At 65.7% G+C, this 46676-nt stretch carries 32 protein-coding genes and 1 pseudogene; 24 read left to right on the top strand and 9 right to left on the bottom strand.

The window, feature by feature from the left end; all coding sequences use genetic code 11:
* The first annotated feature begins 145 nt into the window (after window positions 1-145).
* From ligA to QRO93_RS02270, 7 genes are all read left to right on the top strand, one after another.
* Entirely contained in the window at window positions 146-2617 is a 2472-nt protein-coding gene (gene ligA / locus QRO93_RS02300) for an NAD-dependent DNA ligase LigA (protein WP_180880204.1), read from the top strand.
* A 49-nt stretch (window positions 2618-2666) separates the two neighbouring features.
* Window positions 2667-3152 (top strand): GNAT family N-acetyltransferase, encoded by a 486-nt coding sequence (locus tag QRO93_RS02295; RefSeq protein WP_053450216.1) that lies wholly within the window; start codon window positions 2667-2669, stop codon window positions 3150-3152.
* Complete coding sequence (epmA, locus tag QRO93_RS02290; RefSeq protein ID WP_180880175.1) at window positions 3149-4105, top strand: EF-P lysine aminoacylase EpmA; 957 nt, start codon at window positions 3149-3151, stop codon at window positions 4103-4105. The genes QRO93_RS02295 and epmA overlap by 4 nt, the downstream gene beginning before the upstream one ends.
* 139 nt (window positions 4106-4244) lie before the next feature.
* Window positions 4245-4973 (top strand): DUF3011 domain-containing protein, encoded by a 729-nt coding sequence (locus QRO93_RS02285; protein WP_053450214.1) that lies wholly within the window; start codon window positions 4245-4247, stop codon window positions 4971-4973.
* 46 nt (window positions 4974-5019) lie between these two features.
* Window positions 5020-6084, top strand: coding sequence for an S-methyl-5-thioribose-1-phosphate isomerase (mtnA, locus tag QRO93_RS02280; RefSeq protein WP_053450213.1), 1065 nt, complete (start codon window positions 5020-5022; stop codon window positions 6082-6084).
* Window positions 6085-6301: 217 nt separating this feature from the next.
* Window positions 6302-9013: a DNA gyrase subunit A gene (gene gyrA / locus QRO93_RS02275; protein WP_180880176.1), complete on the top strand. Its 2712-nt coding sequence runs from the start codon at window positions 6302-6304 to the stop codon at window positions 9011-9013.
* 131 nt (window positions 9014-9144) lie between these two features.
* Window positions 9145-11697: a membrane-bound PQQ-dependent dehydrogenase, glucose/quinate/shikimate family gene (locus tag QRO93_RS02270; RefSeq protein WP_180880177.1), complete on the top strand. Its 2553-nt coding sequence runs from the start codon at window positions 9145-9147 to the stop codon at window positions 11695-11697.
* 7 nt (window positions 11698-11704) lie between these two features.
* Here QRO93_RS02270 and QRO93_RS02265 read toward each other — a convergent pair whose 3' ends face one another.
* The gene (locus QRO93_RS02265) at window positions 11705-12694 is read right to left on the bottom strand and encodes a zinc-dependent alcohol dehydrogenase family protein (protein ID WP_053450210.1); all 990 of its coding nucleotides are present in this window, start codon (window positions 12692-12694) and stop codon (window positions 11705-11707) included.
* Window positions 12695-12814: 120 nt separating this feature from the next.
* Between QRO93_RS02265 and QRO93_RS02260 the strand changes: the two genes are divergently transcribed.
* From QRO93_RS02260 to QRO93_RS02250, 3 genes are all read left to right on the top strand, one after another.
* Window positions 12815-13720, top strand: a complete 906-nt coding sequence (locus QRO93_RS02260; protein ID WP_180880178.1) for a LysR family transcriptional regulator — start codon at window positions 12815-12817, stop codon at window positions 13718-13720.
* Between the two features lie 228 nt (window positions 13721-13948).
* Complete coding sequence (locus QRO93_RS02255; protein WP_180880179.1) at window positions 13949-15379, top strand: serine hydrolase; 1431 nt, start codon at window positions 13949-13951, stop codon at window positions 15377-15379.
* Window positions 15380-15441: 62 nt separating this feature from the next.
* Complete coding sequence (locus tag QRO93_RS02250) at window positions 15442-15666, top strand: hypothetical protein (RefSeq protein WP_148564983.1); 225 nt, start codon at window positions 15442-15444, stop codon at window positions 15664-15666.
* A gap of 12 nt (window positions 15667-15678) precedes the next feature.
* On the opposite strand, the gene QRO93_RS02245 is transcribed toward QRO93_RS02250, so the two are convergent.
* Window positions 15679-16071 carry a DUF3037 domain-containing protein gene (locus QRO93_RS02245; protein ID WP_180880181.1) on the bottom strand — a complete coding sequence of 131 codons (393 nt, stop codon included), beginning with the start codon at window positions 16069-16071 and terminating at the stop codon, window positions 15679-15681.
* Window positions 16049-16825, bottom strand: coding sequence for a HipA family kinase (locus tag QRO93_RS02240; RefSeq protein WP_021202746.1), 777 nt, complete (start codon window positions 16823-16825; stop codon window positions 16049-16051). The genes QRO93_RS02245 and QRO93_RS02240 overlap by 23 nt, the downstream gene beginning before the upstream one ends.
* A 530-nt stretch (window positions 16826-17355) precedes the next feature.
* On the opposite strand from QRO93_RS02240, the gene QRO93_RS02235 reads away from it, so the two are divergent.
* The 7 genes from QRO93_RS02235 to QRO93_RS02205 all read left to right on the top strand — a co-directional run bounded on the left by QRO93_RS02235 (window position 17356) and on the right by QRO93_RS02205 (window position 34059).
* Window positions 17356-17685 (top strand): hypothetical protein, encoded by a 330-nt coding sequence (locus tag QRO93_RS02235; protein ID WP_053511310.1) that lies wholly within the window; start codon window positions 17356-17358, stop codon window positions 17683-17685.
* Between the two features lie 167 nt (window positions 17686-17852).
* Entirely contained in the window at window positions 17853-20315 is a 2463-nt protein-coding gene (locus QRO93_RS02230; protein ID WP_180880183.1) for a prolyl oligopeptidase family serine peptidase, read from the top strand.
* Between the two features lie 167 nt (window positions 20316-20482).
* Entirely contained in the window at window positions 20483-22645 is a 2163-nt protein-coding gene (locus QRO93_RS02225; RefSeq protein ID WP_053450202.1) for a type I secretion system permease/ATPase, read from the top strand.
* Window positions 22642-24063 carry an HlyD family type I secretion periplasmic adaptor subunit gene (locus tag QRO93_RS02220; protein ID WP_053450201.1) on the top strand — a complete coding sequence of 474 codons (1422 nt, stop codon included), beginning with the start codon at window positions 22642-22644 and terminating at the stop codon, window positions 24061-24063. The genes QRO93_RS02225 and QRO93_RS02220 overlap by 4 nt, the downstream gene beginning before the upstream one ends.
* Window positions 24053-24886: a hypothetical protein gene (locus QRO93_RS02215; protein ID WP_238581818.1), complete on the top strand. Its 834-nt coding sequence runs from the start codon at window positions 24053-24055 to the stop codon at window positions 24884-24886. The genes QRO93_RS02220 and QRO93_RS02215 overlap by 11 nt, the downstream gene beginning before the upstream one ends.
* Window positions 24879-33521: a putative Ig domain-containing protein gene (locus QRO93_RS02210; RefSeq protein WP_285303933.1), complete on the top strand. Its 8643-nt coding sequence runs from the start codon at window positions 24879-24881 to the stop codon at window positions 33519-33521. Before QRO93_RS02215 ends, QRO93_RS02210 begins: the two co-directional genes overlap by 8 nt.
* A gap of 217 nt (window positions 33522-33738) precedes the next feature.
* Window positions 33739-34059, top strand: a complete 321-nt coding sequence (locus tag QRO93_RS02205) for a hypothetical protein (protein ID WP_180880185.1) — start codon at window positions 33739-33741, stop codon at window positions 34057-34059.
* Between the two features lie 13 nt (window positions 34060-34072).
* Here the strand turns inward: QRO93_RS02205 and QRO93_RS02200 are convergent, their stop codons facing one another.
* Window positions 34073-35056 carry a hypothetical protein gene (locus QRO93_RS02200; protein WP_180880187.1) on the bottom strand — a complete coding sequence of 328 codons (984 nt, stop codon included), beginning with the start codon at window positions 35054-35056 and terminating at the stop codon, window positions 34073-34075.
* Between the two features lie 138 nt (window positions 35057-35194).
* Between QRO93_RS02200 and QRO93_RS02195 the strand changes: the two genes are divergently transcribed.
* Together QRO93_RS02195 and QRO93_RS02190 are read left to right on the top strand one after the other, a co-directional pair.
* A complete protein-coding gene (locus QRO93_RS02195; protein WP_180880189.1) occupies window positions 35195-36160 on the top strand; it encodes a DUF2268 domain-containing putative Zn-dependent protease in 966 nt (321 codons plus the stop codon).
* Window positions 36161-36209: 49 nt separating this feature from the next.
* The gene (locus QRO93_RS02190; RefSeq protein ID WP_180880191.1) at window positions 36210-37019 is read left to right on the top strand and encodes an SGNH/GDSL hydrolase family protein; all 810 of its coding nucleotides are present in this window, start codon (window positions 36210-36212) and stop codon (window positions 37017-37019) included.
* Here QRO93_RS02190 and QRO93_RS02185 read toward each other — a convergent pair.
* On the bottom strand, window positions 36967-37836 hold the full coding sequence (locus QRO93_RS02185; RefSeq protein ID WP_180880193.1) for a LysR family transcriptional regulator: 870 nt from the start codon (window positions 37834-37836) through the stop codon (window positions 36967-36969). The genes QRO93_RS02190 and QRO93_RS02185 overlap by 53 nt on opposite strands.
* Before the next feature lie 105 nt (window positions 37837-37941).
* Here QRO93_RS02185 and QRO93_RS02180 point away from each other — a divergent pair, with 105 nt between their 5' ends.
* The gene (locus tag QRO93_RS02180; protein ID WP_053511302.1) at window positions 37942-39075 is read left to right on the top strand and encodes an agmatine/peptidylarginine deiminase; all 1134 of its coding nucleotides are present in this window, start codon (window positions 37942-37944) and stop codon (window positions 39073-39075) included.
* 6 nt (window positions 39076-39081) lie between these two features.
* Here QRO93_RS02180 and QRO93_RS02175 read toward each other — a convergent pair whose 3' ends face one another.
* Window positions 39082-39627, bottom strand: a complete 546-nt coding sequence (locus tag QRO93_RS02175; protein WP_053450193.1) for a thioesterase family protein — start codon at window positions 39625-39627, stop codon at window positions 39082-39084.
* A gap of 69 nt (window positions 39628-39696) precedes the next feature.
* Here QRO93_RS02175 and QRO93_RS02170 point away from each other — a divergent pair, with 69 nt between their 5' ends.
* Window positions 39697-40272 carry a TetR/AcrR family transcriptional regulator gene (locus QRO93_RS02170; RefSeq protein ID WP_285303932.1) on the top strand — a complete coding sequence of 192 codons (576 nt, stop codon included), beginning with the start codon at window positions 39697-39699 and terminating at the stop codon, window positions 40270-40272.
* A 34-nt stretch (window positions 40273-40306) separates the two neighbouring features.
* On the opposite strand, the gene QRO93_RS02165 is transcribed toward QRO93_RS02170, so the two are convergent.
* Window positions 40307-40630: a hypothetical protein gene (locus QRO93_RS02165; RefSeq protein WP_180880197.1), complete on the bottom strand. Its 324-nt coding sequence runs from the start codon at window positions 40628-40630 to the stop codon at window positions 40307-40309.
* A 205-nt stretch (window positions 40631-40835) separates the two neighbouring features.
* Here QRO93_RS02165 and QRO93_RS02160 point away from each other — a divergent pair, with 205 nt between their 5' ends.
* From QRO93_RS02160 to QRO93_RS02150, 3 genes and pseudogenes are all read left to right on the top strand, one after another.
* The gene (locus QRO93_RS02160; RefSeq protein ID WP_180880199.1) at window positions 40836-41615 is read left to right on the top strand and encodes a hypothetical protein; all 780 of its coding nucleotides are present in this window, start codon (window positions 40836-40838) and stop codon (window positions 41613-41615) included.
* A gap of 52 nt (window positions 41616-41667) precedes the next feature.
* A complete protein-coding gene (locus QRO93_RS02155; protein WP_180880201.1) occupies window positions 41668-42513 on the top strand; it encodes an energy transducer TonB in 846 nt (281 codons plus the stop codon).
* A 2-nt stretch (window positions 42514-42515) separates the two neighbouring features.
* Window positions 42516-42767 (top strand): annotated as a pseudogene (locus tag QRO93_RS02150) (hypothetical protein); the annotation flags it as partial.
* A 46-nt stretch (window positions 42768-42813) separates the two neighbouring features.
* Here QRO93_RS02150 and QRO93_RS02145 read toward each other — a convergent pair.
* Together QRO93_RS02145 and QRO93_RS02140 are read right to left on the bottom strand one after the other, a co-directional pair.
* Window positions 42814-44922 carry a TonB-dependent receptor domain-containing protein gene (locus tag QRO93_RS02145; RefSeq protein WP_180880202.1) on the bottom strand — a complete coding sequence of 703 codons (2109 nt, stop codon included), beginning with the start codon at window positions 44920-44922 and terminating at the stop codon, window positions 42814-42816.
* 196 nt (window positions 44923-45118) lie between these two features.
* A complete protein-coding gene (locus QRO93_RS02140) occupies window positions 45119-46555 on the bottom strand; it encodes a serine hydrolase (RefSeq protein ID WP_180880203.1) in 1437 nt (478 codons plus the stop codon).
* Window positions 46556-46676 lie beyond the last annotated feature (121 nt).

Raw genomic sequence — 46676 nt, 5'->3', positions numbered from 1 at the left:
GGCACCTACCAGGGCGGGGGAGTGGTTGCCACCTGCCAGGGCGGGGGAGCGCCAGTCGAGCAAGCTCGACTCTACAAAGGGCGCCGGCGTTACAGGGCCTGACGGCCGGGCGCGGTAGAATTCCCGGCCATCCCAGAACCACCGGATCCCGATGAGCCCCAGCCCCGCCGAACGCGCCGAAGACCTTCGCCGGCAGATCGCCCAGGCCAACCGCGCCTACCACGAGCTGGATGCGCCGGAGATCCCCGACGTCGACTACGACCGGCTGGTGCGCGAGCTGGAAGCGCTGGAGCGCGAGCATCCGGAGCTGGCACGTGCCGACAGCCCGACCCAGCAGGTCGGCGCCCGTCCCTCCGGCCGTTTCCCGGAAGTACGCCACGCGGTGCCGATGCTGTCGCTGTCCAATGCCTTCAGCGATGAGGAAGTGGCCGACTTCGTGCGCCGCATCGATGAGCGCCTGGGCCGTCGCAGCCTGCAGTTCTCGGCCGAGCCGAAGATGGATGGCCTGGCGATCAGCCTGCGCTACGAAGAAGGTCATTTCGTGTTGGGCGCCACCCGCGGCGATGGCAGTACCGGCGAGGACGTGACTGCCAACCTGCGTGAGATCGGCGACATCCCCAAGCGCCTGCATGGCAAGAACTGGCCCGACGTGCTGGAGGTGCGCGGCGAGGTCTACATGGCCCGCGCCGACTTCGAGGCCTACAACGAACGTGCGCGCCAGCAGGGTGGCAAGGTGCTGGCCAACCCGCGCAATGCCGCCGCCGGTTCGTTGCGCCAGCTGGACCCGAAGATCAGCGCGCAGCGCAGGCTGAGCTTCTTCGCCTACGGCACCGGCGAGGTGCAGGGCGGCGAACTGCCCGACACCCATTCGGGCACGCTGGCCCAGCTTGGCGCCTGGGGCTTCCCGGTCAGTGCGCTGTGCAAGGTGGTGGAAGGCACCGACGGCCTGCTCGGCTATTACCGCGATATCGGTGAGCGCCGCGATGGCCTGCCGTTCGACATCGATGGCGTGGTCTACAAGCTGGACGATCGCGCCGGCCAGCAGGCGATGGGCTTCGTCTCGCGTGCGCCGCGCTGGGCCATCGCGCACAAGTTCCCGGCGCAGGAACAGAGCACCACCGTTGAGGCGATCGAGATCCAGATCGGCCGCACCGGTGCCGCGACGCCGGTCGCGCGGCTGGCGCCGGTGGCGGTGGCCGGTGTGATCGTGTCCAACGCCACCCTGCACAACGCCGACCAGATCGCACGGCTGGATGTGCGCGTGGGCGATAGCGTGATCGTTCGCCGCGCCGGTGACGTGATCCCGGAAGTGGTCAGCGTCATCCTCGACCGCCGCCCGCCGGGCACCACGCCATGGCAGATGCCGACGCGCTGCCCGGTGTGCGGTTCGGAGATCGTGCGCGAGGAAGGTGCGGCGGCATGGCGCTGCTCCGGCGAGCTGTCCTGCCCGGCGCAACGCAAGGAAGCCATTGCCCATTTCGCCTCGCGCCGCGCGATGGACATCGATGGTTTGGGTGACAAGTACATTGAAACCCTGGTCGATGCCGGTATCGTCAAAAGTGTGGCCGATCTGTACCGCCTCAGCCGCGACCAGCTGCTGCACCTGAAGCTGGTGCTGGATGCTGAAGATCCCTCGGCGCTGGCCGCCGCGCTGAAGCTGCATCTGCCGGCCGAAGGCAGCGGTGCGGTGCTCAACGCGGTGCTCAAGCTGGATGGCACTGATCCGGGCTGGCGCGCACAGGCGCTGGTACAGCCGGCCAGCTTCGATTGGAACACGAAGAAGATCGCCACCAAGTGGGCCGACAACCTGATCGCGGCGATCGATGCAAGCCGCGCCGCCACGCTGGAGCGGCTGCTGTTCGCGCTCGGCATCGAACACGTCGGCGAGAGTACGGCCAAGGCGTTGGCGCAGTGGTTCGGTGATCTGGAGCTGATCCGCCACCTGCCGTGGCCACTGTTCAAGCGCGTACCGGACATCGGCGGCGAAGTGGCGCGTTCGCTCGGTCACTTCTTCGAGCAGCAGGGCAACCAGCAGGCCATCGATGACCTGCTGCAGGTCGGCCAGGTGCGCATCAGTGATGTGCATGCGCCCAGTGCAAAGTTGCGCGAAGGCCTGGATCTTGCGCAGCTGCTGGTTGAATCGGAAATCCCCGGAATCACGCGCCTGCGCGCGGAGAAGCTGGTGGCGGCGTTGCCGGGCGCCCAGGCGGTGCTGGATGCCGAACATGGCCAGTTCGTCAACGCGGGCCTGCCGGACGACACCGCGCGCGGCCTGGCGCAGTGGCTGGACGCCGAAGGTCATGGCGTGATGCTGCTGGCGGCCGAAAAGGCGATGCAGCTGATCCTGGCCAAGGCGCCGGCGCTGGCCGAGATCGTGGCCGGCCCGCTGGACGGGCAGACCGTGGTGCTGACCGGCACCCTGGCCCAGCTCACCCGCGATGCCGCCAAGGAGCGCCTGGAGGCACTCGGTGCCAAGGTCTCCGGCAGCGTCTCGAAGAAGACCAGCTTCGTGGTGGCCGGTACCGAGGCGGGCTCCAAACTGGACAAGGCGCAGTCGCTGGGCGTGCCGGTGTGGGACGAGGACCGACTGCTGGCCTACCTCGCCGAACACGAATGATGACTTCGCCGGGTGCCTCGCGCCCGGCCTGAAACACAAAGGAACACCGATGCAGACCGCCCCGCTGGATTTCCGCCTCGCCACCCGCGCCGATGAGGAACGGTTGATCGCGTTGATGCGCGAGTTCTATGCCGAAGACAGGATCGACTTCGATGATGCGCGCGTGCGTCGCGGCGTGGATGCACTGCTGGCCGACCCGCGCAACGGCGAAGTGCTGCTGTGGTTGGACGAGGCGGCTGACGTGGTGGGCTACGCGGTGATCGCGATGGGCTTCAGCCTGGAACAGGGCGGCCACTTCATGCTGCTGGACGAGTTGTACCTGAGCCATCGCGCGCGTGGTCGTGGCCGTGGCAAGCAGGCGCTGGCCATCTGCGAACAGCGTGCCCGCGGGCGGGGCGTCAGCCGGCTGCGCCTGGAAGTGAACCACCACAATGAACTGGCGCGCCGCCTGTACCTGGCCAGCGGCTACATCGATGACACCCGTGACCTGCTGACCCTGCCGCTGGACCATCCGCGTCCGGAGGGGATCCTGTGAGCGCGGCCCTGCTGCGCACGCTGCAGCAGCGCGCGTCACTCAATGCGCTGGTGCGTCGCTTCTTCGCCGAGCGCGATGTGCTGGAGGTGGAGACGCCGATCCTGTCGGTGGCGGGCAACACCGAACCGAACATCGACAGCTTCCATACCGATTTCACCGGCCACGTCGATGCCGGCGGCCGCCGCCGCTGGCTGCGCACCTCGCCGGAGTATCCGCTCAAGCGCCTGTTGGCGGCCGGTGTTGGCGACTGCTATGAGCTGGGCCGGGTGTTCCGCAACGGCGAGGCCGGTGGCCGCCACAACCCGGAGTTCACCATGCTGGAGTGGTATCGGGTCGGCTGGGACCACCACCGGCTGGTGCAGGAAACCGCCGAGCTGGTCGGCCAGGCGCTGGCCCTGGTCGGGCGCAGTGCATCCCTGCGCGTGCTGAGCTACCGCGAGCTGTTCCAGCAGCATGTGGGCGTGGACCCGTTCGACGCCGATGAGCCCGCACTGCGCGCCGCACTGGGCGATGTGCATATCGATCCGGTCGGCCTGACCCGCGATGACTGGCTGGATCTGTTGATGACCCACCATATCCAGCCGCATTTCGATGACGCGGTGATGACCGTGGTGCATGACTGGCCCGCCAGCCAGGCAGCATTGGCCCGCATCCGCCCCGGCACGCCGCCGCTGGCGGAACGCTTCGAGTTGTACCTGGGGCCGGTGGAGCTGGCCAACGGTTATCACGAACTGAACGATGCCCACGAGCAGCGTGCGCGTTTCCAGCGTGACCTGCAGCGTCGGCATGAGCGCGGCCAGGTGCAGCCGGCGCTGGACGAAGCGTTGCTGGCCGCATTGCCGTCGTTGCCGGCCTGTGCCGGCGTCGCCGTCGGCGTCGACCGCCTGCTGATGGCGATGAACCGCACGCCACGCATTGCCGATGTGCTGGCCTACGACTTCGCCCATGCGTGAGCGCAGCGCTTTGCTGAACATCGAAGACTGAACGGATTGCTGCGTTCGCGCGCTTGCTTCGGCAAGCAGGATGATGCTCTTATCACGGCAGATGCGAGACACTGGCATCGGAATTCGTCCACTCCTGTTGGGGAAGGCATTGGTCAAGTGGTTTGCGGTCGTCGCTGCTCCGGTGTACTCCATCGCGCTCTGGGGTGCCTGGCTGCCGTCCTCGGCGTCTGCCCAGCAGGTTGGCTACGACGATGCAGTGGTGACCTGCGAATCGCGTGACATGGCGTGGGTGCATTGCGATATCGATGTCAGCAATGGCGTCGACCTGGTCCGCCAGCTGTCCAACAGCAGCTGCATCCGTGGCAGCGAATGGGGGACCGACCGCAGTGGCGTCTGGGTCACCCTGGGCTGCCGCGCCGAGTTCCGCGCGCGCCGCGCTGCCGGTGCCACCGGTGCTGCCACCGAAGGCAAGCGCCTGGTCCGTCGCGTGGTGCGTTGTGAATCCAACGGCCGCCCGCAGAGCTGCCCGGTGCGCCTGGACGGTGCCCCGGTACGCCTGCTGCGGCAGCTGTCGGCGCTGCCGTGCCGGGAAGGGCAGGGTTGGGGCTACAAGCGCAATGAAGTGTGGACCAGCCGCGGCTGCCAGGGTGATTTCGAGGTGGCCGATGATGAGGGCCGCTTCGTCGACGTGCCGCGCAGGTTGACCTGCGAATCCAAGTCGAAGAAGCGCCGCTTCTGCGGCGCCAGCATCTCGGTGGGGGCTGCCGTCTCCGAGCAGCTGTCCAACACGCCGTGCGAGGAGGGCAGCACCTGGGGCTGGAACCGCAACGGGATCTGGGTGGACGGCGGCTGCCGCGCCGAATTCCTGGTGAACTGAGCCGGGCAGGCTCCAACGCTGCCGGGCGTGGCCCTACAATGGGCCCATGAACACTGCCTCCGACATCGATTACGCCCGCTACGACCACATCCGCCCGATCCTGTGGACCGGCGATGCCCTGCAACTGCTGGACCAGCGCAAGCTGCCGTTCGTGGTCGAGCATGTGGTCTGCCATGACAGTGACGAGGTCGCCTCGGCCATCCACGCACTGACCGTGCGCGGTGCGCCGGCGATCGGTATCGCGGCTGCCTGGGGCGTGGTGCTGGCGGCACGTGACGTGCAGGCGGCCGATGGCATGCAGGCACTGCAGCAGCTGGAGCCGGCGCTGCAGCGCTTGAACGCTTCGCGTCCGACCGCAGTCAATCTGGCCTGGGCGCTGGCACGCATGCGCCGTTGCCTGAACGCTGCCGGCCCGGACTGGAAGGCATTGCTGGCCGCGGAAGCGCAGGCCATTGCCGAGGAAGACCTGGCCGCCAACCGTCACATGGGGGCGCTGGGCGCGGGCCTGATCGACGCTGGCAGCGGGGTGCTGACCCATTGCAATACCGGCTCGCTGGCCACCGCCGGGTTCGGTACCGCACTGGGCGTGATCCGTGCCGGCATGGCCCAGCACCGCATCGCCCGTGTCTTCGCCGGCGAAACGCGGCCGTGGCTGCAGGGCGCGCGCCTGACCGTGTGGGAGCTGCAGCAGGATGGCATCGACGCCACCCTGATCGCCGACTCGGCCGCGTCGCACCTGATGAAGACCGGTGCCGTGCAGTGGGTGATCGTCGGTGCCGATCGCATCTGCGCCAATGGCGATACCGCCAACAAGATCGGCACCTACCAGCTGGCCATTGCGGCCCGCCACCACGGCGTCAGGTTCATGGTCGTGGCACCGTCCTCCACCGTGGACATGGAGACCGTGGACGGCAGCCAGATCGAGATCGAGCAGCGCGATCCGGGCGAGCTGTACGGCGTGGGCGGCACCCGCACCGTGGCCGAGGGCATTGCCGCCTGGAACCCGGTATTCGACGTCACCCCGGGCGAGCTGATCGACGCCATCGTGACCGAGCGCGGGGTGATCCTGAACCCGACCGTGGAGAACATGCGCGCCGCCTTCGGCGGTTGAAGCGCAGGGGAGGGGCAGCGTGACCTCCGCCCCCGGGTCGTGCCGGCCGCTGGCCGGCAACCCCTAAGTTCCTGATTTGTGCCGGTAAAATCCCCGTAAAGGGAGGCGGAAAACGGCCTGTTGTGGTAGTATCCACAGGTTGAATCGAGGTTCCGGCACGACCCCCTCCCGCAGAGGGCTGCGCCGGACTGGACCGCTACCAGACAACGGAACCCGAATGGCAGAAACCGCCAAGGAAATCATCCAGGTCAACCTGGAAGACGAGATGCGCAAGAGCTACCTCGATTACGCCATGAGCGTGATCGTGGGCCGCGCGCTCCCGGATGCGCGCGACGGCCTCAAGCCGGTGCATCGTCGCGTGCTGTTCGCGATGAACGAGTTGAACGCGCACAGCAACAAGCCCTACTTCAAGTCGGCGCGTATCGTCGGTGACGTCATCGGTAAGTACCACCCGCATGGCGATCAGTCGGTGTACGACACGCTGGTGCGCCTGGCACAGCCGTTCTCGCTGCGTTACATGCTGGTCGATGGCCAGGGTAACTTCGGTTCGATCGACGGCGACTCCGCCGCGGCGATGCGATACACCGAGGCGCGCATGTCGCGCCTGGCGCATGAGCTGATGGCGGACATCGACAAGGAAACCGTCGATTTCCAGCCCAACTACGACGAAAAGGAACTGGAGCCGACGGTCATGCCGACCCGGTTCCCGAACCTGCTGGTCAATGGTTCGGCCGGTATCGCAGTGGGCATGGCGACCAACATCCCGCCGCACAACCTGAGCGAATCGATCAACGCCTGCATCGCGCTGATCGACAACCCGGACATCGATGTCGACGGCCTGATGGAGTACATCCCGGGCCCGGACTTCCCGACCGCCGGCATCATCAACGGCACCGCCGGCATCGTCGCCGGCTACCGCACCGGCCGTGGCCGCGTGCGCATCCGTGCCAAGGCTGATATCGAAGTGGCCGACAACGGCCGCGAATCGATCATCGTCACTGAAATTCCTTACCAGGTGAACAAGGCGCGTCTGATCGAGAAGATCGCCGAGCTGGTCAAGGAAAAGAAGATCGAAGGCATCAGCGAGCTGCGCGATGAGTCCGACAAGGACGGCATGCGCATCTACATCGAGATCAAGCGCGGTGAATCTGCCGAGGTTGTGCTGAACAACCTGTACCAGCAGACGCAGATGGAGTCGGTGTTCGGCATCAACATGGTGGCGCTGGTCGATGGCCGCCCGCAGTTGATGAACCTCAAGCAGATGCTGGAGGCGTTCGTCCGCCACCGTCGCGAAGTGGTCACCCGCCGCACCGTGTTCGAGCTGCGCAAGGCGCGCGCCCGTGCCCACGTGCTGGAAGGCCTGACCGTCGCGCTGGCCAACATCGACGAGATGATCGAACTGATCAAGACCTCGCCGAACCCGAACGAAGCCCGCGAGCGCATGCTGGCACGCGTGTGGGAGCCGGGCCTGGTCGGTGCGATGCTGGGCGCCGCCGGTGCCGAAGCTTCGCGTCCGGAAGACCTGCCCAAGGGCGTGGGCCTGATCGAGGGCGGCTACCAGCTGACCGAGATCCAGGCCACCCAGATCCTGGAAATGCGCCTGCACCGCCTGACCGGGCTGGAGCAGGACCGCCTGACCGACGAGTACAAGCAGCTGCTGGAAGTGATCGCCGGGCTGATCCACATCCTGGAAGATCCCGACCGCCTGCTGCAGGTGATCCGCGAGGAACTGGTCAACGTCAAGGCTGAATTCGGCGACGAGCGTCGCACCGAGATCCGCCACAGCGAAGAAGACCTGGACATCCTCGACCTGATCGCGCCGGAAGACGTGGTGGTCACCGTGTCGCACGCCGGCTACGTCAAGCGCCAGCCGGTGAGCGTGTACCGCGCGCAGCGCCGTGGTGGCCGTGGCCGCAGTGCGGCGGCGACCAAGGAAGAGGATTTCATCGAACAGCTGTGGCTGGTCAACACGCACGACACGCTGCTGACCTTCACCAGTTCGGGCAAGGTGTTCTGGCTGCCGGTCTACCAGCTGCCGGAAGCCGGTTCCAACGCCCGTGGCCGCCCGATCATCAACTGGATCCCGCTGGAGCCGGGCGAGCGCGTGCAGGCCGTGTTGCCGGTGCGCGAGTACGCCGATGGCCAGTTCGTGTTCTTCGCCACGAAGAACGGTACGGTCAAGAAGACTCCGCTGGGCGAGTTCGCCTTCCGCCTGGCCCGCGGCAAGATCGCGATCAACCTGGACGAGGGCGATGCGCTGGTCGGCGTCGGCCTGACCGACGGTGAGCGTGACATCCTGCTGTTCGCCTCCAACGGCAAGACCGTGCGCTTCGGCGAGGACAAGGTCCGCTCGATGGGCCGTACCGCGACCGGCGTGCGTGGCATCAAGATGCCGGCGGGCGAGGAAGTGGTCAGCCTGATCGTGGCCGAAAGTGCCGGCGGCAGCGAGGACGAGAACGAGGACGACAATGGTGTCGAGGAAATCGCAGCCAATGGCGATGCGGTGATCGACGGCGCCGACGACGCCAGCGTGCAGTACATCCTTACCGCCACCGAGAACGGCTACGGCAAGCGCACCCCGCTGCCGGACTACCCGCGCAAGGGCCGTGGCACGCAGGGCGTGATCGGCATCCAGACCACCGAGCGCAACGGCAAGCTGGTGGCCGCGGTGCTGATGGGCTCCGGCGATGAAGTCCTGCTGATCTCCGATGGCGGCACCCTGGTGCGTACGCGTGGCTCGGAAATCAGCCGCGTCGGCCGCAACACCCAGGGCGTCACCCTGATCCGCCTGTCGAAGGACGAGAAGCTGCAGGCGGTGGAGCGCATGGATGCCTCGATCGACGAGGATGAGGACGAGGTGGCCGCCGCCCCGGCCGCGACCGACGGCATCCCGGCTGCTGCCAGCAGCGAGGACGCCGCGCAGGAGTGATCCTGTTGCCAGGTTGAGGTACCCGACGACGCCGGCCCTGTGCCGGCGTCGTCGTATGCGGATGCCGCGCATACGCGCGCGCTTCACGTCGGCGGTGGGATAAGGGCGCATGCTGCCCCCGGAGATCGACGATGTCCGCCACGCCGCAGTCTGCTCCCGCTCCTTCCTCCCGCCACCCCCTGGTCACCGTGCTGTCGCTGCTGCTGGTCGTGCTCGGCCTGGTCATCGGCGGGCTTGGCGCGTGGCTGCTCAGCCTGGGAGGTTCGGCGTACTACGCCATCGCTGGGTTCGGCCTGCTGGCCAGCGGCATCCTGTTGTTCGGCAACCGCCGCAGCGGTGCGCTGCTGTACGCGTTGGTGTTCCTCGGCACGCTGCTGTGGACCTGGTGGGAATCGGGCAGTGATTACTGGCGCTGGGTGCCGCGGCTGGGCCTGGTAACCGCGCTGGGCATCGTGCTGGCGCTGCTGGCGCCGACCCTGCGTACTCCAGTTCCCAAGCGGCTCTCGCGTGCGGTGGCCGCTGCGCTGATGCTGGTGTTCGTGGCGGCCTTCGGCCTGGCGTTTGCGCCTCATGGCGAAGTGGATGGGCATCAGCCTTTCCCGGAAGGGGCAGCCAGTGCCGGCCTGGAGCCGACCCGGGACACCACCGGCCTGCAGCCGGCCGACCAGCCTGCCGACGGTGATTGGCCGGCGTGGGGCCGCAGCAACGCCGCCACCCGTTACTCGCCGCTGCAGCAGATCACGCCGGCCAACGTCGGCACGCTGCAGCTGGCCTGGCAGTTCCGGACCGGTGACCTGCCCAGGAAGCGCTGGGGCGCGGAAACCACACCACTGAAGATCGGCGACCGCCTGTACCTGTGCACCGCCCGCAACCGGCTGATCGCGCTTGATGCCGCCAGCGGCAAGGAGCTGTGGCGGTTCGATCCCAAAGTGAAGGATGCCTCGATCCCGTACACCGCCGCCTGCCGCGGTGTGAGTTACTACCAGCAACCGAGCGCACCGACCCTGGCTGATGCGGCACTGGCGGATGTCGCTGCCGATCTGGCACTGCCGGAGCCACCGCCCAGCGTGACCCGGAGTGCTGCGCCGGGCAGCCATCCGGCCTGCTGGGCGCGCATCATCGAAGGCACGCTGGACGGCCGCCTCATCGCGGTGGATGCCGGCAGCGGCCGGCCCTGCGCCAACTTCGGCAACAACGGCCAGGTCGACATCACCCTGGGCATGGGCGAGGTACCGCCGGGGTACGTGTCGATCACTTCGCCGCCGGCCATCGTGCGCGGGGTGATCGTCACCGGCCACCAGGTGCTGGACGGGCAGCGTCGCGATGCACCGTCGGGGGTGATCCAGGCCTACGACGCGATCACCGGCAAGCTGCGCTGGGCGTGGGACATGGACCAGCCCGATCGCAGCGGCCTGCCTCCGCGCGAACAGACCTATACGCGTGGTACGCCGAACATGTGGACCACGGCCACCGGTGACGAGGCATTGGGGCTGGTCTACCTGCCGCTGGGCAATTCGGCCGGCGACTACTGGAGTGGCTCGCGCACGGAAAACCAGAACCGCTACGCGACCTCGCTGGTAGCCATCGATGTGGCTACCGGCAAGCCGGCCTGGCATTTCCAGGCGGTGCGCAAGGATGTCTGGGACTACGACCTGGGCTCGCAGGCCAGCCTGATCGACTATCCGACGGCTGCCGGCAAGGTGCCGGCGATCCTGCTGCCGACCAAGCAGGGCGACATCTACATCCTCGACCGCCGCAACGGCCAGCTGCTGAGCGCCGCTGAAGAGCGCAAGGTGCCCATCGGCGGTGTCGAGCCAGAACAGCGCTCACCCACCCAGCTGTTCTCGCTGTACCACACGCTGCGCCGCGAGCATGAGCTGACCGAGCGCGACATGTGGGGGCTGACCCCGATCGACCAGCTGGTCTGCCGCATCCAGTTCCGCAAGGCGTACTACGAAGGCTTCTATACGCCGCCGAGCAGTGATCGTCATTCCATCGAGTACCCCGGCTACAACGGCGGCTCGGACTGGGGCAGCGTGTCCATCGATACCCGTCGCGGCGTGGTCGTGGCCAACTACAACGACATGCCCAACTACAACCGGCTGGTGCCGCGTGCCGAGGCCGACCGGCTGGGCTGGCTTCCGCGCGAGAAGATCCGGTTCGACAAGGGCGGCGCCGAAGGCGCGGGCGACCCGCAGGTAGGCACGCCGTACGCCATCCAGGTCAATGCCGGCTGGCGGCTGCCGTTCACCGGCTTGCTGTGCAAGCAGCCGCCGTATGGCGGCATCCGGGCCATCGACCTGCGTACCGGCAAGCTGCTGTGGGACCGCCCGTTCGGCAGTGCCCGTGGCAATGGACCATTCGGCATCCGTTCGGGCCTGCCGATCGAGATTGGCACGCCCAACAACGGCGGTTCGGTGGTGACCGCCAGCGGCCTGATCTTCATTGCCGCGGCCACCGATGACCTGTTGCGCGCCATCGATCTGAAGAGCGGCAAGGAGTTGTGGCATACCACGCTGCCGGCGGGCGGGCAGGCCAACCCGATGGTGTACGAACAGGATGGCCGCCAGTACGTGGTGATCGTGGCGGCCGGACACCATTTCATGGAAACCCCGAAGGGCGATTATGTGATGGCCTATGCGCTGCCGGAACCGGGGCGGCCGGTCGCCGCCCGCGCTCCCTGATGATCGATCAAACCGTCACTACCACCTTGCCGATCTGCTCGTTCGATTCCAGGTAACGATGTGCGTCCTGGATCTGCGCGAACGGGAACACCCTGGCGATCTTCGGGGCCAGCGTGCCCTTGTCCAGACCATTGACGATGAACGCCTTGGCTCGGGCCAGTGCGGCATCGTCGGAGACGATTTCCGAGTACAGGTAACCCTTCAGGGTCAGCGACTTGCCCAGTACGTTGAACAACGGGAACGGCGTGGGTTCGCTGCTCAGCGCGCCGTACTCCAGCAGGATGCCGCCACGCGCCATCGCTTCGGTCAGCGGCACGAACTGCGGGCCACCGATCGGATCGAACACCACGCGGGCACCGGCGCCATTGGTGATGCGCGCTACTTCGGCCACCAGATCCTGTTCCTCGGTGGCGATGACATGGGCGGCACCGGCATCGAGCAGGGCCTGGCGCTTGCCCGGGCCACGCGTGACCGCGATGGGCGTGGCGCCTACGGCATTGGCGATCTGGATCGCGGCCAGGCCGACGCTGCTGCTGGCGGCGGTGATGATGACGAAATCCCCCGCGGTCAGTTGCGCCTGTTCCAGCAGTGCGCCCCAGGCTGTGACGTACTGCATCCACACTGCGGCAGCCGTTTCAAAGTCCAGTGTCTGCGGATGTTTGACCACCAGTCGCGCCGGCACGTTGGCCAGCTCGCCATAGGTGCCCCAGCGTGCGATATCCAGCGGCGGTATCACGCTCACCGCATCGCCTGCAGCGAAGCCGCTCACCGCACTGCCGATGGCTTCAACCACGCCGGCCGCTTCGTAGCCCAGGCGGCTGGGGAACTGCGCTTCCTGCAGGTAGGCACCATTGCGGAACATCACCTCGGCGCGATTCAGGCCGATGGCCTTGACCCGGATCTGGACCTCGTCGGCGGCGGGGGCGGCAACGTCGATGTCGTCGATTCGCAGTACATCGGCATTGCCGTATTCGTGGATGCGGACAACCTGGCTCATGGGGGGGCTCCGAGAAAGGGCCGACGAGGGCGCCGGCGAAAGGGTGAGGGCTACTGTGCGCGTAGTCTGTACCCAGAATAAGGGGTAATCTCGTGTTTCATTGAAAACGGAATGTTTGCAATGGACTTGATTGCTCCCCTGCGAACCTTCGCAAAAGTGGCCGAGGTCGGCTCGTTCGCCGCCGCTGCTGAGGTGCTGGACCTGTCCCCACAGGTGGTCGGCAAGCACGTCCAGGCGCTGGAGCAGCATCTGGGCGTTCGCCTGCTCAACCGCACCACGCGCAAGCAGAGCCTGACCGACTTCGGCCAGGCCTACCTGGCGCGGGCGCGGGTGATCCTGGAAGAAGTGGAGGGCGCCGAGCAGCTGGCAGAGGTGGCACGCGGACGGCCGATGGGGCGCCTGCGCATCAGCGCACCGGTGACCTTCGGCGTGCATGCGCTGGGCCCGGCGCTGGTGGCCTACATGCAGGCGTATCCGGACGTTCAGGTCGATCTGAACCTGTCCAACAGCCTGGTCAACATCGTCGAAGACGGTTACGACCTGGTATTCCGTACCGGCGACCTGGCCGACAGCGGGCTGGTGGCGCGACGGCTCGGGCCGTATCCGCTGGTCCTGTGTGCCTCGCCGGACTATCTGGCTTCGCGCCCGGCCATTACCCATCCCAATGACCTGAGCCGTCACGAGTGCCTGGGCTTCGCGCATTCAATCATCCGCACCCGCTGGAGCTTCCGCGATGCCGAGGGCAGCGTGCTGACCGTGCCGGTGTCCAGCCGCTTCATGGTCAATCAGGCCGAGCCACTGCTGACTGCGGCCGTCGGTGGGCTGGGACTGATCCTGCAGCCCTACGAAATGCTCTCGGCGACGCTCGCACGCGGTGATCTGGTGGAAGTGCTGCCGACGTTCGAGCCGGTGTCGACCTGGATCCATCTGCTGTACCCGCGCGACCGCCAGGTGACGCCCAAGCTGCGCAGCTTCGTGGATTTCTGCGTGGCGCGGTTCAGCGAGCAGAGCATGGCGCGGCGGTAGCGCGGCCATCGGTCAGCATTGTTCCTGTCTACTGTGAAGGATCATGCCCTCACGCCGCTTCAGGGCCGCAACGTGTTGTGCGCTTTCCAGCCAACGCGCGCAGTGGATGGCAGCGCATCGAAGCATTCAACGTTACCGTTGATGTGTTGCCGCAGAGTCCCAGGCGTGGATGCGGCGGGCCGATCCATCATCTAGGATGCGTCCAGGGACACGCGCAAAGGAACTGTAATGAGGGCTTTTGGACGCCTGTTTCTCTGCAATGCGCTGGCCTGCGTGGTCCTGGTGACCGCCTCGGCTTCTCCGGTAGTTGGCGCAAGTTCTTTCGAGCATGCGCATCCACGTGCGCAGAATGCCATCGATGACTGGCTTGCGGCCTTCAATGCGGGCAGCCTCGAGGGGCTGCAGGCATTCGCCGACAGATATGCGAAGCAGGAGGGCAGCACTCCCAAGGACTATCTCGACTTTCGCGAGAGCACAGGCCCGCTGAGCGTTCTGGAAACACTCGAGAGCACGTCCAGCCAGGCGAAGCTGTTGGTGATGGGCCAGGTGAACGAGCGTGCGATGCGGGTGACGGCCGTCATGGATCCGGCCAATCCTGCGCACGTGAAGCAGTTCCAGATTGAGGGCGCTGAAACGCCGGACAAGTACAAGCCAGCGCGGGTGGCTTTGCCTGTCCTGATGGCCGATGCCGCGGCAAAACTCGAGGCGCTGCGGGCGCGGGACGCGCTGTCGGGGGCGTTGCAGGTGGTACAGAACGGCAAGGTGCTGCTGGACTGGCGCGGTGGCGATTCCGATCGCACCGCTGGCATCCCAGTGGGCGTGGATACGCAGTTCCGCCTTGCGTCCTCCAACAAGATGTTCACCGCAGTGGCCATCCTGCAGCTGGTGCAGGATGGCAAGCTCAGTCTCGATGACACGATCGGAAAGCACCTGCCGGACTATCCGAACAAGGCCGTCGCCAACAACGTGACCGTACGTCATCTGCTCTCACATACCAGTGGCCTGGGTGATTTCTTCGGCGATGATTTCGAACAGTATTCTGCGTCGCTGAAGACGCTGGATGACTACGTGCAGCGCTTTGCCAAGGATGCGCCGCAGTTCGCGCCTGGCAGCCAGGACAGCTACTCGAACTATGGCTTCATCGTACTGGGGCGCATCATCGAAGCGGTTTCAGGGCAGTCGTACTACGTCTATGTGCAGGACCACATCCTGCGCCCGGCCGGCATGACCGGCACCGGCTTCGAGCCGGAAATAGTGAGTGTTCCGAAGCGTGCCGTCGCCTACACGAAGAAGGATGGGCAATGGCTCCGTGAAACGAAGTCGCTGCCCTGGCGTGGCATGTCAGCCGGTGGTGGCTACAGCACGGTGAGCGACATGGTGGCGTTTGCCGAGGCATTGCGTAGTGGAAAGCTGGTCTCACCTGTATTGCTGCAACAGGCCACCACGGCGCAGAATCACAAGGGCTGGTACGGATTCGGCTTCGTGGTGCAGGGCGAGGGCAGGGAACACCAGTACGGCCACGAAGGCGGTGCGCCCGGATCGAACAGTGCCATCGTGGTGCTGCCCGCGCAGGGCTGTGTGATCGTTGGCCTGGCCAATGTCGATCCGGATGCGATCGGCAACGAGGTCAACTACATCGCGCGAAGAGTGCCGCTGTAGGCCCGAGCGACTGTGCTGCAGCGATGTTGACGCTGGGGCGGGTGGCGGACCAGAATCGGTTCATGAGCCGATTCCTTCCCGTGGTATGTCTGGTCGCCAGCATGGTGCTCCTGCTGCGCGGAATGCAGGTGATACTCAAGGGTGTCGCGGTGATGGCCAACGAAGGTGCCAGCGCTGCGTATGCACAAGGCTACCTGCATGGACAGGCGGTAGCCGGGTGGATGTTGATTGCTGCAGCAGCAGCCTGTGCGCTCATTGCCTGGCAGAGGGTGCGCGCGAAGAAGTGAGAGACGGCCGCATCAGCGCGGTGCCCGCACCATCTTCGTCATCAGGTGTTCGACCACACCGGCCGGGTCCGCCGTGCGACCCACGTGCGTGCTCGACATCTGCACGATCGAGCTGCGCTTGGCGGTGAGGAAATGGAAGCGCGCGCGTGCCGGCAGCTGCGCGATCGGCCCGGCGCTGGCGTCGCCACGGCAGATCGCCACGATCGCATCCAGCCACGGCTGCAGCGCATCCTGGTCCAGTGCCGGCGCGAACGCGTGCAGGCGTGCCGGATCGATCTCGATGGCCGCTTCCAGATGACGCGCGCCGGGGCAGGAGACGATCACTCCGACGTTTATGAACTCTTCGCGTTCCACCCGCGGCACCACGCGGATGACCGCATAGTCATACGTGTGCAGCGTGGGCACGGATGGCCTCCTGCACGAACACCGCACGCACTTTCAGGCGGTGCTTGAGATAGTCGATGTAGCCCTGGCGATAGGCCTGAGGACTGTCGAACGCCGGCTCGTTGACCAGCCAGCTGTCCGGCACCAGGCCGACGATGCGCTCGATCTCGGCATCGGTCAGGCGGGCGGCCAGTTCGGCATCCACCTCGGCGATGCGGCTGGCGAACGACAGCAGCACGTGGTCGCGGATCAGTACGAAGGGCTTCTCGCAGGCGTCGCCGGCATTGGCCCAGTCGTGATGGAAGTACATGGCCGCACCGTGGTCGATCAGGTACAGCTTTCGATGCCACACCATCAGGTTGGGATTGCGCGTGGTGCGATCGACATTGCTGGTGAACGCATCGAACCAGACAATGCGCGAGGCCAGGTCGGCATCCACGGGCATTGCCGCCGGATCGTAGTTGATCGCGCCGGGCAGGTAGTCCAGGCCCAGGTTCAGGCCCTCGCTGGCACGGATCAACTCCTGAATTTCCGGGTCCGGCTCGGTGCGGGCGAATTCGCGGTCCAGTTCCACGAACAGGATCTCTGGAATCGGCAGGCCCAGCGTGCGCGCCATCTCGCCGGCAATCAGCTCGGCGATCAGCGCCTTCGGTCCCTGGCCAGCACCACGGAACTTCAGCACGGCCATGCCGTCGTCGTCGGTCTCGACCACGGCCGGCAGGGAGCCACCTTCCCGTAAAGGGGTGATGTAGCGGAGGGCATGTACGGTGCGCATGGGCGCATTCTAGCGTGGCGCCGGTGGGGCCGTACCCGGCCTGGGGGCAGCGTGAATGCGTGGAGGGAAGCAGGCACGCATTGTGGCAACAGCGTTGGCCGCCGGGGCAGGTAATGTCAGGCTCCGACGCACTGGATGCCTGGCACGGTGCGCTGGCAAGGATCGCGCGCAGTCTTCACTTCTTCCTTCCGTGCACGATGGCAGCATTCGATTCAACGGAGCATCACGCCCGCGTGTGACCTTCAACAGGAGGCCGTCATGCCGCTACTGCGCAGCTGTCACGCTTCACTCTGCATGTACTGCAACGCGTGGTGTTGACCCTGGTCTGACAGGGCCAGACATGCCGGCATGGATGGCCGTCACCCGCAACACCTGCCACGCTTCACACACCGCTGATCCGGCACGCCGCTGCCGTTTCCGGCGATCCAGACACCTGCCGTTTCCACGTTGCCGATTGCGATGCCCGAGGCATCGCCTGCGTGGAAGGCCACTGTGTCCACGCTGTCCCTGCAGGCTTTGGAGGTGTACCGATGAGCGACGAATTCAATCCCATGCTGCCGCCGCTGGATGATGCCAAGGTCGAGGAAATGATCGGCAAGCTGGTGCTGGTCGGTGTCACCCGCTATGGCGGTGATGGCCAGGTGCAGGGGCTGGAGCAGTACGCGGGTACGGTGCTGCGCATCAGCGCTGACGAAGGCGTGGTGCTGGCCGACGAGAACGATGGCCACGAGCGCTACCTGCCGCCGATGCTCGACCAGTACCTGCCCGCCGAACCGGGCGAGTACCGCATGCGCAACAGCGGCATGATCGTGGTCGACCCGGACTACCTGGCCACCTGGGACCTGCACGCCCAGCAGTAGTGCCAGGCCACGCCTGGCAGGTGCCGGCAGTTCGCCGGCACCTCCCGGCGCTGCACTTTGCCCCATCCGGCCACTAGTCCTTCCGGCCCATTCACTACAGCCCCTGCGGTGCTAGATTCGGGCCCTTGCCCGTCCTCGGGCGCCCATTCACACCCCAGGGGATAAGGATGCTGATCCGTCGAACCTCTCTGGCGGCGGCCGTTGCCGTTGCCACCGTCGGCCTGCTGGCCGCTGGCCCGGCGCTTGCCGATTACGCGAAGCCGCCGGAACACCTGCTCAAGGTGCTCAAGGCACCGCCGCCGCCGGCACCGAACGTGGCACCGGGTGGCCAGCGCCTGCTGCTGACCACCGCGCAGACCTATCCGTCGATCAGCCGCGTGGCCCAGCCCTATCTGAAGCTGGCCGGCGTGCGCCTGGAGCCGAAGAACCGCAGCCGCCATGACACCCCTGGCGGCTATGGCATTCCGGCCTGCGTGGCCGACTTCACCCTGGTCGATATCGGCAGCGGCAAGGAAACCAAGGTGAACCTGCCGCAGGGCTGCGCCACCGGCGCGCTGTGGTCGGCCGATGGCAGCCACTTCGCCTTCCAGAATGCGGTCGACACCAGCGTGCAGCTGTGGGTCGGTGATGCCGCCACCGGCCAGGTGAAGCAGGTGCCGAACGTGCAGCTGAACCCGATCTTCGGCAACACCGTGCAGTGGCTGGGCGGCAGCCAGAACCTGCTGGTGAAGCTGGTGCCGGCCAATCAGGGCCCGGCGCCGTCCAATGGCGGCGTGCCGACCGGCCCGGACGCGCAGGAGTCGCTGGGAAGCAGCGGCGAGAGCAGCACCTATGAAGCGCGCGACACGCTGACCAGCGTGCATGACGAAAAGCTGTTCGCCTACTACGGCGCCTCGCAGCTGGCGGTGGTCGATACTGCGGCTGGCAGCGTGCGCCCGGTCGGGCAGCCGGCGCTGTTCAACGAGGTCAGCGCCGCACCCGATGGCGTGCATGTGCTGACCGAGTCGATCAAGGCCCCGTATTCGCATGCGGTGACCTACCAGCGCTTCGCCAACGACGTGGCGGTGCTGGACATCGCCAGCGGCAAGACCACCGCGATCGCCAGCCTGCCGCTGGCCGATCGTGTGCCGGTGCACGGCGTGCCGGAAGGCCCGCGCGGTTTCGACTGGCGCGCCACCGATCCGGCCACCCTGGTCTATGCCGAAGCGCTGGACAAGGGCGACTGGAAGGTCAACGTGCCGCACCGTGATCGCGTGCTGATGCTGAAGGCCCCGTTCAACGGCAAGCCGACCGAAATCACCCGCACTGCGCAGCGCTTCGAAGGCTTCGCGTGGACCGCCGATCCGGCCGTGGCCTTCCAGTACGAGAACGACGAGAACCGCCACTGGATGCAGACCCGCATCGTCGACGTGGACCAGCCGAAGAAGGAAGGGCGCCTGCTGTGGGACATGTCCAGCGATGAGCTGTACGGCAACCCCGGGAACCTGGTCTTCACCCGCCTGCCGAATGGCGCGCCGGTCGTGCGTCGTGAAGGCAACCATGTATTCCTCAGTGGCCGTGGTGCTTCACCGCAGGGTGACCGCCCGTTCCTCGACCGCCTGGACCTGGGCACGCTGAAGAGCGAGCGCCTGTTCCGCAGCAGTGCCGATGCCTACGAGCAGTTCCTCGGTTTCAGCGCCACGCCGGGCCGCTACCTGACCTGGCACCAGTCGGTGATCGATCCGCCGAACGCTTTCATCCGCCAACAGGGTGAGGCGGTAGCCGATGCGAAGGCCGGCGAGGCGCAGTTCGCCTCCAGCGCCACTGCGTTGACCAAACTCGTCGATCCGACCCCGGAAGTGCGCCAGATCAAGAAGCAGCTGGTGACCTACAAGCGTGCCGATGGCGTGGACCTGTCGTTCACCCTGTACACGCCGCCGGGTTACAAGGAAGGACAGCGCGTGCCGGCGATCCTGTACGCCTATCCGGCCGACTTCGCCAACGCCGCGCAGGCTGGCCAGGTGTCCGGTTCGCAGCAGACCTTCACCCGCCTGCAGCCGTACCGCCTGATGCTGCTGGCCGGCTACGCGATCATCGACAACGCCTCGTTCCCGATCGTGGGCGACCCGAAGAATGCCTATGACACCTACCTGGAGCAGCTGGAAGCCGACGCCAAGGCGGCGGTGGACAAGGCAGTGGACATGGGTGTGGTTGACCGCAACCGCATCGGCGTGACCGGTCACAGCCATGGTGGCCTGATGACCGCCAACCTGATCGCGCACACCAATCTTTTCAAGGCGGGCGTGGCCACCAGTGGTTCGTACAACAAGACCTTCACCCCGTTCGGCTTCCAGAACGAGCGTCGCTCGGTATGGCAGGCGCAGGACGTGTACCTGAAGGCCTCGCCGTTCTTCTATGCCGACAAGATCAAGCTGCCGCTGCTGCTGGTGCACGGCGAGGACGACGCCAACCCGGGTACCGAACCGTTCCAGTCGCGCAAGCTGTACCAGGCGATCCGTGGCAACGGCGGCACCACCCGCCTGGTGATGCTGCCGAACGAGCCGCACTGGTACACCGCGCTGGAATCGAATGAGCAGCTGGTTTCGGAAATGCTGAACTGGTTCGACACCTACGTGAAGAACGCCAAGTGAGATGCAGCAGGGCCGCCCCGGGGCGGCCCTGCTGCTGGCTGCCGCGTGGCGGGGATGGGGAGTAACCGGCGAAGAGGGAGCGTCGATCAGGCGGGTATCACGCAGTCTTGACATCCGCGGGAGGCCCATCCGATGATCGGGCCGGGGAAAACGCATTCAGGGATGACATGCACCAGGGGACGGTAGCCAGTCAGGGCGTCGCGCGCGAGCGCGTGGTTCACGCCCAGCCAGATCTGGCGTTGCGGGGGCTGGTGCTGCTTGCGCAGTTCCATGGCATTGCTGCGGATGCGGAGCAGCTGGCGCATGCGCATGGACGCAACGGCGAAGCATTTGACGAGACGACCCTGCTGCTGGCCGCCCGCCGGTTGGGCCTCAAGGCCCGGATCTCAGCGACGCCGCAGCGGCGCCTTTCCAGGGTCACGCTGCCGGCGCTGGCGTTGGCGGGCGCGCATCCTTTCATCATTGCGCGGATCGACGCCGATCAGGTGCTCATCCACGACCTGGCCGAAAAGCGGCCGCGAACGCTCACGCTGGACGAACTGGGGCAGCGCTATGCAGGACGCCTGCTGCAGGTGACCTCGCGCGCCTCGGTGCTGGGCGAACTGGCAAGATTCGATTTCAGCTGGTTCATCCCGGCAGTCATCAAGTACCGGCGCTTGCTGGTCGAAGTGCTGATCGTCTCGTTCTTCATCCAGATGTTTGCCCTGGTAACACCGCTGTTCTACCAGGTAGTGATGGACAAGGTGCTGGTGCACCGGGGGCTCACCACGCTGGATGTGATTGCCATCGGCCTGGTTTCGATGGCGGTGTTCGACGTGGTGCTGTCAGGCCTGCGTACGTACGTCTTCTCACACACCAGCAGCAAGATCGATGTCGAACTCGGCGCGCGCCTGTTCCGGCATGTGCTTGCGCTTCCGTTGGCGTACTTCGAGTCACGCCGCGTGGGCGACACCATCGCCCGCGTGCGGGAATTGGAAAACATCCGCAGTTTCCTCACCGGGCAGGCGTTGACCTCGGTGCTGGACCTGTTCTTCACGGTTGTCTTCCTTGCCGTGATGTTCCACTACAGCGGCTGGCTGACCCTGATCGTGGCGCTTTCGCTTCCGGTGTATGCACTGATTTCGGCATTGGTGACGCCTGTACTTCGCAGGCGCCTGAATGACAAGTTCCAGCGTGGCGCCGACAACCAGGCGTTTCTGGTGGAGACCGTCAGCGGCATCGGAACGGTCAAGGCCATGGCGGTGGACCCGAGGGTGACCCGCACGTGGGACAGCCAGTTGGCGGGATACGTCAGCGCAGGCTTCAACGTCACCCGCATCGCCACGCTCGGCCAGCAGAGCGTGCAGCTTGTGCAGAAGCTGGTGGCCGTTGCGATCCTGTTCTGGGGCGCGAAGCTGGTCATCGAAGGCAAGTTGAGCCTGGGTCAGTTGATTGCCTTCAACATGCTGTCCGGCCAGGTGGCGGCGCCGATCATCCGCCTGGCTCAGCTTTGGCAGGACTTCCAGCAGGTCGGGATCTCGGTCGAACGACTGGGCGATATCCTCAATACGCGCACTGAGCTGCCGGGAAGCCGGATGGCATTGCCTCCGATCCAGGGCCGGATCACGTTCGAACGCGTCGGGTTCCGCTATCGTCCAGACGCTGCGGCCGTGCTTGCTGATATCGAACTGGATGTCCGGCCCGGCGAAGTGGTTGGTATCGTCGGGCGCTCAGGCTCGGGCAAGAGCACGCTGACCAAGCTGGTGCAGCGCCTGTATTCGCCGGAACAGGGCAGGGTGCTGATCGATGGACACGATCTGGCGTTGGCCGATCCGGCATGGTTGCGGCGACAACTCGGCGTGGTCCTGCAGGAGAATTTCCTGTTCAACCGCTCGGTGCGCGAGAACATCGCGCTGGGCGAGCCTGGCATGCCGCTGGAACGAGTAATCCAGGCCGCCACGCTTGCCGGCGCGCACGAGTTCATCATCGAGTTGCCCGAGGGCTATGACACCAAGGTGGGTGAGCATGGCACGGGGCTTTCCGGTGGACAGCGCCAGCGCATCGCTATCGCCCGGGCGCTGATCACCGATCCGCGCATCCTGATATTTGACGAGGCCACCAGCGCCCTGGACTACGAGTCCGAGCACGCCGTGATGTCGAACATGCGTGCGATATGCAAGGGCCGCACTGTACTGATCATCGCGCACCGGCTGTCTACGGTGCGCCACGCCAACCGCATCGTGGTAGTAGAGAAGGGGCGGATCGTCGAGGTTGGTGCACATGAGGAACTGATGCGCCGGCCGGAGGGCTTCTATGTGCGCCTGCATCGGCTGCAGGCGGGTGCGGCATGAAGCATCGGTTGCAGGCTGCAGGCGATTTCCTGCGACGATATGGGCGCGTGGCCGGTGCAGCCTGGAAGGCACGGGCGCAGATGGAGGCGCCACAGCGAACGGCAGATGAGCGTGACTTCCTGCCCGCCCACCTGGAGTTGATCGAGACCCCCATTTCGCCAACGTCACGCTGGAGCATGCGGATCATCATCGCGCTGTTCTGCGTGGCGCTGTTATGGGCATGCATCGGCCAGCTGGACATCGTAGCGGTGGCTCCGGGCAAGACTGTCGTCAACTCACGGACCAAGGTGGTACAGCCGGCCGAGACTGCGGTGGTGCGTCGCATACTGGTGCGCGACGGGCAGGCGGTGAAAGCGGGTGAACTGCTGATCGAGCTGGAGGGGGCGGGCACCGGGGCGGAGCTCGCCCAGGCTGACGAAGCGCTGACCAATGCACGGTTGGCGGCGCTGAGGCTTGATGCATTGCTGGTGGCCTTCGACACGGGCAACGTGCCGCAGCTGCCTCTGGACAGCAGGCTGCCTGCGCAGCGGCTGGCGGACGAACAGGTGCTCGTGCGCAGCCAGTTCGACGCATTCCAGGCCCGGCGCAATGGCTTGCAGGCCGGCATCCAACAGCGCCAGGCAGAGCTTCACACCACCGAGGGCCTGATCCAGCCGCTGAGCGATTCGGCGCAGATCGCACGCACCCGTGCGGCGGACTATGCGCGCCTGGTGGAGGGCAACTACGTAGGGCGGCATGACTATCTGCTGCGCGAACAGGAACGCATCGCCGCCGAGCGGGACCTGGCCACGCAGCGCAATCGGGTGCAGGAGCTGCGCTCGGCACTGCTGGCGGCACGGGAAGAACTGCGCGTGCTGGTCACCGATACCCGGCAACAGGCCCTTGATGAACTGCGCAAGGCCCAGGAGCAGATCGGGCAGATGGGGCCGGAAGTGGCCAAGACCGGTCAGCGCAACCGTCAGATGACGTTGCGCGCGCCAGTGGACGGAACGGTGCAGCAGCTGACCGTACACACCGTGGGCGGGGTGGTGACGCCGGCACAGCCGCTGTTGGTGGTGGTGCCCAGTGGTGATGGCATGGAAGTGGAGGCAACGCTGCTCAACAAGGATATCGGCTTCGTACGGCCGGGCCAGGCGGTCACCATCAAGATCGACAGTTTCCCCTACACACGGTACGGCTATCTCACCGGTACCGTCGTGAGCGTCTCCCATGATGCGGCACAGGATGAGCAACTGGGCCTGGTGTTTCCTGCACGCATCCGCCTGGACCGTTCCGAGCTGGATATAGGCGGCGTCAAAGTGAGGATGAGTGCTGGCATGAGCCTGTCCGCAGAAATCAAGACGGGGCGGCGGCGGGTCATCGACTATCTGCTCAGCCCTCTTCAGCAGCACGCGCAGGAATCGCTGCGTGAACGCTGAGCGCGATCCTGCAGTGGCTGGCAGGTGGCTGGCAAGCGTGTGCCGGCTGCGGTTCGGCCTGCTGCTGTGCTTGTCGATGTCGGCGATGCTGGTGGGGTGCGGGTCCGACAGGAAAGAGCCAGAGGCCGCACGGCTGCAGGGACGCATTGGTGGAGTCGCGCTGGAGGTGCCCAGAGAGGATGTGTGGATATGGGAGCAGGACCGGGACGCGCGCGCCGACCCCTCGTCAAGCTGCGGGGCACCGTTGCGCAGCGTTTCCATCCAGCTGCGTTGGCCGGAGATGGTGCCGCGCAACGCACAGACCCGGGAGGACTACGACCGGCATCACTCTGCGGGGAACGGCGATTCGAACTGGATTGACATCGGCCTGAACCAGGCAGGCGAGGGCGAGAACATCACGCTGCGGCAGATTCGTGACTGGGGACTGTACCGCCTTCACCATCAAAGACTGCCCGCCGAGGTCACATTCGAGTTCGGTCGTGACGCCGCCCTTGGACTGGAGATGGCCAGACCGGCGTTGCCGGAGAGCCGGAGCTTCAACTGGAACAGGGTCACCTATACCGACAGCCTGGACCCGGCACGCGCACCCACCGTCCTGATCCGCTGCATGACCGGGCCGCAATACGCACCTCCGCAGTGGACGCCACTGTGCGAGGCCTCGCTTGAGCAGCCTGGGCTGCTGAACGTACGCACCACCGTTGTTTATCGTCAGAACCTGTTGCCGCATTGGCGGAAGATCGAGTCGGATGTCCAGGCCTATCTGAAACGCATCAGGTCCCATTGCCCTACACACCGGAACGTGAAGGAGATTGAACATGGTTGAAACGATGACCGCCGAACAGCGTGCAATGGCGCGGGCGATGCTCGACAGCGGCAAGATCGAGGAGGTGTATCAGTTCATCGCCGGATTCGGGCATCGCTATGCCCGGCTGGCCAGTGGCGTGGCCGTGGGCAACATGTTCTCCGGTCTGACCGCACTGGAGTTTCTGGAGGAAACCGCAAAAGATCATGGAGTTCCGGTAGACGATGCAAAAATCCAGGCCGTGCGCGCGGGCATGGCCCGGGGTCTCCTGGATATGCTTGACCAGATCGCCAATGCGGCCGGTGATGTTGTCCGTGAGATTACCGCCGACGAAGCATGGACCTTCCACAATCGCATCTTCACCGAGCTCAATCTGCCGGTCGATTCCTGGACGTTGAATACGCCGTTCAAGCTGCTGGACGAACAGGAGCGTGCCGCCATCTGGGACTCGATGCTCGACAGCAACGGTCGTCTGCCATGGGACACCAAGGCCGGCATCGAACTGCTGGTCGAGGTGGTCAAGAACGCAGAGCACGATCCGCAGGGCGCCGGCACATGGTTCCTGCGCCTGGGGGCGAACGAGGATGTGTACTCGGCATGGCTGGCGCGGTTGAGCACCGAAATGCTGGAGGACGGCTCCGGATGGGTTGCCCGCCCCTTGGATCCCTTCCTGTTCTTCACCGGCGCGCTGATGCTGGATGCCCAGGACGGGGAGTTCAACAAGGACCAGATCCGCGAATTCCTCAATGCCCTGCCCGAGGTGCTGAAGCTGTCGGTCAAGCAAGGGAGCGGACTGACCGCCTATGGCTCGCTGCAGGGTGATGCCATCGACGGTACCGATGAGGCCGACGTCCTCTTCGGCCAGGATGGCGCAGACGTGCTCTCTGGCCTGGCCGGCAACGATGTGATCGACGGCGGTACCGGCAACGATACCCTGAACGGCGGCGCCGGCAATGACGCACTGTTCGGTGGCGCGGGCAACGATACGCTCGACGGCGGTACCGGCAGCGACCAGTTGCACGGCGGTCTGGGTTTTGACACCTACACCATTGGTACTGGCCTGGCCGGCGATCTGGATACGATCGTCGATACCGACGGCAACGGTACCGTGATCATCAACGGCAACGGCGCTTGGGCCAACGGACTCATCGCGACGTCAGCCACCACCTGGGAGAGCGCCGATGGCCAGATCAAGGTCAGCCACTCGGTCGCCAACGGTTCGAAGCTGATCATCCGCAGTGGCACCGACACCGGCAGCGTGATGGTCGACGGCTGGAGCCAGGGCCACCTGGGCATCACGCTGCCCGAGTTCAAGCCCGGCCAGGGAGGCACGGGAGGCACCGGGCTGGCTGATTTCCTCAATCCCTTCGTGAACAGCGTGCCCAGCGCTGCGGTCAACCTGTCCGGTGGCAATGGCCGCGACATGATCTGGGGAACCGCGTTCGGCAGTGGTGACACCCTGGACGGTGGTGAAGGCAGTGACATCATCAACGGTCGCGGTGGCGCCGACATCATCACCGGCGGCGTCGGCCACGACTTCATCTCCGGCCTGGGATCGGGGACGATCGCGCATGGCGGAGAGGGCAATGATGTCCTCAACGCACAGTGGAACTTCGGCTTTGATGTGCGCACGAATTCACGTGTACCGATTACCGAATCCGGCATCTGGCGCGACGTGGAGGCCTTCTTCAGCTGGAGCGCGATGCAGAGGCTGGGACGCCGCGATGATGGCAGCCTGGCCATCGGCTTCGACTATGGCCTGTCGGGCATGTTCGATTTCAGTGGCGCCTCGGTGGCGCCAGGCTGGACGTTCAGATTCCGGCGCCTGGACAATGATACCTACACCCTGGTCTACAGCAGCGCCACCGAGCCGGATGGCATCGCGCTGGGCCAGGGAAGGATCACCACGGAGGGCGGCTCCGGCATCACCTACACCAGCGGTGTGAGCCTGTTTGGCGAAGACGGCAACGACCAGCTCGGTGGCAGCAGTGCAGCGGATTACCTCGATGGGGGAGATGGTGACGATGCGATCAGTGGAGAAGGCGGCCACGATGTGATCCTGGCCGGGGCCGGCAACGACCAGGTGGCCGGCGGTGATGGCAACGACAGCATCGACGGCGGTGCCGGCAACGACGAGATGTGGGGGGAAGGTGGAAATGACCTGATCGACGGTGGAGACGGTGATGATCTGATCTGGGGTGACTACTACCCGCAATCCGGAATCGTTGGCGGCGGCAACGACATCCTGCGGGGTGGCGCCGGCAATGACCAGCTGTCCGGCCAGGCTGGCGATGATCTGCTGTCCGGCGGCATTGGCAACGATCTTCTGGTTGGCGGTACCGGCAATGATCGCCTGATGGGCGAAGACGGTGACGATGAGCTGCAGGGCGAAGACGGTGACGACACCCTTGACGGCGGCAATGGCGCCGACCGGCTGTTCGGGCAGGATGGCAATGATGTTCTGCTGGGAGGCGAGGGCGCCGATCATCTGGAAGGTGGCGATGGCAATGATCATCTCGATGGTGGCGCCGGCAAGGATGTGCTGATCGGCGGCGAAGGCGATGACACGCTCATGGGTGGCGAGGGCGACGACGAACTGTGGGGTGGGACTGGCAAGGACACACTGTCCGGTGGCGAGGGCGCCGACACCCTGCGCGGTGAAGCGGGCGACGATGTGCTTGCCGGCGGTGCGGGCAACGACATGTTGATGGGCGGCGATGGGCGCGACACGCTCGACGGCGGCGATGGCGACGACGAGCTGCAGGGTGGCGCCGGCAATGATTCCCTGAACGGCGGCAACGGCGCTGATCGTCTGTTTGGTGAGGATGGCAACGACAGCCTGTATGGCGGCGCCGGTGATGACGTCCTGGCCGGCGATGGCGGTGCCGGCAGTTCCGGTGCGGCTGGCAATGACTATCTCGACGGCGGAGCTGGCAACGACGTGCTGTTCGGGCAGGGCGGGCACGACGAGCTCAATGGCGGAGCCGGCGATGACAGATTGTACGGTGATGAAGACAATGGCCCGGGAGGCAACGATACGCTGCGCGGTGGCGCAGGCAATGACCTGCTGTCCGGCGGCGCCGGCGACGACATCCTGGATGGCGGCACCGGCAATGACGTGCTCTACGGTGGCACCGGCAACAACCAGTACCACTTCGAAGCGGGGTTTGGTATCGATCATGTCTACCTGCAGGAGGGCAATCCGGGTAGTGATCGCATCACCTTCGGTTCAAGCATCAACCAGGCCGACCTGCACTACGAGGCGTACGGGCTGGATCTGATCATCCGCCACATCAACGGCGCTGATACGGTGGTGGTGCACAACTACTTTGCATCCACCGGAGCGGGCGGGATCGCAGTGGGCGGCACCGACGTCACCGATCGCGGCCGCCTGGAGGAACAACTGGAGCTGCCGTCGCTTGTCTTCGGTACCGGCGGTGATGACAGCATGCTGGGCACCAGCGGCGATGACAGTCTGTATGGCGCCGACGGCAACGATACGCTGATGGGCCTGGAGGGCAACGACCGGCTGTTCGGGGGCGGCGGCGATGACCTGCTGATCGGTGGTTTTGGCCATGACGTGCTCGACGGCGGCGCCGGCAACGACATCTATCACTACGACTTCGGTCATGGCTACGACCGCATCATCAATCTGGGCAGCGCCGAGGCGGGCACGGACATCATCCGAATCGGCCCTGGGCTGACTCGGGCGATGATCAACAACGTCCAGATCTCCGGCGATGACCTGATGCTCGCCTTCTTCACCGGCGCGGGGTTCCAGTCACTGAGCCTGGATGGATTCCTTGCCGGGAGCAATCGCAGCCACATCATCGAATTCGACGATGGCACGTGGATGAGCGCCGAGGACTTCGTCGAGACGGCGCGCAGCTGGAACGGTACCGACGGTGACGATACATACACGGCGACCGATGAAGGCAACAACCTGCGTGCCGGTGCCGGCAACGATATCGTCCATGGCCAGGGGGGCAATGATCGAATCTTCGGCGGCGAAGGCGACGATCAGCTGTTCGGTGGCGACGGCAACGATGTGATCTACGGCGATGGCGGCGCGGACGTGCTTGATGGCGGCGCCGGTGACGACATGCTGTATGCCAACGAGTTCGGCGACGGCAGTCCCGATATCCTGCGCGGTGGCGCAGGCAATGATCGCTACTACATCAGCACCGGCTACCAGTACGGCAGCTCCCCGGACACGGTCATTGAACTGGAAGGTGAAGGCGTGGACACCGTCTTTGCCGAGTCCTTCTCGTACACCTTGACGGCCAATGTCGAGAATCTGGTGGGCGTGTTCAACAGCAGTACTTGGCATTGGCAGAATCCGTCCTATCCCGGTTGGATCGTGCACATTCCCCGCAGCTTGGTCGGCAATGATCTGGACAACATCATCCAGTTCGGCAAGCCGTCGTACATGGGCAGCCATAGTGGACGTTATTACGTGCTTGACGGTGGTGCCGGCAATGACACGCTGATCGGAACCGAGGCCAACGAAACCTATGTGGTCGACAGCCTTGGCGATGTGATCATCGAAGGTGACTGGGGCTCTGACAACCGCTTCTCCATTGATACGGTGCGTGCCAGCCTGTCCTATTCGATCGCCAATCTGGTCAACATCGAGAACCTCGAGCTGGTTGGCAGTGGCGATTGGGCAGGTTGGGGCAATGCGGGCAACAACACGCTCAACGGCCGCACGTCGATGGGTGCCAACCACCTGTACGGTGGGATGGGCGATGATCGCTACATCATCAGTGCCAACGATACGGTGGTGGAGCTGGCCGGCGAGGGCAACGATACCGTGGTGATTGACGCCATCGAGGATGGCGCGCCACAGAACCAGTGGTTCGATGTCGCCAATTTCGCAAATATCGAGAACCTGGAGCTGGGCAACAACCTGGTGCCTGATGGACGCGGCGCGGGCACCATCAACGGTGGCGCGTTCCATGCGAATCTGCGCGGCGATGCCGGTGACAACGTCCTGACCGGAAACGGGTTCAGCAACGAGATCCGCGGTGGCGGAGGCAACGATACTCTCAAAGGCGGCGATCGTGAGCCGAACACGGTCTACAAGGCCAGCCGGGACTACCTGTACGGTGAAGAGGGCAATGATCTGCTGATCGCAGGCCAGGGCGGTGCGGACCTGCATGGCGGTACCGGCGATGACGTGCTCAGGGGCGGTTATGGCGACGACGATTTCCACTACGGAATAGGCGATGGTCGCGATACGGTGGATTCCTGGGCCGGCGCCGGCCGCGACCGTGTGGTGTTTGGCGCAGGGATCGACCCGGACCACGTCACCTTCAGTCGCAGCGGTCTGGACCTGATCGCGCAGGTCGGCAGCGATCCGAATGATCAGCTTACGGTCAGCAGCTACTGGTATGAGGAGGGCGACAGGCTGGTGGTGCGTGGGGTGATCGACCACTTCCTGTTCGCCGACGGCACCGTGCGCCGCGGCGATCTGCACCAGCTGCCGTACACCAACAAGCCTCCGGTCACGCTGATCCCGTTCGTCGAGTTCGAGGCCATCGGTGAGACCGCCTTCTCGGCGAAGATTCCCTCGGGCATGTTCCAGGATGAGGCACAGGACACGCTGACCTATTCGCTGAGTGAGAACGCGCCAGCCTGGCTGGTCATCGATCCGCTCACCGGCGAGCTTACGGGCACACCGCCCAATGGCGGTGCGGATCTTTCGCTGGACATCATCGCCGCCGACAGCTGGGGGCAGCGCACCACGGCCTGGCTGACGGTGAATGTACGCAACGTGCTGCGGGGTACCGACGGCGCGGATGTACTTGCCGGCACCCAGTTCCGCGATGATCTGCATGGCGGCGCGGGCAATGATGTATTGAGTGGTGCAGGTGCCGGTGATCGCCTGTATGGCGGTGAGGGCGACGATATCTATGTGGTGAGCGACCCGAGCCAGCAGGTGATCGAACTGGCCGGCGGCGGTGACGACACTGTTCGCAGTGGCAGCCATCGCTACGTGCTGGGCGAGAATGTCGAGCGGCTCGAGCTGCTGGACGGTGCGTATGAGGGGACCGGCAACCAGGGCAACAATACGTTGATCGGCAATCAGGGCGACAACAGGCTTGATGGCGCCGCCGGGGAAGATCGCCTGGTCGGCGGTGGCGGCGATGATACCTACGTGGTCGACAGTGCCGGCGACGTTGTCATCGAGGTGGCCGGCGAAGGCATCGATACCGTGGAGTCGGCGCTGGACTGGCAGCTGGGCGACCATCTGGAGAACCTGGTGCTGACCGGCTCCGGCAACCTGAGCGGGGTTGGCAACAGCCTGGACAACGAGCTGTATGGCAATGATGGCAACAATCGGCTCGAAGGCGGCCTGGGTGCTGATCGTCTGTACGGTGGCCTGGGCGATGATCTGTACATCATCGAGTCGGCCCAGGATCGCGTGTTCGAGGACGAAGGCGGCGGCCTGGATACCATCGAGCGCCGCTTCGAGACGAACCTGATCCTGGCCGACAATGTCGAGAACCTGATCCTGGCCAACGGCATTGTGTCCGGCAACGGCAACGCGTTGGACAATGTCATCAATGGCAACGCTGCGGCAAACAAGCTGAGCGGCATGGACGGCAACGACACCCTTGTCGGTGGTGATGGCGATGACCAGCTATGGGGCGGCAGCGGTGACGATGTCCTGCGCGGTGACAATGGTGCGGACTATCTTGACGGCGGCAGCGGTGCTGATCAGATGAGTGGTGGCGCAGGCAATGACATCTACATCGTGGACAATACGGCGGACACGATCATCGAGCTTGCCGGCGGTGGCACTGACCAGGTGCAGTCTTCGGCTTCCTACACGCTGTCGGCGGATCTGGAGAACCTGTTCCTGACCGGAAGTGCTGACATCAACGGGACCGGCAACGCGCTGGGCAACTACCTGGCGGGCAACAGCGGCAGCAACACGCTCAACGGAGGAGGCGGCAACGACACGCTCAGTGGTGGGGGCGGCAACGATACCCTGCTGGGCGGAGCTGGCAATGACGCCTATCTGGTCGATGCGAACTCGGGCAGCGATGTGGTCGACAATACCGGTGGCGGCAACGATACGGTGTTCTTCCAGAACGGCGTCACCCGGGAGCGGCTGAGCTTCTCCCGCGAGGGGGATGACCTGTTGATCCGGATCGACCAGGCAGCCACGCCGGCGGTGCGCGTGCGCAATCACTTCCTCGGCGGGGACTGGGCCATCGATCAGGTTCAGCCTGACGGAGGCAGTTCACTCAGCGCGGCCCAGATCAATCAGCTGGTGAGTGGCGGCAGTGGGGGCGGATTCGACAAGACCATCACCGGCACCTCGGCGGGAGAGCAGTTGGTGGGCACTCCCGGCAAGGACCTGATCGAGGGACTGGGGGGCGATGACACGCTGTTCGGCATGGCAGGCGACGACACGCTGCGCGGAGGCGATGGCAATGATCAGCTTGCAGGCGGCAACGGCAGCGCTGCGGGCTCCGGCAACGACCGGCTCGAGGGCGGGGCAGGCAACGATACCCTGCGCGGCCAGGACGGCAACAACGTGCTTGTGGGTGGCAGTGGCGATGACCAGTACATCCATGGCGGCGGAAACGATGTGATCGACAATACGGGGGGCGGCGTCGACTGGCTGTTCTTCCAGAACGGCATTACCACCGGACAGCTTGCTTTCACCCGCGAAGGTGACAATCTGGTGATCGTTGTGAACGGAAACGCCAACCAGCGCGTCACGGTGACCAATCACTTCCTCGGCGGTGACTGGGCGCTCGACTACCTGCAGGCTGCCACCGGCAATGCGCTCAACACCGCGGCCATCAATGCGCTGGTCAGCAACGGCGGCGGTGACGGCGGAGGTACGCCGGGCGCCGGAAACGATGCCGACTACCCGTCCAAGATCAACGGTACGGCGAACGCCGAGCAGTTGGTCGGTACCAGCGGGCGTGACCTGATCAAGGGCCTTGCCGGCGACGACAAGTTGTTCGGAATGGGGGGCGATGACAAGCTGGAAGGCGGCGATGGCAATGATTACCTGTCCGGTGGCAACGGCAGCTTCAGCGGATCAGGCAAGGACATCCTGATCGGTGGCGCCGGCGATGACCAGCTGGTGGGCGAAGATGGCGATGACATGCTCATCGGCGGAGTGGGCAACGACACCTATTTCTACCGGGCCGGATCGGGCGCCGATACGGTGGACAACACCGGCGGTGGTACCGACTGGTTGTACTTCGATGGCATTGATCGCAGCCGCCTGAGTTATCACCGTGACGGCGATGATCTGGTCGTCAGGGTGGATGGCAGCGCCGGGCAGCAGATGCGTGTGCTTCGTCATTTCCAGGGTGGGCAGTACGCCATCGCTTTCGTGCAGCCTGGCGATGGTGGCTACGCCATCACCGCCGATCAGATTGCCAGTCAGTTGACACCGATGACGGCACTTCGCACCAGCATGACGTCTGACGCTGCGCCTGCGCCGGAGGGAATGTCGCTGGAGGCCGAGCTGCAGCATCTGGTAGGGGCCATGGGCGCGTTCCGGGCAGGTGCTGCCACCGGGCTCGTTGGCGATGTACCTGTGCAGCTGGCCGATGTCGACCCATCCCTGTGGGCGGGTGCACTGCACCGTCAGGAGGCGCGCGCCACACTTGTGCCGGGCTGATCCGGCCTACGCATGAGGTGGCATGCCCGCAACGGTTCCGGCAGCAGGGGCCGTTGCGGGCGGGTTGGGTCGATGAGCTTCGGCCGGCGGGGCATTGGCCGAACGGTAACACCAGGTAACAGCCTGCCTGGATTGGGTAACAAAGGGTGATCCGGGCACCGACAGCGGCCGCCACTGGGCTACCCTGTAGTTCCAGCGTAAGTTGTAGGGCGCACCGATGAAGGTTGTGGTTCTTGCTGCATTACTGATGGTGGCGCAGGCGCCTGCGATACACGCCCAGGCACTGCCTGCCGAGCTGGCCCAGCTGGGGATCATCGCCGGCATGCCTTACGCCAAGGCCAAGCGCCTGCTCGATGCGGCCGGCTGGCAGGCCCAGCCGATGCAGGGCGCGCCGGAATCGCTGGAAGGCTTTCCGGAAGTCGGATGCCAGAAAGGCGGAAAAGAGTGCGCCACGACCTTCGAAAAGGGCGATCAGCAGGTCGCGGTGCGGCTGGGCACTACCCTGGCAGGGCAGCCGTTCGTGCAGGGCGCTGACTGAGCGCCCCCTGCGCTCACGCCAGCGGCAGCCGGTCCAGCGCGTGCGACAGGCGATCATGCAGGTCGCGCACATGTTCGGCCTTGGCATGGGTCCGCGTGGTATCACCAAAGCTGCGCAGATAGGCGCAGGCCGCGAAGCCGGAACTCTTCTTCTCGTATTCGGCAATCCAGGCCAGGCGGTCCGGGTTGTTGGCCTGCTCGGTTGACCACGCGGCCACCGGCGGACGGATGCGGTGCTTCAGGCCGACGCGCCAGGGTTTGGGTGTCAGCCGTGCACGGAAGCAATGCTGCAACCGGCACATGCGCGCGTACAGGGTGTCGGCGCCCAGTGCCTTGAAGAACGCCTGCAGCTGTTCGTCCTCCGGTGGGAACGTGGCGTGCATGGCCAGCACGCGCAGTCCGGCCGGTGTCCGGTAGGCGCGCAGGTGCCAATCCGGATGCTGCTCGCTGAAGGTCGCGACCCGCTGCAGGGCCACACCCTCGGCGCCACCGGCCGCGGCCAGTCGGCGCCTGCGTTGCATCAGCAGCGCGGTATTCACCAGCACCACTGACGCCACGCCCAGCACCAGTCCCACCAGCCAGTGCCAGAGCAGGGTGCCGATGATGGCGCCGGCAAACAGCAGCACCGCCGCGATGAGGGCGGGCATCACGCACCCTGCCGGGGGCGGCGCGTGGTCGATGTCGGCGAACAGCACGTCCGGGGTGTTCAGGCACAGCGCACCGTAGCTGTTGCGGGTGATGATGACATCGCCGTCGCGCCGCACGATCTGCTCGCGGATCGGAACACCTTCCACACCGTAGTTGCTGCGCACCTCACGACGCGGCAGTGCCTGTCCGGCAAGGATGGCGTTGAGGGCTTCATTGGCACGCCGATCGGCGTGCCCCTGGGCCTCGGCCGGGCCTTCGTCGGACCAGCCGAAGCGGCGCACGACCACCGGCCGGCCGCGGAAACGGGCCTGCAGGCGGGCTTCGGCCCAGTACGCGGGGACGATCATCATCGTGCGGTGCTCCATCATCCGTGGCAGGTGCCGAAGCGAGTCTGGCACAGCGCCGGAGCGGCCGCATCCGCCTGCTGCGGCGGGTCGGGCAGAGTGGTAGATTGCGCGCTTCGCATGCACTCCACCAAGGACGGAGCGATGTTCATGATCCTGCGCGGCCTGTTGGCCCTGGCCTGTACCGGGGCGGTTGGCATGGCCATGGCGGCGGAGCCGGCCGCGCCGCAGATCCTCACCGAGGATGTCACCCGCTTCTACGCGCTGTACGACACTGCCGGCGGCAAGCCCAGCGTTGCACAGCTGCGTGGATACATGGCCGAGGGCTCGGTGGGCCTGGCGGAGTTGGCCAAGGCGCGGCGGGTCACTCCCGAACGGATTGCCGAAGCCATGGTCGCCCAGCCCGAGCTGTACGCCCAGGGACGAAACTGCCTGGCCGAGCTGCCGATGGTGAAGCAGCGTCTGACGCACGTGTTCGCCAACCTGCGAGCGATCTACCCGCAGACCCGGTTCCCGCCGGTGACCATCGCGGTGGGCCGTGGCCGGCCGGTCGGGCTGACCTCGAAGAGTGGGGTGATCATCGGCCTGGAAGCGCTGTGTGCGGCGGATTTCATGAATCCCAATGTGCAGGACCGCTTCGTTCACGTGATCGCGCATGAGTACGTGCACATCCAGCAGACCGGGCCGACCGACTTCGAGCCGGGCGATCCGCATGCGACGGTACTGCGCGTGTCGCTGGGTGAGGGCATCGCCGAGTTCATCACCGAACTGATTTCCGGCAACGTGGGCAATGGCCGCCATGCCGCGTGGACACGCGGCCGCGAAGTGCATATCGAAAGCGCGTTCGCACTCGACCTCGACAGCACCGACCTTTCGCCGTGGCTGTACAACTACACGCCCGGTTCGCAGGAGCCCTACGACCTGGGCTACTGGGTCGGTTACCGCATTGCCAAGGCCTACTACCTGCAGGCCAGGGACAAGCGTGACGCGGTGCGTGCGCTGATCCAGCAGGACAACCCGAAGACCATCCTGGCCGCCAGCGGCTGGACGCCGGGCATGTGGATGCCGGCGAAGGTGACCGGCGTGGCGGCGGGTGCGGTTGCGCGCTGAGCCTTGTGCACAGCGCTAGACTGCGGTTCTGGTCATCTGGAGAATCCGCATGCGTGGATCCGTGCTGCTTGCCGGTGCAATCACCGTTGTCATGGCGCTGAGCACGCCACTGGAGGCGGCCGAACAGGCGGCGGTCAATCCGTTGCTGGTCAAGCCTGTTGAACAGCTGCGTCCGGACGAAGTGCGTTTCATGCAGCAGCAACTGGCCGACTGGCCGCAGCTGCAGCGTTATCGCGACGCCAACGCACAGCTGCCTGCGGCAGTGCCCGGTCAACCACGCGTGGTGTTCTTCGGTGATTCGATTACCGAAGGTTGGGGCAGGGAAGGCAGCGCCTCGTTCTTTCCCGGCAGGGGCTGGCTCAACCGTGGCATAAGTGGCCAGACCACGGCGCAGATGCTGCTGCGTTTCCCGCAGGATGTGCTGGCACTGAAGCCGCAGGTGGTGGTGATCCTGGCCGGTACCAATGACATTGCCGGCAACACCGGCCCGTCTACGCAGGCGATGATCGAAGACAACCTGCACGCGATGGTGGATCTGGCGCAAGTGCATGGCGTCCGCGTGGTGTTGGCCTCGGTGCTGCCGGTCAGCGAGTACCCGTGGATGCCGGGCATCACGCCTGCGCCCAAGGTGCGTGCATTGAATACGGCGTTGAAGCGCTATGCAGAGGCGAAGCAGCTCATCTACCTGGACTACTACGCGCCGATGGCCAACGCGGCCGGTGGCCTCGACCCGCAGCTGGCCGACGACGGCGTGCATCCCACCGCGAAGGGCTATGAAGTGATGGCGCCGTTGGCCGAGGCGGCGATCAAGCGCGCGCTGGATCAGGCAGACTCACCAGCAACCACTCACCGAAACTGATCACCAGCGGATCTGCGGCGCTGTCCTCATGCACCAGCCAGCTCCAGCGTGGGCCGCGCACGCGTGCATCATCCAGCGGTTGCAGCAGTCCCTGCTCGCAGGCGCGCGCGGCCAGCAGCTCGCTGACCAGCGCGATGCCCAGCCCCTGGCACGCAGCATCCAGCAGCTGCCCGGGCTCGGAGAAATTCATGCCCTCGCGGCGCTGGCCCACGTCCGCGCCGCCCTGTACCTGCCACTGGCTCCAGTCCATTTCGCGCTCGCCATGCAGGGTCAGGCGCTGCTGCACGGGCGTGGCGAGCAGGGCCGGATGGCAGGCCGGATAGAGGCGATCCTGCAGCAGCACCCGATGCTGGCACTGCGCCTGTGAGTCGAGGTCATCACGCACCGCCACGTCCAGCGTCTGCGTGGTCATATCGGGTGCTTCCTCGCTGGTCAGCAGCCAGAGGTCGGCGCCGGGATTCAGGCGATGGAACTCCGCCAGGCGCGGCACCAGCCAATGGCGGGCAAAGGCCGGGCTGGTGTTGACGATCAATTGATTGGGTTTGCGGTATTGATCGAGCCGGCGGATGCCGCTGGCCAGCTGGCGCAGCAGGGACTGGGTGGTTTCCAGCAGATCAAGGCCGGCGTCGGTAAGGGTGACGCTGCGACCCTGGCGGAAGAACAACGGTTGCTGCAGGGCGTCTTCCAGGCCGCGGATCTGCTGGCTGATGGCCGATTGGCTCAGGTGCAGTTCCTCGGCGGCGCGATGGAAGCTGCCGAGCCGGGCGGCGGCTTCGAAGCCCCGCAGGGCGTTCAGGGGTGGCCAGTGCTTGAGCATTTCAGATAAGCAGAACTGTTCAGATGATGGCTGAATCTATCGTTTGTTCTTATGGATCGGCAAGCGCAGCATGGCGTCCATCCCACACCGGCCCTGGAGCCTGTCATGAGCAACCGTCGTCACTTCCTCACCCAGCTGGCGGGCGCCGCCGGTCTTGGCGGCCTGGCCGCCCTGGGTCTGGCCGGCCTGCCGGGTCGCGTGGCAGCGGCAGGTCCGGGCGCAGGCATCTGGCGCATGCCGGACGAGCACGGCCCGCAGGAGCGGGTGTTCCTGGCCTTCGCCGCGCAGCCGCGGGTATGGGGCGCGCAGGCCGATGCGGTGAACACCGCCGTGGCGCGGCTGGCGCGCACCATCGCCCGCCACCAGCCGGTCAGCGTGCTGTGCCGCCCGGCGCAATTGAAGCAGGCGCAGGATCGCTGCGGCCGCGACAACATCGAGTTCCTCGAGGTGCCGCTGGATGACATCTGGGTGCGCGACTACGGCGGCTGCTTCGTCACCAACGGCCGGGGCGGGTTGGGCCTGGTCGACTTCAACTTCAACGGCTGGGGTGGCAAGCAGAGCGCGCGCAACGATGGCGCGGTGGCGCCCTGGCTGGCGCAGGTGACCGGCGCGACGCTGCTGGAAAGTGACCTGGTGGGCGAGGGCGGCGGCATCGAAGTCGATGGCCACGGCACCGCCATCCTCACCGAGAGCTGCTGGGTGAACCGCAACCGCAACCCAGGCTGGTCGCGCGCGGACATCGAAGCCGAGCTGAAGCACCACCTCGGCCTGCGCAAGATCATCTGGCTGCCCGGCATCGCTGGCGAGGACATCACCGATGCACACGTGGACTTCTACGCGCGCTTCGTGCGTCCGGGTGTGGTGATCGCCAACCTCGACAACGATCCGGACTCCTATGATTACGACCTGACCCGCGAGCACCTGCAGATCCTGCGCGGGGCCAGCGATGCCGATGGCCGCCGCCTGCAGGTGCATACGCTGCCGCCGCCGCTGGACGGGCGCGACAACGTGCATACCCGCGACAACGACGATCTGGCGATGGGCTACATCAACTACCTGCCGATCAATGGCGCGGTGGTCGCGCCGCAGTTCGGTGATGACGCCGCCGACGGCTACTGCCGTGAGCTGCTGGAAGAGCTGTATCCGGGCCGCGTGATCGAACAGGTGGACATCGATGCGATTGCCGGTGGCGGCGGCGGCATCCATTGCGTGACCAAGAACATGCCGAAGGTGGAGTGAGGGGCCTCAGGCGTCGTCCTGCTTCAACGCGGCATCGGCCGCCAGCAGCGCCTCGGCGGCCGCACTCAGTGGCGGCGACGGCGGGGCCACCACACCGATCGCTTCCATCATCTTCGGCATGCTGAGGAACTGGCGCGCGCGGCGGTCGTAGATACCGGTGACCAGCAGCGCGCGGGTGGCGATCTTCTGTTCGGCGCCGATCAGCACACGCTGCTCCATGATGCCGCGCGAGCCCACCCAGCCGACCAGCCGGGTTTCCAGGGTGAAGCGCTGGAACGGCTTCAGCTCGCGGCGGAACTGGATGGTGCCGGCGCCGACGATCGGCGCCCATTTCTCGCGCAGTGCCACCCGGCCCAGGCCCATGCGCAGGATCAGGTCCAGTCGGCCCAGGTCGAAGATGTTCCAGTAGCGGCCATTGGTCATGTGCAGGTTGCTGTCCAGGTCGTTGGGCAGCACCCGGAACTGCAGCCGCGAGACCCCGAACGGGGCGTCCAGCTTCGGCCGGAACAGGCTGCACAGCAGCAGGTGGAGCAGGCGGAACCAGAGATTCATGGCTATGACGACTGTTATAGAACGGCCGGTACGCTAATCTATGACGACTGTCTTAGCAAGGAGCCTGCCGTGAGCCCGCGATCCTCTGATGCGCCTCAACGCGTGATTGATGCCGCGGCACAGATGCTGGCGCGCGTGGGCCTCAATGCCACCAGCATCCGCGAGGTGACCAAGCTGGCCGAAGCGCCGCTGGGTTCCACTTATCACCATTTTCCCGGCGGCAAGCAGGAGCTGCTGGCGCGTGCCACTCACATGGCCGGCGACAAGGTGGAAGCACTGCTGGTGGAGCTGCTGAAGGGCGGCGCGGCGCAGGGCCTGCAGCAGTTCCTGGCGATGTGGCGCGAGCGGCTGCTGCGCTCCGGCTTCCGTGCGGGGTGCCCGGTGCTGGCCGCTGCGGTGGAGGAGCCAGTGGAGGCGATGCACAGCCAGCCCCGCGCGGCCGCCGCGGAGGTGTTCGCGCGCTGGCAGGGCCATCTGGCCTCGGCCTTCATCGCTGAAGGTCACGATCCAGCCGCTGCGGCCGGTCTGGCCAGCCTGGTGATCGCCAGCGTGGAAGGCGCGGTGGCGATGTGCCGTGCCCTGCAGGACATCGCCCCGTTCGATCAGGTGGCCGCACAGTTGCTGAAAGCCGCGGCGACGCCTTGATCCGGCTATCCGCGTGCGGGAGACGCGCAGCAGGTCATCGGAAGATCATCAAGTAGCCCCAGCCGAGCACGATGGGCAGGAACGCTGCGACGGCCGACGCGCCCAACCAAAGAAAGTAGCTGCGAGCGGCGGGCGCTCCTTGCCGCTTGAGGGCCCAGGCATGCGTCGGGAGTACCAGCAACGCCTGAACTACAAATGCAACCACGGCGGCAAGCCATGCCACCAGGACGCCGAGGCAGCCATCGCTGAAGCAGCGGCTACCAAACCAGGAACCCCAACCGGCGAGGCCAAGCATTGGAACGAACATCACGAGGGCGGCGGAGCGGGTGAGCTGGGAGACGTGCATGCCGTAGAGCATACTTTTTCTGGCAGAAAGCCATGATCCAGCCGCCGGCGCGCGAGTACAAAGCAGGCGCCAGTCCGGTCCGTGGGTGTTTGACCCGCAGTCCCATCGCGCTAGACTCCGCCCATCACCACCTACGCGTGCCCGGCAAGGATGTCCGCATGCAGTATCAGGTTCCCGACGTTCGTGGCCGCGATGCCTCCCGTCCCCTGGCGGCTGCATGAAGCGCTCGCGCCACTTTTCACGCAGCCCACTGAAATTGCCCGTGAACCGCGGTAGCGAAGTCGTGCGTGCGCGCCGGCACCTGCAGCAGCGTAGTTGGCCACGCCTGCAGATGGCGCTGATCGTCGCCCTGACCGGTGCGGCCGGTTTCCTTGCCTCGTACCTGCTGCGCCTGGCAGGTATCGACGCGATGCTGCTTCGCTACCCGATGGCCGTAGTGCTGGCCTACGGCGTGTTCCTGCTGCTGATGTGGATCTGGATCCGCTGGCGCTGGGACAACGTACTGGATGGCCTGTCGCCGGACATGGGCGGTGGCAGCCCATCCCCTCGTGGAAGTGCCGTGGAATCTCCGTGGAGCGGTGCCGAGGGGCGCTCCGGCGGTGGCGGTGTGTCGGCGTCGTGGAGTGATTCGGCATCGCCGAGCGGCGCGGAGGTGAGTGAGTTGCCACTGGCTGGATTGGCTGAAGACGAAGCGGGCCTGCCTCTGCTGGCCATCCTCGGCATCGTCGCGCTGGTGGCGACCGTCCTGCTGGCGAGCGTGTGGGTGGTGTGGTCGGCGCCGGTGCTGATGGCTGAACTGCTGGTGGACGCCGCCATCGCTGGTGGCCTGTACCGGCGCATGCAGGGCATGCAGGAGCAGGGATGGTGGCGGGTATGCGTGACGCACACGATCTGGCCGCTGCTCGGCCTGCTGCTGTTCTTTGCAGTGCTGGGTTGGCTTGCGCAGGAACTTGTGCCGGGTGCGAGCCATCTGCTGCAGGTCATCCAAGCGCTGTAGCACCACGTTTCCGGCCGATATCCCAACCTGCTTCATTTCTTCCAGGAACTTCATGCGACAGCGCATTGCACGGAAGCGCATCCTGACGACAGCGGTCGTCCTGTTCGTGGCTGTTGGCGCAGCGCTGATGGTCAGTGTGCGCCCGCAGTGGCGGCAGGACAGCGGTCCGCCGCCGATCAACCTCGGTACCGCACAGATGCAGGCCGAGGTGATGGCAGAGCTGATCGACCTGCGACCGACACCGCCAGGAAAGCCGCCGGTACCTCCGATTCCAATGAAGGCAGTCTCCTCCCCGATGCTGACCGGTAACAGTGGGTTCGCGACCGCAGAGGTGCCACTGCAAGACGCCGCGCCAGCACACTTCGAGCCGCGCAGCTGGGAGCCCGACATGCCATTCGCTGTGATGGAATGGACCGCACCTTCCTGCGGTGAAGGAGACCCCGCCCCGGTCTGCCAGGTTAGTCACAGCGTCGTCGAGTGGCGCGATGATGACAGTGCGGCATCCTTTCAACTGCAGCAGCATCTGGAGGCGATGTTGCAGGTCGCGAACCGCCGGGCTGTACGCGTACCCGACCTCGCGTTTGGGCTTGCACACGCGCGGGCGCAACGGATGACGTGGGACGAACTTCAGCAACGGCGCGCGCGTGGCATCGAGGGATGTACGGATGGCCTGGGCAATCCCGATCTGGGCGTTGTCTATCTGCAGCGCCCTGTGTTCAGCCTGGACGGTAACTGGGCAATGGCATCGGTCGCCTCGGATCTGTGCAGTGGAGGAACGGCGATGCGCGTCCTCTACCTTCTGCACCGCGGGAAGGGCGGATGGGAGCGTATTCGAGTGGAGCCTGTCCGCTATACGGGCTTTGGACACGGCCTGTGGCCCGCATTGCCGGAGTCGTGATGACAGACTCGCAGCGCTGGACCTGCGGCACGCTGGCTCTGCTGCTGGTGGGAATTGGCGCAGCGTTGCGGTGGTGGGTTGGCAGCACCCTCGGTTACAACCCTTGGCAGGAGCTGCTCGCACCCGGCGACGGCTCGCTCGGTTCGACGCTGCTGAGTACGTCGCCGAAGTGGTTGGCGGCACTGGTGCTGATCGGCTTCGCGCCTTCCATCTGGAAACACAGCGAGCGCCTGCCGGCCTGGTGTATCAGCTGACCCTGGAACGGTGGCGCCGGATCACACCCGGCGCCGCCTGCGGCAATCAGTCAAAGCGCCAGCGCACGCCCGCATAGACGCCACGGCCTTCGCCCGGCGTCGAGCGCGCCACATCCTTGCCCACATCGTCATAGCCCGGCGTGACCGTAGCAGCGTAGTGGCGGTCGCCGATGTTGCGCATTTCCGCCCAGGCCTGCCAGCGGCCGCCCGGTGCGTCGTAGCCGATGCGGCTGCCGAAGATCACATGGCTGTCGGCCCAGTAGCTGTTGGCGTAATCCACGGCAATGCGCGAGGCGTACTCGGTGTTGAGTGCGGCGTACAGGCCGGAGGCATGGTCGAAGCGCAGTTCGGCCTGGTAGCTGTGCTGCGGCAGGCCGGGCAGGCGGTTGCTGCCGAAGCGCGCGTCGTGGCGGTAGCGGAAATCACTGAAGGTATACGCCTGGCGCAATGACAGGCGCCCCGGCGCGGCCTGCCACAGCGTGCTGTCCAAGCCGGCCTCGATGCCACGGTGCACGGTCGGGCTGGCGTTGTTCTCGGCCACGAACAGGTTTGGCACCGGCTGCAGCTCCACGCTCAGCAGTTCGTGGTTCACGTGTGCGTAGTAGCCGGTCAGTTCCCAGCGGCCCAGCACAGCGTCGCCACGTGCGCCCAGTTCCAGCGTGGTGGCGGTCTGGTTCTGCATCGGCACCGGCGCGCGCTGGCGGCCGGTGGACGGTCCATTGCCTGGCCCGAAGTACTGGTTCGAGCCCCAGATCATCGACCACGGGTGCGGTGCTTCCACCGAACGGCTGAGGTTGCCGAACCACTGCGTCTGCGCGCTGTGCTGCCAGGTGAAGCCCAGTCGAGGCGCATAGTCCCAGTCGTGGTCGCGCAGGCGGCCGCCACTGCTCGGCCAGGTCACCTGCACATCACGGCGGGTGTTGATCAGCGCCAGCCCGGTCTGCAGGCGCAGGCGGTCGTTCAACGTGAGGGTGTTGCTGACGTGCAGGGTGCTGTCAGTGCCGTGGTGGCGGAAGTCGCGCGTGCGCGTGCCAGCGGCGTAGCCGTTGTTGGCAAAGCGCAGCGACTCGCGCACGTCGGCGTCCAGGTCGTGGGTGACGCGCAGGCCTACGGTGGTTTCGCTGTCCAGGCCGAACAGCCGGTGGCGCTGGCGATAGTCCAGCGTGGCATTGAGGTTGGCGTAATCCAGCTGCTGGCGGTACAGGCTCTCGTTCAAGTCCATCGGGTACTTGTGATAGACCAGCCCGGCCTGCAGCGAGGAATCCTCATCGATCTGCAGCGTGGTGACATTGCCCACCCACGTGCTGCCCGGCTGCGGGCGGCGCGCATCAATGGCCAGGTTGGCCGGGTTCGCCGCACGCGGGTCGTTGCGGATCTGGGCGCGGGTCAGGCGCCCGGGCGTTTCGTGATTGGTTTCGCGGTAGCGAACGAAGAAGCGCGTCTGCAGGTCGGGCGTGATCTGCCAGCCGATGTTGGCCATCGCGCCCTTGCCGTCGCCACGGGCATGGTACTGGTAACCGTCGAATTCGGTATCGGTGTAGGCCAGGAAGTAGTCGACATCGCCACTGACACCCCCCCAGCTGATCCCGCGCTTCTGGTAGCCACGGCTGCCGGCTTCGTAATGCAGCTGCACGCCCGCCGAATCACGGCCGCTGCGGCTGACGTAGTCGATGGCGCCGCCGAGTGCCAGCGCGCCACGCTCGAAACCGTTGGCCCCGCGCAGCACTTCCACGCGCGACAGCCACAGCGGTTCCAGCAGCTCGTAGGGCGTGCCGCCCGGTCCGGTCAACGGCAGGCCATCGATCGACACGGCAATACCCGAGGCGTGCGCGCCCGGGCCGCGGTTGATGCCGGAGCCGCGGATGGAGACCTTGGTGCCCTCGTTGCCCGGCGATTGCACGCTGATACCCGGCTGGTAGGCCAGCACATCGGCGCTGCTGGACAGTCGGCTGTCGGCCTTGGCCACATCGATGACGTTGCTGGCGCCGGGCACGCGCTTCAACGCCTCGCGTGCCTGGGCGCTGGCATCGGCGGCGGTGACTTGCACCGCATCCAGCGTGGTGGCCTGCGGGGCGGCGTGGGCGGTAGCGGCGAGGCCGAGAGAAACGGCCAGGAACAGTGGCGACGGAGTGGGGCGGTACGACGAGAGCGACATGCGGGACTGCTGTAAACCGCGAAAGTGTCGCGCAAGTTAACAGGTCGCGCGCGCCGCGTCACCCATCGGCGGCGTATGGCCGCCCGCGCACTTGTAGAGTCGAGCTTGCTCGACTGCTCTTTCGCACTTGTAGCGTCGAGCCGTGCTCGACTCCGATGCAGAGAAGCAGTCGAGCAAGCTCGTCTCTACAATCGGTTTACGGTGAAGGCTTCGCCAGCGCCTTGGCCTTCGCATACAGCCGATCAGACGTTTCCTTCTCGCCCAGCGCCGCATGGCACTCGGCGAGGCTGTCCCAGGTATTGGCCGAATCCGGATACAGCTCGGTATTGAGGGTGAACACCTTCAGCGCCTTGCGCGCGCCCAGACTCTCGCGGATGGCATAGCCGCTCGCATTGATCGCACGCTCCCGTTCGTTGCCCGTAATCCGCGTGTCGTCGCGCAACCAGGCCCGCATCGCCTGCGCGGCGCCGGCATCATCATCCTGTGCATAGGCGATCAGTCGCTCCGACAGCACTGCATGCGGAAACTCGGCGGGCGCGGCCACCGCCATCGTGCTCTCCACCAACGTGCTCGACCACACATTGCGCGCGCTGCCATTGGTCAGGTACACGAACACCCAGTAGCCACTGGCCAGCGTGTCCTTGTAGGCCAGCCGCACCCGTACGCGGGTGCCACCATCGTGACCGACCTGGGTGTAGTCGTCGCTGTGCGTGGTGTCCCAACCAGTGGAGAAAAAGTTGCTGCCGCCACCGCTCAGTTTCTGCGGCTTCCATAGTTTTTCCAGCGTCGCCGTGCGTACCAGCTTTCCGGTCGCCAGCGCCTGCAGGAAGCGGTTCATGTCGCCCACGGTAGTCTGCAGATCGGCATGGCCCCAGCCGTAGTCCGGCCACGGATCTTCGTTGGCGGGCTGCAATGTGCCGTCCTCGCCGATGTGCGGCACCGCTGCGCGCTGCGCCGGCACGCTGGCTGCTCCCCATGAAGTGCTGGTCATCTTCAGCGGTTGCAGGATGCGTTCGCGCGCGATGGCCGGGTAGGGCTTGCGGTAGTGCGCTTCCAGCAGGGCGGTCAGCACCAGGTAGTTGGCCTGGGTGTATTGCACGCGGCTGCCGGCGGCGAATACGAGTGGTGCTGCACCGGCCACCTTCAGCGCCGAGGCGAGATCGGGTGCCATGCCGTCATAGCCCTTGCTGATCCAGTGGCCGTCGCGGCGGTCGGCGTACTCGCCAATGCCGGAACTGTGGTTGAGAAAATCGCGCACGGAGATCGCCTGCCATGCCGACGGCAATTCAGGCACATAGCGGCTGGCGGGTGCATCCAGGTCCACCTTGCCTTGTTCCACCAGCTGCATCACCAGTGTGCTGGTCAGCAGCTTGGCCACCGACTGCGAGGTGAAGATGGTATCGACGGTGGCAGGCGCATGCGTGGCCGGGTCGCGTTCACCGCTGGCGCCCTGGTAGAGCACGTTCCCGTTGCGCGCGACCAGTACCGCCTGGCCGGCAATACCGTAGCGTTCGCGGTTGGCCTGCAGTTGAGCGTCGAGCTGGGAAGAAAGGCCGGTAGGGACGTCACGCGCCGAGGCGGGCAGGGCGATGGCCAGGGCGCAGAGCAATGCAGCAGCAAGGGTGCGGTACATCGCGGTGATCCGTCAGCGGCGATGGCGCATCTTGGTCACGGCGGAAGATCGGGTCAAGGGCACCGATTCCCGCATCAGGGAGAGCCGGCCAGCGGCCGGCACTACCACACCTGCCAGGGCG

The sequence above is a fragment of the Stenotrophomonas maltophilia group sp. Smal17 genome, from assembly GCF_030237045.1.
Lineage (GTDB): Bacteria > Pseudomonadota > Gammaproteobacteria > Xanthomonadales > Xanthomonadaceae > Stenotrophomonas > Stenotrophomonas forensis.
This window is presented reverse-complemented; position numbering and strand designations above follow the sequence as displayed.

Excerpts from the sequence above, each read along its gene's own strand:
- QRO93_RS02180 (WP_053511302.1), top strand. The coding sequence starts at position 37,942 with ATGAGCAACCGTCGTCACTTCCTCACCCAGCTGGCGGGCGCCGCCGGT.
- QRO93_RS02240 (WP_021202746.1), bottom strand. The coding sequence starts at position 16,825 with ATGCGCACCGTACATGCCCTCCGCTACATCACCCCTTTACGGGAAGGT.
- QRO93_RS02155 (WP_180880201.1), top strand. The coding sequence starts at position 41,668 with ATGCGACAGCGCATTGCACGGAAGCGCATCCTGACGACAGCGGTCGTC.
- QRO93_RS02265 (WP_053450210.1), bottom strand. The coding sequence starts at position 12,694 with ATGAGCCAGGTTGTCCGCATCCACGAATACGGCAATGCCGATGTACTG.
- QRO93_RS02210 (WP_285303933.1), top strand. The coding sequence starts at position 24,879 with ATGGTTGAAACGATGACCGCCGAACAGCGTGCAATGGCGCGGGCGATG.
- QRO93_RS02190 (WP_180880191.1), top strand. The coding sequence starts at position 36,210 with ATGCGTGGATCCGTGCTGCTTGCCGGTGCAATCACCGTTGTCATGGCG.
- QRO93_RS02220 (WP_053450201.1), top strand. The coding sequence starts at position 22,642 with ATGAAGCATCGGTTGCAGGCTGCAGGCGATTTCCTGCGACGATATGGG.
- gyrA (WP_180880176.1), top strand. The coding sequence starts at position 6,302 with ATGGCAGAAACCGCCAAGGAAATCATCCAGGTCAACCTGGAAGACGAG.
- mtnA (WP_053450213.1), top strand. The coding sequence starts at position 5,020 with ATGAACACTGCCTCCGACATCGATTACGCCCGCTACGACCACATCCGC.
- QRO93_RS02270 (WP_180880177.1), top strand. The coding sequence starts at position 9,145 with ATGTCCGCCACGCCGCAGTCTGCTCCCGCTCCTTCCTCCCGCCACCCC.
- QRO93_RS02250 (WP_148564983.1), top strand. The coding sequence starts at position 15,442 with ATGAGCCGATTCCTTCCCGTGGTATGTCTGGTCGCCAGCATGGTGCTC.
- QRO93_RS02165 (WP_180880197.1), bottom strand. The coding sequence starts at position 40,630 with ATGCTCTACGGCATGCACGTCTCCCAGCTCACCCGCTCCGCCGCCCTC.
- QRO93_RS02175 (WP_053450193.1), bottom strand. The coding sequence starts at position 39,627 with ATGAATCTCTGGTTCCGCCTGCTCCACCTGCTGCTGTGCAGCCTGTTC.
- QRO93_RS02235 (WP_053511310.1), top strand. The coding sequence starts at position 17,356 with ATGAGCGACGAATTCAATCCCATGCTGCCGCCGCTGGATGATGCCAAG.
- QRO93_RS02185 (WP_180880193.1), bottom strand. The coding sequence starts at position 37,836 with ATGCTCAAGCACTGGCCACCCCTGAACGCCCTGCGGGGCTTCGAAGCC.
- QRO93_RS02225 (WP_053450202.1), top strand. The coding sequence starts at position 20,483 with ATGCACCAGGGGACGGTAGCCAGTCAGGGCGTCGCGCGCGAGCGCGTG.
- QRO93_RS02295 (WP_053450216.1), top strand. The coding sequence starts at position 2,667 with ATGCAGACCGCCCCGCTGGATTTCCGCCTCGCCACCCGCGCCGATGAG.
- QRO93_RS02145 (WP_180880202.1), bottom strand. The coding sequence starts at position 44,922 with ATGTCGCTCTCGTCGTACCGCCCCACTCCGTCGCCACTGTTCCTGGCC.
- QRO93_RS02260 (WP_180880178.1), top strand. The coding sequence starts at position 12,815 with ATGGACTTGATTGCTCCCCTGCGAACCTTCGCAAAAGTGGCCGAGGTC.
- QRO93_RS02230 (WP_180880183.1), top strand. The coding sequence starts at position 17,853 with ATGCTGATCCGTCGAACCTCTCTGGCGGCGGCCGTTGCCGTTGCCACC.
- QRO93_RS02140 (WP_180880203.1), bottom strand. The coding sequence starts at position 46,555 with ATGTACCGCACCCTTGCTGCTGCATTGCTCTGCGCCCTGGCCATCGCC.
- QRO93_RS02200 (WP_180880187.1), bottom strand. The coding sequence starts at position 35,056 with ATGATGATCGTCCCCGCGTACTGGGCCGAAGCCCGCCTGCAGGCCCGT.
- QRO93_RS02160 (WP_180880199.1), top strand. The coding sequence starts at position 40,836 with ATGAAGCGCTCGCGCCACTTTTCACGCAGCCCACTGAAATTGCCCGTG.
- QRO93_RS02255 (WP_180880179.1), top strand. The coding sequence starts at position 13,949 with ATGAGGGCTTTTGGACGCCTGTTTCTCTGCAATGCGCTGGCCTGCGTG.
- QRO93_RS02205 (WP_180880185.1), top strand. The coding sequence starts at position 33,739 with ATGAAGGTTGTGGTTCTTGCTGCATTACTGATGGTGGCGCAGGCGCCT.
- QRO93_RS02195 (WP_180880189.1), top strand. The coding sequence starts at position 35,195 with ATGTTCATGATCCTGCGCGGCCTGTTGGCCCTGGCCTGTACCGGGGCG.